The organism is Streptomyces sp. NPDC090108 (assembly GCF_044747185.1).
Classification (GTDB): domain Bacteria; phylum Actinomycetota; class Actinomycetes; order Streptomycetales; family Streptomycetaceae; genus Streptomyces.
In genome coordinates this window covers 589253-644106 of the sequence record NZ_JBIVDQ010000001.1, presented here as the reverse complement: position 1 = coordinate 644106, position 54854 = coordinate 589253, and the positions used below count along the sequence as shown (strand labels likewise).

Sequence of the window (54854 nt, the reverse complement as noted above, 5' to 3'; positions counted from 1 at the left end):
CGAACACGGCCCAGGTCTCCGGCGCGAGCGCCAGCTGGGGGCCTTCGGCGTGCTTGGAGTCACGGACGCGCACGGTGTCGGGGGTGGGGGCGATCTCGACGCAGGAGTCCCCTTCGGTGCCGTCGCTGTAGCTGCTCTTGAACCACACGAGTCCGGAGGCTTCTCCGGCCGAGACCTTGCGGATCATGTTTCTCCCAGCGCTTGCTCGATGAAGGCGATCGACTCACCCGGCGTAAGAGCCTGGGCCCGGATGGTGCCCTACCTCAGTTCGAGGATGCGCAGTTCCCTCGGGTCGGAGGTCGGCCGGCCACCGAAGGCACCGTCGGAACGTCCCACCGCGGTGCCGTCCGCGAACTTCAGCAGCTCGATCTTCCCATCCACTCCGGGATGAGCGTCGGCCTCGGTCGGCATCACCTGGAACGTCACATTGCGCAACTGCGCCACCTTCAGCAGGTGTTCGAGCTGTCGGCGCCGCCCCGCAGCCCCGCCCACGCGGCGGCGCAGCGCGGCCTCCTCCTGGACGAAACTGATCGCCGTAGCCGGCCGCCGTCCCGAACTCGGCGGCCCGCATCCCGGCCGCCTCGCGCCGCAGCCTCAACTGGCGGCCCACCGTGGTGACCACGGCCACGCCCCAGTCGTCGTCCGGGTCGACCTCCCAGCCCGGCTCGTCCGCCTCGCCGTCCGCCGGCATCCGCGCCCCCTCCGTCGTACCGTCCCGTACGCCCGTTCCTGCCCGGCGGCCCTGCCGACAGCCCGGACAACGCCGGACAGACTCCGGACAGTGTCCGTACGCGCAGTGGCGATCAGCCCTCACGGTAAGCGCGTTCCGCCACGCTGAGTGACGTGAATGAGGAAATCGCCCCGTCCGTGGCCCAACCGGGCCCTGTCGTCCCGAACTTCAGCGTGCTGCTGTCGTCCACCCCGCGCGGTGCCCGCCTGGCGCGGCTGCTCGCCACCGACCAGCTGCGCGAGTGGGGGTTCCCGCACGAGTCGGCCGCCCATGTGGTGGCGGAGCTGGCGGCGAACGCCGCCGCGCACGGCCGGCTCCCCGGGCGGAGCTTCCGCCTCACCCTCCAGGTGACGGGCCGTACCCTGCGCATCGAGGTCGCGGACACGCGCGGCGAGCGCCGTCCCGAGCTCCGGGAGGCGGACCCGTACGCCGAGTCGGGCCGGGGTCTGGTCCTCGTGGCGGCGCTCGCCGACCGCTGGGGCGTCCGCGACGGCCGCTTCCCGCGCAAGACCGTCTGGGCCGAGCTGTCGGACCGGTCGGCCGGTGAGCGGCCGTGACCGCTGGACGGCCCGGCGCCGCGTCCGATGGCGGCGGGCGAAGACCGTCGGCATTCTTTGCGGAACCGTGACGGGCCTTCCGGACGGCCGGAGGGTCATAGGGTGGCCTCATGAAGGAACTCCCCGCCCGGCGTCTGCTGCTGGTGCACGCGCACCCGGACGACGAGTCGATCAACAACGGCGCGACCATGGCCAAGTACGTGGCCGAGGGTGCCCATGTGACCCTGGTGACCTGCACGCTTGGCGAGCGGGGCGAGGTCATCCCGCCCGGCCTCGCACACCTGACCGGGCCCGCGCTCGGCGCGCACCGGCGCGGAGAGCTGGCCGCCGCGCTCGGCGAGCTGGGCGTGACCGACGTACGGCTGCTCGGCGGCGCGGGGCGCCACGGGGACTCCGGGATGATGGGGCTGCCCGACAACGACGACCCCGCCTCCTTCTGGCAGGCCGGTCCCGACGACGCGGCCGAGGCCCTCGTCGACGTCATCCTGGAGGTCAGGCCCCAGGTCCTCGTCACCTATGACGACAACGGCGGCTACGGCCACCCGGACCACATCCAGGCCCACCGCGTCGCCATGCGGGCCGCCGAGCTGGCGGCCGGACGCGGGCACCGGATCGACAAGATCTACTGGAACCGGATGCCCCGCTCCGTCGTGGAGGAGGCCTTCGCCCGCCTCCGGGACGAGCTTCCCGCGTTGCCGTTCGAAAAGAGTGCCGAGATCGCCGACCTGCCCGGCGTGGTCGACGACGAGCGGGTCACCACGGCGATCGACGGCCGGGCCCACGCCGCGGCCAAGGCCGCCGCGATGCGCGCCCACGCCACGCAGATCACGGTTGCCGAGCCGTACTTCGCGCTCTCCAACGACCTGGCCCAGCCGCTGTTCACCACCGAGTACTACGAGCTGGTGAGCGGTGCGGGGGAGCCCGGCGAGACCGATCTGTTTGCTGGTGTTCACACGGAGGCGGCATCGTGAGCGCGGACGGTACCGGCGGTTCCCCGCTCGCCCAGCCGCTGCGCCTGCCGTCCGCCGGACGGTCCGTCGCCTACTTCGGGCTGTTCCTGCTCGGCGGGGTCGTGGCGCTCGCCGGGACCCTCGTGCAGGCCGCCTGGTTCCCGGGCGGGCTGCTGCTGGCCCTGGCCGGTGAGGCCGGGCTGTTCGTCGGCGGCGCCTACGCGCTCGGGAGCCGGGGCGGTGCGGTCGCACCGGTGATCGGGTGGATCATCTCCGTCATCATGTTGATCTCCACCCGCCCGGAGGGTGATTATCTGTTCGGCCCCGGAGGAAGCTCCTATCTCTTCCTCCTCGGCGGCATCCTCCTCGCTGTGATCTGCGCCACTCTCGCCCCCGGAGTCCGTTCCGGCGGACGTACCGGTGGCAGCTCCGCCCGACTTGGCAAGTGACGTACCACTTCGCCGTGCCGGGTGCGTGGGAGTCCCGTGTGGGTTTCCTCGGCGGTCGTGGGATACGGGCCAGATACGGCCAGTATGGTGGTGCGCGCCGCCGAGCAGCCCGCTGAGGTCGTAACGGGCGGCGGAGCCAACCGGGAGAACCTGCCTTGAGTCGTGAAACTGACACTCCGTCCTCCGGGCCCGACGGGCGCGGCGGAGCCGCATACCCCTCCGGCACGCCGCCGTACGGGACACCCATGGCTTCCGACGACCGTACGGAAGCGGGCCGTTCGGCCGCGCAGCCGGAGGACCGCAAGACCGAGACCACGCTGACGACCCGCATCCGGGTCAACATCCCCGGGTCGCGGCCGGCCCCGCCGATCGTCGTGCGCAAGCCCGTCGCGGACGCCGAGACCACCCGGGACGACTCCGGCGCCGACACGCGCCCGGCCCCGGCCGCCGAGACGCCGGCCGCCGTCCCCGCCGAGCCGGCCGCCGAGCCCGCGCAGCCGCAGGCCGAGGAGAAGACCAGCGACTGGTTCGCGCCCCGCAAGTCCGGCGCCCCCAAGGGCGGCACGGGCGGCGGCACGAACGGGGCCGGGATGCCCGGCGGTTCCGCCGCCGCTCCGGCCCCCGCTCCCCCCGCCGTGACGGGTGGCGCCGCTCCCGCCCCGCTGCCCAAGCGGCCCGCCGCCTCCGGCGCGGCCGGCGGCAACGGCGCGCGCCCCGGCGGTGTCGTCGGCTCCATGGCCGCGCCCACCGGCTCCTCCCGCCCCGGCGGCACCAACGGCGCCGGTCTGCCCGGCGGCGCCACCGGCGGCCCGGTGGCCCCCGGCCACGGCGGCGGCACCGGCTCCTTCGACGTCACCGAGGCGCTGGCCGCGGGTCCGCTGAGCGGCTCCCGGCCCGGCGCCGACGGCGGCGAGCCCAGCCGTGACGACCTGCCGTACTTCTCGGACAACGCGGGCCGGCCCGGCTTCGGCAACGGCGGCGCGGGTGCGAACGGCCCGGCCGGACGCGGCCCCGGCGGCCCGAGCGGTCCCAGCGGCTTCAACGGCCCGAACGGCCCCGGTGTCCCCGGCCCGAACGGCCCCGCCGGCCCCACCGGCGGCCCGGTCACCGGCGACGGCCCCTTCGCCGCCGCGGCCGGTCCCGGCGAGCCCTTCACCGGTCCCGCGGTCGCCTTCCCCGCCCCCGGCGCCCGCGCCGGCGGCGCCACGCTCGCCCCCGGCGGCGGATTCAGCGACGACACCGCGGTCCTCACCCCGCAGAAGCCGGCTCCCGAACCGGGCACGCCCGGCTACCGCGCCCCGGACAACGTCTCCGGACACACCGTCACCAGCGGGATGCCCAAGGTCCCGGGCGCCGGCGCCACGCCGTTCGCCTCCGGCGGCCCCGGCGCGCCCGCGCCGGCCACGCCCGCCCCGGCCCCCCAGCCCAAGGCCGCGGCCAAGCCGAAGAAGAAGGGCCGCAGCAAGCTCGTGCTGCTCGCCGTCGCCGTGGTCGTCATCGCGGGCGGTGCCTACGGCGCCGGACTGCTGATGAACCACACCGACGTGCCCAACGGCACCACCGTGCTCGGCCTGGACATCGGTGGCGGCACCCGCGACGAGGCCGTCAAGAAGCTCGACGACACCTTCGGCAGCCGCGTCAACAAGCCGCTGAAGCTGTCCGTGGACGGCAAGACCGTCACCATCACCCCGGACAACGCCGGTCTCCAGTTCGACTTCCAGGCCACGGTGAGCGAGGCCGCGAAGAGCGACTACAACCCGGTCTCCGTGGTCGGCTCCCTCTTCGGGCAGAAGCGCGAGATCGCGCCGGTCATGCCGATCGACGAGGAGAAGCTCCAGGCCGCGCTCCAGCACGCCGGCGGCGGTGCCGGCTCGGTCACCGACGGCGGTATCACCTTCGCCGCCGGCAAGGCGACCCCGGTGTACGGCAAGGCGGGCAAGGGCGTCGACGCCGCCCAGGCGTCCCAGGCGGTCGAGCGGGCCTACCGCACGGTGGTGGAGACCGGCACGGCCACCCCGGTGGCCGTCCCGACGGCCACCAGCCAGCCGACGGTCCCGAACGCCGAGGTCGACCGGGAGATGAAGGAGTTCGCCCAGCCGGCGATGTCGGGCAAGGTGATCGTCCAGACGGATGCCGCGCACTCCATCCCGCTGAGCCCGCAGAACTCGCTGTGGAAGTTCCTCCGGGTGAAGGCCGTGGACGGCAAGCTCGTCGACAGCCCCGACCTGAACGCGCTCAAGGCCCTCTACGGCCAGACCTTCGACGGCGTGCTCATCACCCGCGGCACCGGCAAGAAGACGCCCGTCACCCCGCAGGACGTCTATGTCGCCCTGCGCCAGGCACTGATGAGCAGGACCAGCCGGGTCGCGGTCATCCCCACGAACCCGAGCTAGTACGGCCGAGCCGGCCCGCGGGACCGGCCATGACAGCGGGGGCGTCCACCGGGCGCCCCCGCTGCCGTCTCCCGCCGTCTCCCGCCGTGGCTCCGCCGTCTGCCGCCGTCTCCCGCCGTGGCTCCGCCGTCTCCCGCCGTCTCCCGCCGTGGCTCCGCCGTCTCCCGCCGTGGCTCCGCCGTCTCCCGCCGTGGCTCCGCCCCGGGAGCGCCCGCCCGTGTCCCGCCGCGCGCTGTCATCCGATCCGCATGACATCTGTCATCCGGCACTCAGGACCACCGGCACTGCCGGGGCACGGGGGCGTCCGGCCACCATGGACGTCATGACAACGACAGCGGCACCGCCCGCCACCGCCCCGGTGGCCGGATTCGACCAGGTGACCAAGGTGTACGGCAGCGTGCGGGCCGTCGACGGGCTCTCGCTCGCCCTGCACCCCGGCGAGACCGTCGCCCTGCTCGGACCCAACGGGGCCGGCAAGTCCACCACGCTCGACCTGCTCCTCGGCCTCAAGCAGCCCGACAGCGGCACGGTGAAGCTGTTCGGCACCACACCGCGCGAGGCGATCGTCGCCGGGCGGGTCGGAGCCATGCTGCAGAGCGGCGGCCTGATGGACGAGGTCACCGTCGCCGAACTGGTGAAGCTGGCGTGCTCGCTGCACCCGCGGCCGTACCCGGTCGCCGACGTGCTCGCCCGCGCGGGCGTCACGCAGATCGCCGACCGCAAGGTCGACAAGCTCTCCGGCGGACAGGCCCAGCGCGTCCGCTTCGCCCTCGCCACCGCCGGGGACAGCGACCTGATCGTGCTGGACGAGCCGACCACCGGCATGGACGTCTCCGCCCGCCAGGCCTTCTGGGCCACCATGCGCGAGCAGGCCGACCAGGGCCGCGCCGTCCTCTTCGCCACCCACTACCTCGAAGAGGCCGACGCCATCGCCGACCGGGTGCTCGTGCTGCACCGTGGCCGGCTCCTCGCCGACGGCACCGCCGCCGAGATCAAGGCCAAGGCCGGCGCCCGCCGCATCGCCTTCGACCTGGAGGGCGACATCGACGAGGCCGCCCTCGCCGCGCTGCCCTTCCTGACCTCCCACGACGTCTCCGGGCAGACCGTCCGCCTCCAGTCCTCCGACGCCGACGCGACCGTCCACGCGCTGTACGGGCTCGGCGTCTACCCCCGCAACCTCGAAGTCGCCGGGCTCGGCCTGGAGCAGGCGTTCGTCGCCATCACGGAGGCCGAGGAGGCCAAGCAGTCATGAACTCGCTGATCAAGCTGGAACTGACCCGCGCGCTGCGCAACCGCAAGTTCCTGTTCTTCTCGGTGATCTACCCCTCGGCCCTGTTCCTGCTCATCGCGGGCAACGCCGACTCCAAGACCGAGATCGACGGCAGCGGGCTGACCCTGCCGACCTACATGATGGTCTCCATGGCCTCCTTCGGCGCCCTGACCGCCGTGCTCATGGGCAACAGCGAGCGCATCGCCAAGGAGCGCGAGAGCGGCTGGGTGCGCCAGCTGCGGCTGACCACCCTGCCCGGGCGCGGCTACGTGCTCGCCAAGACCGCCGGCGCGGCCGTGGTGAGCCTGCCGTCCATCGTCATCGTGTTCGTCGTCGCCGCCGTCGTGAAGGACGTCCGCCTGGACGCCTGGCAGTGGCTCGCCCTCACCGGCGCCATCTGGGCCGGCAGCCTGGTCTTCGCCGCGCTCGGCGTCGCCATCGGCTACCTGGCCAGCGGTGACGCGGTCCGCCCGATCACGATGATCACCTACTTCGGCCTGTCCATGCTGGGCGGCCTGTGGATGCCCACCACGACCTTCCCGGACTGGCTCCAGAGCATCGCGAAGTGGCTGCCCACGCACGCGTACGCTGCCATGGGGCGGGCGATCGAGCAGAGCCAGGCCCCGCAGGCCCAGGACATCGCCATCCTCGTCGTGTTCTTCGCCCTCTTCACGGGCGGCGCGGCATGGCTGTACCGGAAGGACACGCTGAAGGCGTGAGCGCCATGACGGAAGACCAGCGGGCCGGCGACGGCGGGAGAGCCGCCGAGGACCGGCGGACCGGCGAGGTACGGATGGGGCAGCCCGCGCGCAACCGGCGCGAGCTGCGGGTCAAGGTGCTGTGGATCGGCGTGTGGCTGGTCTTCCTCAGCTCGCCGATCGGCGACCTGACCGGCGGCCACCACTCGGCGGACGCCACACTGGCGGGGGCCCTCGGCCTGACCGCGTTCGTCGTGGCCTACCTGGCCCTGGTCTTCCGCAACATGGGCCGGCCGGTCTCCGGCCGCGGGGCCCACGTCCTGCTCGCCGTCCTCGGGATCCTCGCCCCGGTGCTGGCCTACACGCTCGGCAGCGCCTGGCTCGGCCTCTTCGTCTACCTCTCGGTCGCCTGCGGGGCCACGCTGCCCCCGAAGGCCGCCTCCTGGGCGATCCCCGCCTCGGCCGTCGTGATGTACCTCGTCGGCCTGCACTCCGGCGAGGAGGAGGCCCGCAACCTGCTCCTGCTGGTGGTCCTCATCGGGTTCGCGATGGTCGGCGTCGGCCAACTGGTCCAGACGACGATCGAGTTGCGCAAGGCCCGGGCCACCGTCGCCCAGCTCGCCGCCAACGAGGAGCGGCTGCGGCTCGCCCGTGACCTGCACGACCTGCTCGGCCACTCGCTCTCCCTGATCACGCTGAAGAGCGAGCTGGCGGGCCGTATGCTCCCCGGCCACCCCGAGAAGGCCGCCCAGCAGGTCGCCGACATCGAGCGGGTCAGCCGCCAGGCCCTCGTCGACGTCCGGGAGGCCGTCACCGGCTACCGCCGGCCCCGCCTCGCCGAGGAGCTGGCCGGTGTCCAGGTCGCGCTGGCCGCCGCCGGGGTCGCCGCCGAGGTGCCCGCCGATCCCGAGCTCGGCGGTGTCCCCGAGGAGTCCGAGGCCGCGCTCGCCTGGGCGCTGCGCGAAGCGGTCACCAACGTGGTCCGGCACAGCGGCGCCGACCGGTGCGCCGTGGAGCTGCTGCGCCGCCAGACCCTCGACGGGCCGATGCTGGAACTCGCCGTCGAGGACAACGGATCCGGCGGATCCGCGACGGTCGCCGGCAACGGTCTGACCGGCCTGCGGGAGCGCCTGGAGAAGGCCGGCGGCACCCTGGAGGCGGGCCGGGCGGGCAGCGGGTTCCGCCTGATCGCCCGGGTCCCCGCCGCCCCGTCGGCGGACGTAGGATCCGGGGCATGACGAGCCCGATCAAGGTCCTCCTCGCCGAGGACCAGTCCATGGTCCGCGAGGCCCTGGCCGCCCTGCTCGGCCTGGAGGAGGACATCGAGGTCGTCGCCCAGGTCGCCCGGGGCGACGAGGTGCTGGCGGCCGTCGGCGAGCACGGCGTGGACGTGGCGCTGCTCGACATCGAGATGCCCGGCTGCACCGGGATCGAGGCGGCGGCCCAGGTGCACCGCGCCCACCCCGCGGTGAAGCTCGTCGTCCTCACCACCTTCGGCCGGCCCGGCTATCTGCGCAGCGCCATGGAGGCGGGCGCCGACGCCTTCCTGGTCAAGGACGCCCCGGCCGCCCAGCTCGCCGCCGCGGTCCGCAAGGTGCTCTCCGGCGAACGCGTCATCGACCCCACCCTCGCCGCGGCGGCCCTCGCCGAGGGCGCCAACCCGCTGACCGACCGGGAGCGCGAGGTGCTCCGCGCGGCGGCCGACGGCTCCACCAACGCCGAACTCGCCCGCGCCCTGCACCTCTCCCAGGGCACGGTCCGCAACTACCTCTCCACCGCCATCCAGAAGCTCGCGGTCCGCAACCGGGCGGAGGCGGTGCGCATCGCTCGCGAGAAGGGCTGGCTGTGACGGTCCGGCACGGGAAATCGCTTCTCGTGCCGGGGCCACGGCACCTATGATCACCGGCAGGGCGGGGTCGTAGCACAGAGGTAATGCGCCGCGAAGAGCATCCCGGAGGACGCCGGTTCGAATCCGGCCGCCCCGCCCGCCTCCTGCTCAGTTCAGCAGCGAACGGGCGGCCCTCGCCTGGGCCCGCGCCCGTTCCTCCGTGCCCGGATCGACGACGCCCACCAGATCCGCGTACGCCTCCAGCTCCACCGCCCCCTCCACGTACGCCCCGCGCTGCACCAGCAGCTGCGCCCGCTCGTAGCGCAGCCGGGCCGGATGCGAGGGCAGCAGCAGGGCCAGCTCCACCGCCCACAGCGCCACGTCCGACCGCTCGGGCCGGGCCGTGGCCCACGCCCGCACGTTGTTCAGGATCCGCTGCACCACCTGCAGCGGGGTCGTGGGCACCAGCATGGACGGGTGCAGCGGCGCCCCGGTGGCGCCCGCCACGAGCAGCTCGGTGTCCGTGCCGGTCAGCACCCGGCCGCCGTCGAACGGATCGACCAGGACACGCTCCTCGGCCGGTCCGAGCCCCACTACGAAGTGCCCCGGCAGCGCGACCCCGTACACCGGGGCCCCGGCCCGCCGGGCGACCTCCATCCAGACCACCGACAGCAGGATCGGCAGGCCGCGCCGCCGCCGCAGCACCTCGTGCAGCAGCGAGGACTCCAGCCGGTCGTAGTCCGCGGCCGCCCCCGCGAACCCATGGCGCTCGCCCAGCAGCCGGCCCAGCGCCCCCGCCCAGGCGAGCGGGCCGCCCGGCCGGTACGGCAGCTGTCCGGCCAGCCGGTCGAGCTCCATCTCCGCCGCGTCGATCCCGGCCTCGTCCAGCGAGCCGTCCGCCTCCGCCCCGACCAGCAGGCACAGCGCCGACAGGTCCGGGCGCTCCGACCGGGCCTCCTCGGCGAACCTCAGCCGCACCTCGGCGGAACGGGCCGCCGGCGGCGGATACGGCGGCGGGTGGTGCGGGGGGCGCCTCGCGGGCTCGTGCGCGTCCACGGCGGTGCCTACGGCCGTCCCGCGGGCGTACCTGCGGGGTCTTCGGGCGCCCGGTAGTGGTGGTACGCGTGGTGCGGGGCGAAACCGAGCCCGGTGTACAGCGCGCGTCCCGCCTCGTTGTCCTCCTCCACCTGCAGCCACGCCGCCGAGGCGCCCTCGTCGAGGGCGCGGTGGGCCAGCGCGGACATCACCCGGGTGGCCAGCCCCTCCCGGCGTCTCGCCGGATCGACCTCGACCGCGGCGAAACCGGCCCAGCGGCCGTCCACGACACAGCGTCCGATCGCGGCCGGCGGCGCCCCGGCCGCGCCGGGCACGGTCGCGAACCACACCGACGGGCCCGGCTCGCTCCCGGTCCCGCCCGGAACGGCCGCCGACCCGAGCACCCGCAGGGCCACCTCGCTCACTCCCTTGCGCTGGTACCTGGCGAGCCACGCCGCGTCCGCCTCCCGGGAGAGCACCACCCCGGCGCCCTCGGCCCGGTCCGCGACCGGCGCCAGGGCCCCGGTCCACACTCCGGCGGTGACCTCACGGGTCCAGCCGCGCCGCTCCAGCTCCGCGCACAGCAGCTCCTGCGTGCCCTCGGCGCCGGTGGCGGTCTGCACGTAGGCGGGCAGTCCGCGCTCGCCGTACCAGCGTCGTACGGACTCCAGGGCCGCGTCGAGCGGAAGCCCCGGATCGCCCAGCGGCAGCACGCTGTTGGCGCGCCGGGTGAACCCTCCTGCCGCGCGCAGCTCCCACTCGCCGAGCGGCTCGCTCTCCACCGGCCGCCACGCGCGGGAGGCGATCCGCGCCAGCTCGGTCCAGCCCGCCGCCGGACCCCGCCGGCGGGCCGGCGCGGCCGGCACGACTTTCCCGGCGACCAGCGCCGACTCGGCGATTCGCGCCGTTCGCCCGTCGCGTCGTGTGATCATGAGCACGCCGTCGTCCCATGATGTGAGAACACCGACCGTGTCGGTGAACTTCTCACGCGCCGTCCCCGTGTCCGTCAACTGCCGTACGGATACTCGTTTACCCACGTCATCAGGGGTGATTCGGACCTCGAGCCGTCCTGCCGCCGAGATTTCCACTGGTCAGTTCACCCCTCATGTTCGGTTCAGGCTCCGGAACGGAGATACTAGGGGCGGGCATCGACGACGCCGCGCTCCCGCGCGCCAGGCGGCGGAGCCTGGAGAGGCCCGCCAGCGCCCTATCGAGGAGGAACGACAGCGTGACCTACGTCATCGCAGAGCCTTGTGTCGACGTCAAGGACAAGGCGTGCATCGAGGAGTGCCCGGTCGACTGCATCTACGAGGGCCAGCGGTCCTTGTACATCCACCCGGACGAATGCGTCGACTGTGGTGCCTGTGAGCCGGTCTGCCCGGTCGAGGCGATCTTCTACGAGGACGACACTCCGGAGGAGTGGAAGGACTACTACAAGGCGAACGTCGAGTTCTTCGACGAGCTCGGCTCTCCCGGCGGCGCCAGCAAGCTGGGGCTCATCGAGCGCGACCACCCCTTCGTCGCCGCGCTGCCCCCGCAGGGCGAGTGACCGTTTGAGCGGCCCCCGCGGCCCGCAGTAGCGCCGCCTCGGTCCCGTACGGCCACGATCGCACCGATCACCGCCGTACGGGACCGAGGCGTTTGCCGTACCGACGAAAGAGAGCAAGTCCCGTGTCCGCAGTCTCCGACCGGCTCCCCACCTTTCCCTGGGACAAGCTGGAGCCGTACAAGAAGACGGCCGCCGCGCACCCCGGCGGGATCGTCGACCTCTCCGTCGGCACCCCGGTCGACCCGGTTCCCGAGCTGATCCAGAAGGCCCTGGTCGACGCGGCCGACTCGCCGGGCTATCCGACGGTCTGGGGCACCCCGGCGCTGCGTGACGCGATCACCGGCTGGCTGGAGCGCCGCCTCGGCGCCCGCGAGGTCACCCACCGCCACGTGCTGCCGATCGTCGGCTCCAAGGAGCTGGTCGCCTGGCTGCCGACCCAGCTCGGTCTCGGCCCCGGCGACAAGGTGGCCTTCCCGCGCCTGGCCTACCCGACGTACGAGGTCGGCGCCCGCCTCGCCCGCGCGGAGTACGAGGTCTACGACGACCCGCGCGACCTGGACCCGGCGAACCTGAAGCTGCTCTGGCTCAACTCGCCCTCCAACCCGACCGGCAAGGTCCTCTCCAAGGACGAGCTGACCGGCATCGTGGCCTGGGCCCGCGAGCACGGCGTGCTGATCGTCTCCGACGAGTGCTACCTCGAACTGGGCTGGGAGGCCGACCCCGTCTCCGTCCTGCACCCGGACGTCAACGGCGGCTCCTACGACGGCATCCTGGCCGTCCACTCGCTGTCCAAGCGGTCCAACCTGGCCGGCTACCGCGCCGCCTTCGTCGCCGGCGACCCGGCCGTCCTCGGCCCGCTGCTGGAGATCCGCAAGCACGGCGGCATGATGACCTCGGCCCCGACGCAGGCGGCCGTCGTGGCGGCCCTCGGCGACGACGAGCACGTCCAGGTGCAGCGCGAGCGGTACGCCGCCCGCCGCACCGAGCTGCGCGACGCCCTGCTCGAACACGGCTTCCGCATCGAGCACAGCGAGGCCAGCCTCTACCTGTGGGCCACCCGGGGCGAGTCCTGCTGGGACACCGTGGCCCATCTCGCCGGGCTGGGCATCCTGGTCGCCCCCGGCGACTTCTACGGCGAGGCGGGCGAGGAGTTCGTCCGCGTGGCCCTGACGGCCTCGGACGAGCGGATCAGGGCCGCGGTCGAGCGCCTCACGGTGTAACGGCGCAGGGCCCGCGACGCCTCTCGGGGCGGCCTGCGGGACGCGTACAGCGGGACGGGCCCGGGGGAGTCCCCCGGGCCCGTCCCGCCGTGTACGGGGCTCAGCCGCCGAGCGGCAGGCCGCCCAGCGGAAGGCCGCCCTTGGTCAGGGCGTCCGTCGGCAGGCCGCCCTTGGCCGCGCCGGAGGTGGCGTCACCGAGGACACCTCCCGCCGCCCCGGTGGCCTTCCCCGCGGCCTTCCGCGCCGCGGGCGCGGACTTCTTCACGGCACCGCCGGTCCTGGCCGCGGCCGGCACCGCCTTCTTGACCGTCTTGCCGCCCGTCCTGCCCGCCATGTCCGTGACGTGGCGCGCCGTGCCGTCGACGGTGCTGCCGACATGCGCCCCGTCCAGAGCGGTCAGGCCGCCGAGGTCCGGGGCGGAGGCCGGCAGGCCGGTGGCCGCGCCGGCAGAGCCGGCCGCACCGACCCCGGCGGCCGCTCCCGCTGCGACGAGCAGCGCGGCACGGGCGATCCGGCGGGTCAGGGGGAGGGACATGATGCTCCATTCGACGGGGGAGAGCGGTACGGCGTCCGACTCGGACGCCGTGACTACCGCTCGAAGCCGACGAAGGTTGCGGACGCCGAAGGTAAAGAATGGATAACGCGTCGCATTATCAGGTGTGGATAAAAACGGGCAAACATCGTCCGCGGAATGGTCTGCAGAATCCTTACGCCTCTTGAGCCGCAAGGCCTCCCGGCAACCGGACCGCAGTCCTCCGCACGGAGGTCCCCGGAGCGGCCGCGGGACCCCGCGGAGTGACGCGCCGTACTACTGTCCGGTCACTATCCGGACGGCTCCCGCGGACTGTTCCGCGCCCTGGGCGCCCTCGGTGTGCACGGCGTGCCACGTCGAGCCGGTGCTCCCGCCGGTCCACTCCTGGCCCGCGTACGACACCTGGTGGATGCGCAGCGCCGCCGCGTTGGCCACCGCCCAGTGCGCGAGCTGCCAGCCCCGCTCCTGCTCGGTGCGCCCGGTCGTGTCGATCCGCGACCCCTGCGGCACCGGCACGGTCACCGTGCGCCCGCTCGCGGTCGCGGTCACGCTCGGGGACGGCGTCGGCGACGGGACGGGCACACCGCCCACCTTCGCGCCCGACCGCTCCAGCGCGTCCCGCCCGAAGTCCTTCGCCAGCGCGGCCCGCACGGCGTCCGGGCCCGTGGTGGCCGCCGGCGCCCCCGCCGTCGTCCCCGCCCCCGCCGTGGCCGCCACAGGGGCCACGTCACGCTGGCGCCCGTCGCAGGTCAGCGTCGCCGGCGAGTACCCGGTGAGCGCCGACGCCAGCAGCGTGGCGTCCGGCTCGTGCTTGGCGTACGCCTCCGGGTAGCCGCTGCGCTGCACCTTCTGCGCCGCCACGGTCAGCGGCAGATCGGCGTAGCCCGGCACCCGCGCCAGGTGCGCGTAGAAGATCCCCGCCGCGTACGCCGGGTCCATGATCTGCTTCTCGCTGCCCCAGCCCTGCGAGGGCCGCTGCTGGAACAGCCCCAGCGAATCCCGGTCGCCGTGCTGGATGTTGCGCAGCCCGGACTCCTGGAGCGCGGTGGCGAGGGCGATGGTCACCGCCCGCTCGGGCATGCCGCGGCCGGTACCGACGGCCGCGATGGTCGCCGCGTTCGCCGCCTGCTCGGGCGTGAACTCGTACGACGCGCCGTCGCGCGCGGCGGAGGTCACCGTGCAGCCGCGGGCACCGCCGCCTCCGGTGACGTACTGCACCACCAGGTAGGCGGCGACGGCGGACAGGACCAACAGCGCCGCGCCGAAGCGGAAGAGGCGGCCGCGGCGCTTGGGGCGAGAGGGGGACGGCTCTGACACGCGTACAAGGTACTGGAGTCCGAAACCGCGCTCGATCCGGGCCCGCGGCCCGCCGCCCACCCGTCCGGCACGGACGGCGCGTTAGGGTCACCAGCATGGCCGACACCTCGCTTGACCTCACGCTGGACGCCGCGGAGCTGACCGCGCGGCTCGTCGACTTCCCCTCCGAGAGCGGCACGGAGAAGCCTCTCGCGGACGCGATCGAGGACGCCCTGCGCACCCTGCCGCACCTGACGGTGGAGCGGTACGGCAACAACGTGGTCGCGCGCACCGGCCTCGGCCGCGCGGAGCGTGTCGTCCTGGCCGGCCACATCGACACCGTCCCGATCGCCGGCAACGTCCCCTCCCGCCTCGACGAGGACGGGGTGCTGTGGGGCTGCGGCACCTGCGACATGAAGTCCGGCGTGGCGGTCCAGCTGCGCATCGCGGCGACCGTCCCGGAGCCCAACCGCGACCTGACCTTCGTCTTCTACGACAACGAGGAGGTCGCCGCCGACCTCAACGGGCTGAAGCACCTCGCCGAGGCCCGTCCGCAGTGGCTGGAGGGCGACTTCGCGGTCCTGCTGGAGCCTTCCGACGGCGAGGTCGAGGGCGGCTGCCAGGGCACGCTGCGGGTGCTGCTCAGGACCTCCGGCGAGCGCGCCCACTCGGCCCGCGGCTGGATGGGCTCCAACGCCGTCCACGCCGCCGCCCCCATCCTGGCCCGGCTCGCCGCCTACGAGCCCCGGTGGCCGGTCATCGACGGGCTGGAGTACCGCGAGGGCCTGAACGCCGTCGGCATCAGCGGGGGAGTGGCCGGCAACGTCATCCCCGACGAGTGCGTGGTCACGGTGAACTTCCGCTACGCCCCCGACCGCACCGAGGAGGAGGCCGTCCAGCACGTCCGCGAGGTCTTCGCCGACTGCGGGGTGAGCGAGTTCGTGGTCGACGACCACAGCCCCGGCGCGCTGCCCGGCCTGTCCCACCCGGCCGCGGCCGCCTTCATCGAGGCGGTGGGCGGCACCGCCAAGCCCAAGTACGGCTGGACGGACGTCTCGCGCTTCTCCGCGCTCGGCGTTCCCGCCGTCAACTACGGCCCCGGCAACCCGCACCTGGCCCACAAGCGGGACGAGCGCGTGGAGACCGCGAAGATCCTCGCCGGCGAGGAGCGGCTGCGGAACTGGCTCACCGCGTGACACGGTGAGCCAGGCCGGCCCGGTTCGCCGCGTGAGGCCCGCCGCGTGACGCGGTGAGCCGTGCCGGGCCGGCGGGCGGGGCCGTCGTGTGACCCGGGTGACGGTGGTGCGGGACGCCACCGCACGCCGGACACGCGCACTTCCCCCCGTGGTAACCCGCGCGGATCTAGTCTGATCCAGAACTACCGGCAAGCGGAGGGAGCTCACATGGCTACCGGAAACCCCGAGGGGAAGAAGCAGCCGCCGGACGAGCAGCGGCTCGGACCGGTCCTCCGACGGCGCAGTCAGGTCACGTCCAGCACGACCGACCAGCGGCTGCTGGACGCGGGCGGTCCCTCCGACTGGGTCCACACCGACCCGTGGCGGGTCCTGCGCATCCAGTCGGAATTCATCGAGGGCTTCGGCACGCTCGCCGAACTGCCGCCCGCGATCAGCGTGTTCGGCTCGGCGCGGACCCCGGTGGACTCGCCCGAGTACGACGCCGGGGTCCGGCTCGGCCGGGCGCTGGTCGAGGCCGGCTGGGCGGTGATCACCGGCGGCGGTCCGGGGGCGATGGAGGCGGCCAACAAGGGCGCGCTGGAGGCGGGCGGCGTCTCGGTCGGCCTCGGCATCGAACTGCCCTTCGAGCAGGGGCTGAACCCCTACGTCGACATCGGCCTGAACTTCCGTTACTTCTTCGTGCGCAAGATGATGTTCGTGAAGTACGCGCAGGGCTTCGTGGTGCTGCCCGGCGGACTCGGCACCCTCGACGAACTCTTCGAGGCCCTCACCCTCGTCCAGACCAAGAAGGTGACCCGCTTCCCCATCGTGCTGTTCGGCAGCGCGTACTGGGGCGGGCTGGTCGACTGGCTGCGGGACACGCTGATCGCCCAGGGCAAGGCCTCCGAGAAGGACCTGCTGCTCTTCCACGTCACGGACGACGTGGACGAGGCGGTCGCCCTGGTCTCCAAGGAAGCGGCCCGCTAGAGCCGTTCACCCCGGCCGCCGGCAATCCTGCCCGCGGTCCTTCGGCGCCCCGCCGGCTCAGGCCAGGCCGCGCCGGGCGACCGCGGGAGGCCGGTGGCCGGCGATGGACGCGACCATGTCGAGGACCTGCCGGGTCTCCGCCACCTCGTGCACCCGGTACACCTGGGCACCCAGCCACGCCGACACCGCCGTCGTGGCCAGGGTGCCGACCAGCCGCTCCTTGACCGGGCGGTCCAGCGTCTCGCCCACGAAGTCCTTGTTGGACAGCGACACCAGCACCGGCCAGCCGGTGGCGACCATCTCGTCCAGCCGGCGTGTCGCCTCCAGGCTGTGCCGCGTGTTCTTGCCGAAGTCGTGGCCGGGATCGATCAGCACCGACTCCCGGGGCACCCCGAGCGACACCGCCCGCTCGGCCAGCCCCACGGTCACCTCCAGGACATCGGCCATGACGTCCTCGTACACCGCGCGGTGCGGACGCGTCCGGGGCTCGACACCGCCGGCGTGCGTGCACACCAGCCCGGCGCCGTACCGCGCCGCGACCTCGGCGAGCCCCGGGTCCACGCCGCCCCAGGCGTCGTTCAGCAGGTCCGCCCCCGCCTCGCACACCGCCGCGCCGACCTCGGCCCGCCAGGTGTCCACGCTGATGATCACATCGGGGAAGCGGCGCCGTACCTCCGCGACGAAGCCGACCGTGCGCCGGGCCTCCTCCTCGGCGGTGACCTCCTCGCCGGGACCGGCCTTGACCCCGCCGATGTCGATGATCGCGGCACCCTCGGCCACGGCCTGCTCCACACGGGCGAGGGCCGGCTCGTCGCGGAAGGTGGCCCCCTGGTCGTAGAAGGAGTCCGGGGTCCGGTTCACGATCGCCATGATCACCGGCTCGTGCGGCCCGAATTCCCGCTTGCCCAGCCTGAGCATCCGCTGTGCCTCTCCTCGTCGTGCGTGTCGTGCGTCCCGGTCCGCCGTCGGCCGGCCGCCACGGGGGCCGTCCGCTTCCGCGGGACGGCCGCCTGTGACCCTAACTGTCAGATTCGCATGGCACGATCGGACCCAGACACATTTGGCGTCCGGCACTGTCCGGCACCTCGAGCGTGGGGACCTCTGGCGATGGTGATGTTCTTGTTCCTTGTCGTCGCGCTGGCCGTCGTGGTCGCCGCGGTGACGCTCGCCGTGGTGGGCGGCGGCGAGGGTGCCCCGCTCCCGGAGGCCGCGCCGCAGCGGCTCCAGGACCCGCTGCCCCCGGACCGCCCGGTGCGCGGAGCCGACGTGGAGAGCCTGCGCTTCCCGCTCGCGCCGCGCGGCTACCGGATGTCCGACGTCGACGACGCGCTCGGCCGCCTCGCCGCCGAACTGGCCGAGCGCGACGCCCGTATCGCCGACCTGGAGTCCGCGCTGTCGGGCGCCCGGGACACCTCGCGCACCTCGCTGGACAAGCCCGACCAGGAGGACCGGCCGTGACCGCGGGAGCCGCCCTCGCCGGGCCCGACGGTCTGCCGCGCTGCCCCTGGGCCCTGTCCACCGAGGACTACGTCGCCTATCACGACGAGGAGTGGGGCCGCCCCGTCCACGGCGACGACGCCCTCTTCGAACGCCTCAGCCTGGAGGCCTTCCAGTCCGGGCTGTCCTGGCTCACCATCCTGCGGCGCCGGCCCGGCTTCCGTGACGCGTTCGACGGCTTCCGGATCGAGAAGGTCGCCGCCTTCACGGACGAGGACCGCGAGCGCCTGCTGGCCGACGCGGGCATCATCCGCAACCGCGCCAAGATCGACGCGACCCTCGCCAACGCGCGCGTGCTCGCCGACTGGTCCGAGGGCGACCTGGACGCGCTGATCTGGTCGCACGCGCCCGACCCCGGCGGCCGGCCCGCCCCCAGGACCACCGCCGACGTCCCGGCCGTCACCCCGGAGTCCACGGCCCTGTCGAAGGCGCTGAAGAAGCGCGGCCTGAAGTTCGTGGGCCCGACGACCGCCTACGCCCTGATGCAGGCCTGCGGACTGGTCGACGACCACCTGGCGGCCTGCGTGAGCCGGAACGGGGGCCACGGGGCCTGAGAGCGGCCGGGGCGGCCCCCTGGGGCCACGGACGGTCGGCCCGGACGCGGCGGCGGAGGCCGGGCCTCCGCGGGGCCGGACGCGGCGCGGAGGCCCGGCCTCCGCCCCACGCCCGGACGGGCCCTAGCGGCCCAGATACTTCGGCTTCTCCTTGTTCACGAACGCCTGCACCGCGATCGCGTGGTCCTCGGACCGGCCCGCGCGCGCCTGGAGCTCGTCCTCCTTCTCCAGCGTCTCGGTGAAGGAGTGCGTCAGGCCGTAGGCCACCGACTCCTTGAGCGCCGCGTACGCCACCGTCGGGCCCGCGGCCAGCTTCCGCGCCACCTTCTCCGCCTCGGCGCGCAGTTCGGCCGCCGGCACCACCCGGTTGGCGATGCCCAGCTCCAGCGCCTCCTGGGCGCCGATGCTGCGCGGGAAGAGCAGCAGGTCGGTGGCGCGGCCCGTGCCGATCACGCGGGGCAGCGTCCACGAGATGCCGGAGTCGGCGGTCAGCGCGACACCCGCGAAGGACGTGTTGAACGACGCCGTGTCGGCGACGATCCGGTAGTCGGCGGTGAGCGCGAAACCGAAGCCCGCCCCCGCCGCGACCCCGTTCACCGCCGCGACCACCGGCTTCGGCGCCCCGGCCAGAGCCGTCGCGATGGGGTTGTAGTGCTCCCTGACCGTGCTCATCGTGTTCGTCGAGCCGGTCTCCCGGTCGGTCACGAGGAGTCCGATGTGCTCCTTGAGATCCTGGCCCACACAGAACGCGCGGTCCCCGGCCGCGGTCAGCAGGATCGCCCGCACCGCCTCGTCGGCGGCCGCGGACCGCGCCGCCTCCCGGAGGGCCACCTTGGTCTCGACGTTCAGGGCGTTCATCGCCTCGGGACGGTTCAGCGTGATCGTCGCGAGCCCGTCGCTCACCTCGTAGAGCACGGTGTCGGCCATGGAGTCCCCTCCGGAGTCGTCATTGACGCGTACCGCTCGGTACGCCGCTGTCCGAAGCACAGCATGGCGGAGATCGCCGCGCGAGGACCCGGCGTGTGACCTGCGTCAAAGAAAACCCGAGCCAAGTCGGCCGAAGAGCGTCCGTGTGGCGGTGCAGTATCGCAGTCACATCCCCGAATTGGGTGGTTTTGCTCGCGCGCGTTGCCCAAGCGATGCCGACTGATGTTGGTCATCGGGTGCCGGGATGCGGGATAATGGCTTGGAAGCAATGTGTTCGATGCCGGTGTCGCGTGTCTTCTCACATGGACCGCGGGTGCCCTCAAGGGCCTTCGGCTGACGATGAGCCTGGTTTCAGGAAGGGGTACGAGCATGGCGGCCATGAAGCCGCGGACGGGCGATGGCCCGCTCGAGGTGACCAAGGAGGGGCGGGGCATCGTCATGCGCGTTCCGCTCGAAGGCGGCGGGCGACTCGTCGTCGAGCTGACCCCCGATGAGGCCGAGGCGCTCGGCGACGCCCTCAAGAAGGTCGTGGGCTGACGCGTCGGCGATCCTTTCCTTCCGGCTGCCCCGGCATCGTCCTCGATGCCGGGGCAGCCGCGTTCCCGGGGCGACACCCGGGGCCGGGTTCAGCGCTTGACGGCGCACAGCAGGCCGTCGCCCACCGGCAGCAGCGACGTCACCAGTTCCTGGCTCTCCCGCACCGTGCGCAGCAGCTCCCGCAGCCGCAGGACCTCGGTGGGCTGCGGCCCCGAGTCGACCGTGCGGCCGTTCGCGAAAACGCCCTCGAAGACCACCAGGCCACCCGGACGCAGCAGGCGCAACGATTCAGCTAGATAGTCCGAGTACTCCAGCCGGTCCCCGTCGCAGAACACGAGGTCGTAGCCGGCGTCGGCGAGCCGCGGCAGCACGTCCAGGGCGCGGCCGGGGATGAAGCGGGCCCGGTTGCTGGCGAAACCGCTCGCGCGCAGGGCCTGCCGGGCGAACTGCTGGTGCTCCGGCTCCGGGTCGACCGTGGTGAGTACCCCGTCCGGGCGCATGCCGTGCAGCAGATGCATCCCCGACACCCCGCACCCGGTGCCGATCTCCGCGACCGCCTTCGCGTCCACGGAGGCGGCGAGCAGGCGCAGGGCGGCGCCCGTGCTGGGCGCCACCGAGCGGAGCCCCGCCTCGCGGGCCCGGTCACGTGCCCACAGCAGCGGCTCGTCCTCGGCGACAAAGGCGTCGGCGAACGCCCAGCTTGTCTGCCGGTTGCCGGTAATGACCCTCTCCTGTCCCCGTGATTGCCTCGGCGTGACTGTATCCGTTGGCGCCGGGAACCCGCAGATGGGACCGCGCGTTTAGAGAGATGAGCCGGTGGGCCGGGACGCGACGGGGGGTAAGAGGTGGATCTGTGCACCACGCACACGCCGAACAGGCCTGATGAGCCGTATCAGCGTGTATCAAATTCTCGTAAAACCGCTTATCCGGAGCTAACGGGCGAGGTGGCTATGGTAGGGGCTCCACTGGACACCACCAGAGCCGACAGGGGAGGTGCGGCCGCGCCCGGGGATCGGGGAGGAGTGCTGAGGCGCTTCCTCGGGTCGGCGGGCAGGCCGAAATCCGTGACCGACACCGCTGCTGACCGCCACGCCGCCGGACTCGCCGCAGGCGACCCCAAGACCGCGACCTTCGCCACCGACGCGGACGGGCAGGCATGGACTCCGCCCACGTGGGAGGAGATCGTCAGCACACACAGCGGCCGGGTCTACCGGCTCGCCTACCGCCTCACGGGCAACCAGCACGACGCCGAGGACCTCACCCAGGAGGTCTTCGTCCGCGTCTTCCGCTCCCTGTCCACGTACTCGCCGGGCACCTTCGAGGGCTGGCTGCACCGCATCACGACCAACCTGTTCCTGGACATGGTCCGGCGCAAGCAGCGCATCCGCTTCGACGCCCTCGGCGACGACGCGGCCGAGCGCCTGCCCAGCCGTGAGCCCACCCCGCAGCAGGCGTTCAACGACGCCCACTTCGACGCGGACGTCCAGCAGGCTCTCGACACCCTGGCGCCCGAGTTCCGCGCCGCCGTCGTCCTGTGCGACATCGAGGGACTGTCGTACGAGGAGATCGCCGCGACCCTCGGCGTGAAGCTCGGCACCGTCCGCTCCCGTATCCACCGTGGCCGCTCCCAGCTCCGCAAGGCCCTCGCCCACCGCTCGCCGCAGGCGCGGCAGGCCGGGCGGCGCTCCTTCGTGGCCCGTGTCCCCGCTCTGGGGGGAGGGGGCGCTACCGCGTGAGTGGATCCCGGCCCAACGCTGCGGAGACGCAGTTCGCAGAGCAGCACCTGGGAGACCGGCTCTCCGCCCTGGTGGACGGAGAGCTCGGTCACGAGTCGCGCGAGCGCGTTCTCGCGCACCTGGTCACGTGTAACCGGTGCAAGGCGGAGGCGGACGCCCAGCGGCGACTGAAGAACGTGTTCGCGGAGGCGGCGCCCCCGCCGCCCTCCGAAAGCTTCCTGGCCCGTCTCCAGGGCCTCCCCGCGGGAGGTGACCTGGACGGCGGCGGCGCGCCGGCGCCCGGGGGGGGCTTCCTCGCGGGCGGCTCCGCCGACGGGCTCTTCGGAGTGAGACACGACGAGCCCTTCGCCTTCGGTTACGTCCCCGCCGTGCACCCGGCCGCCTCCGAGGAGCGCGGCTTCCGGATCCATCCCGTCGGCCGACCCGACGCCGACCGTCCCGCCTCGCGCGGACTGCGTTTCGCGGTCGCCGCGGCCGGAGCGGTGTCGCTGGCCGCCGTCGCACTCGGCGGCGTGACCACCGCCATCCCCGCGGACGTCCGCGCGGAGGCCCGCGGCAGCTCCGGCACCGGAAGCAACGTCAGCCCCGCCCGCTCCGCCGGCACCGGTGCGGGCACGGCCGCTCCCGACGCCCAGCGGCGCCGTCCGGCGGGTCCGCTCCTCCAGGGCGGCAGCCTGCTCGGCCGCACACCGGTGGCGCCGACCTCCACGTCCGCGCCGCTGCTGCCCGGTCTGCCGGCCCCGGCGACCGGTCAGGTGGAGGACGCCACGCGGGAGCTGCCAGGACCGGTGATGGCCGGTGCCGACGTGGTCTCCCCGCTGGTACGCCCGCTGGACGACATCACCCCGCTCTCCCCGGCCGCCACCCGCTCCGGGGTGCCCGGGACGTTCGCCCCCGGCCCGTCGGCCGGCAGCACGCCCGTTCCCGTCCCCAGCGCCTCCGTCTCCCCCGTCCCGTTCCCCGTGTACCGGGCGCGCTGACCGGACTCTCGTGCCCCGGCTCCCGGACCTGGTTGAATCCTGCGTGGCCGTGCCCGTGGCGCTGAACCGGGCACGGCATCGAGTTCCGCGGCCGCGACGCCACGCGCCCGGCCGCGGCAGGCCGTGGGGAGAACATGAACGAGGGGAACCCGACGCACGTCCCGGCAGGGGAGCGGGGAGAACGCGGCGACGGCGACGAACGCGAGGACCGCGGGGCACCCGGGGCGCGGTCCGGGGAGTCCGGTGCGTCCAGGGTGTCCGGTGCGTCCGGCGGGCACGGTGATTTCGAGCTGGCCAAGCCGGTGCCCGGGGGCCGGGGTTCCGGGAGCGCGGACTTCCCCGAGCCCGCCGGGCCGGACCCGGACGCGCCGGACGTGGACGTCGAGCAGTTCGCCGACCGGCTGAGGCCCCTGCACGACCCCGACCCCTACAGCACCCCGCCCTACGGCGAGCCGGGCCCCTGGGCCCCCGCACCGCCCGTCCAGCACCCCTCCGCCGCCCAGGCCCAGGTCCAGGGCGCGGGCGTACCCGCCCGGCCGCCCGTCCCGCCGCCGGCTCCGGAGGTCCCCGTACCGGTCCCGCCGCCCGCGGTGCCCGCGCCGGCCGCAGAGACCTCCGTACCGACTCAGGCGCCCGTTCCCGCTGCGGAGGTCCCTCTACCGGCCCAACCGCCCGCACCGAACGCGGAGGTCCCCCTACCGGCCCAGGCGCCCGCGCCTGCCGTGGAAGCTCCCGTGCCCTCCCCGGAGGCTTCCGTACCGGCTCCGTCGCCCACTCAGGTCCCGGCGGGGGACTCCGTCTTTTCCGCCTCCGCCCCCGCCGCCGTGCCCGCCACCGGCTCCACCCCCGCGCCGCCCCCGGCGGACGGAGGCGGCCCGGGGCGGTACGACCCCTGGGCCGGGGGCGCTGCCGGGCAGCAGGCCGGGGTGCTCGCTCCGTTGCAGCAGACCGGTGCCGCGATGACCGGCGACGGACAGCGCAGGCGCCGGGCCCGGCGGACCCTGCTCGGCGCCTCACTGGCGATCGCCCTCGTCGCGGGCGGGATCGGCGGATTCGCCGGTGCGTGGCTGGAGCGGCAGGGGCTCGGGGACATCCATCTGCCCCAGGCCGGAGCGGTTCCCGCCGGACGGGCGCCGGACAGCGTCGCCGGGATCGCCGCGCGGGCGCTGCCCAGCGTCGTCACGCTGCACGTCAGCGGGCAGGACGAGGCGGGCACCGGCACCGGCTTCGTCCTCGACACGCGCGGGCACATCCTCACGAACAACCATGTCGTCGCGGCCGCCGCGTCCGGCGGCAGGATAACCGTGACGTTCAGCAGCGGAGACACCGCCAAGGCCAGGGTCGTCGGCCGTGACAGCGGGTACGACCTCGCCGTCGTCCAGGTCAGCGGCGTCCGAGGGCTCACGCCCATGCCCCTCGGCGACTCCGACGGCGTCCAGGTCGGCGATCCGGTGGTCGCCATCGGGGCCCCGTTCGACCTGGCCAACACCGTCACCTCCGGCATCATCAGCGCCAAGGAACGCCCCATCACGGCGGGCGGCGAGAAGGGCGACGGCAGCGACATCAGTTACGTCGACGCCCTGCAGACGGACGCCCCGATCAACCCGGGCAACTCGGGCGGCCCCCTCCTCGACACGCGCGGCCGGGTCATCGGCATCAACTCGGCCATCCGGTCGGCCGACGGCGGCTCCGACTCCGGCGACGGCCAGGCGGGCTCCATCGGACTGGGCTTCGCCATCCCGGTCAACCAGGCCAGGCGCGTCGCCGAGGAGCTGATCAACGGGGGACACGCGACCCACCCGGTGATCGGCGTGACCCTCGACATGGGCTATTCGGGCGACGGCGCCCGCATCGGCGTCAAGGGCGGCGACGGAGGGCCCGCGGTCGTGCGCGGCGGCCCCGGCGCCCGCGCGGGACTCGCGGCGGGCGACGTCATCACCGCGGTCGACGGCGAGCGCGTCCACTCGGGCGAGGAGCTGATCGTCAGGATCCGCGCCCACCGGCCCGGCGACCGGCTACGGCTGACCGTGGAACACGACGGCACCGAACGGGAGGTCCCGCTCGTGCTGGGCGCGTCGGAGCAGAACTGACGGAAGTCTCACCTCGGCACGGTACCGGTCGGACAGGTGCGGCGGGTACCGTTGACCGACCGAGGACATCGCAAGGAGCTTCAGGTGTTCAATGACATAGGGCCGCTCGAGCTGGTGACGCTCATCGTCCTCGCCGTGCTCGTCTTCGGTCCGGACAAGCTCCCCAAGGTCATCCAGGACGTCACGCGCACGATCCGGAAGATCCGCGAGTTCTCGGAGAGCGCCAAGCAGGACATCCGTGACGAGCTGGGTCCGGAGTTCAAGGACTTCGAGTTCGAGGACCTCAACCCCAAGACGTTCCTGCGCAAGCAGCTCGACGGCGACTCGCTGGGGCTCGGGGACATCCGCAGCGGCTTCGACCTGAAGAAGGAGATGGCCGAGGTCACCGACGCGGTCAACGGCCGCGGCGGCTCGGACTCCGCGGTCTCCCCCTCGGCCGGCGCCCGCGTCGACATGACCAAGCGTCCCGAGGAGCCCGCCCAGGACGCCCGTCCGCTCTTCGACGCCGACGCCACCTGACGTCCCTCCGCGCCCGCCGCGGACCGCCGACACGCCCGTGACCGTGATGCGCGCGGCGTACGTGACGCGTTTCATAGTGCACAAATGCCCGTACACGCCCCTGACGGGCCGTCCGGGCGACCCACGCACCGGGCGGTTTCCCTGCTGCTCTCAGCAGTGTGGATATGCTGCCGAGTTGTTGTGCGGACCGGCGGAGTACGCCCGAAGGGGGGCGGGCGGCCCCGGTCCGACGAGAGCGAGGAGGCGTCCGCAGATGGAGACGACGAGTCGGGTGGGCGGGCACGCGCCGGCCGCGGCGGGCGGACAGCCGCTGCCCACCGCGCGGCGCACGGTCGACGGCTACCTGCAGGCGCCCTTCCCGTGGTACGGCCTCGACGAGGCGTTCACGGGGCAGCGCAGGCTGATGCAGGTCGGCATGGCGGCCGACGGGTCCGTGGAGCACGGTTCGATGGGGCACGGCGACGAGCCGTCCGTCCGCAACGAGCACACCGCCGCGGCCACGGACGAGCCGCGGGAGAAGTTCGCGGTCGTGGTGACCGTGCCCGTGAACCCGTCCCGGCGCAGCGCCGACGGCACGGGGCTGCTGGAGGCCACCTCGGTGTCCTCGGCCGCCTGGCTGGCCGGTGTGGGGCTGCTGTCGTTCACCTGGCCCGGCCAGATGGACCACAGCCTGCGCGACGACTGGCTCGACCAGCAGACCGAGACCGCGTGGGCGCTGGCCGACGACCTGGAGGGACCCGAGTGGTCCAGCCTGTCGCTGCCGGTCGACGGAGTGGCCACGCCGTTCTACTACCGCGAGTCGGAGTTCGGCTGGGTGCTGGCCGGCTCCACCGGCGCCGGGGTGCACGTCGGCGCCTACGGCCGGGGCATGAGCGCCTACGGCCTCGGCTTCGCCGTGGTCAAGGACCTCGCCGCGTACGCCTGACCGGCGGCACGCGCGCCGGGCCCCGACACAAGGGCGGGCCCGACGCGCGCCGGGACCCGGCGCAAGAGCGGGCCCGGCGCACGGCGGAACCCGGCGCAAGAGCGGGCCCGCCGCGGCGGCCGGGCCCGACGGGAAAGGGGCGCCACCCGGGTGACGCCCCTTCACCGAGCGGAACCGCTCAGAACTTGTTCCTCGGGGTGATCCCCAGCGACAGCCCGGACAGGCCCCGCTGCCTGCCGCCCAGCTTGCCCGCGATGGCGCGCAGGGCGGAACCGGCGGGGGAGTCGGGATCGGTGAGGACGACCGGCTTGCCCTCGTCGCCGCCCTCGCGGAGGCGGACGTCGATGGGGATGCTGCCGAGGACCGGGACCGTCGCGCCCGTGGTCCGGGTCAGGCCCTCGGCGACCATCTGACCGCCGCCGGTGCCGAAGACGTCGACCATGTCACCGCAGTGCGGGCAGGGCAGCCCGGACATGTTCTCGACCACGCCGACGATCTTCTGGTGGGTCTGCACCGCGATGGAGCCGGCGCGCTCGGCGACCTCCGCCGCCGCCTGCTGCGGGGTCGTGACGACGAGGATCTCGGCGTTCGGGACCAGTTGGGCGACCGAGATGGCGATGTCACCGGTGCCGGGCGGCAGGTCCAGGAGCAGGACGTCCAGGTCGCCCCAGTAGACGTCCGCCAGGAACTGCTGCAGGGCGCGGTGGAGCATCGGGCCGCGCCAGACGACCGGGGCGTTGCCCGGGGTGAACATGCCGATGGAGATGACCTTCACGCCATTGGCGGAAGGCGGCATGATCATGTTCTCGACCTGGGTGGGGCGGCCGTCCGCGCCCAGCATCCGCGGCACGCTGTGGCCGTAGATGTCGGCGTCGACGACACCGACCTTCAGACCGTCCGCGGCCATCGCGGCCGCCAGGTTGACGGTCACCGAGGACTTGCCGACGCCGCCCTTGCCGGAGGCGACCGCGTAGACACGGGTGAGGCTGCCCGGCTTGGCGAAGGGGACCTCGCGCTCGGCCTGACCGCCGCGCAGGGCGCTGGCCAGCTCCCGGCGCTGCTCGTCGCTCATCACGTCCAGGGCGACACCGACCCGGGTGACGCCCTCGACCCCGGCGACCGCGTCGGTCACGCGCTGGGTGATCGTCTCGCGCATGGGGCAGCCGGAGACCGTCAGGTAGACGGTGACGTCGACCGCTCCGTCCGCGCCGATCTCCACCGATTTGACCATCCCGAGTTCGGTGATGGGCCGGTTGATCTCGGGGTCGTTCACCGTCGCCAGTGCCTCGCGCACCGCGTCTTCCGTAACCATAAGGACGATGTTACGGCGCACCCCGGGCCCGGCGGGATTCCCCTCAGCGGTCGTCTGTGTCACGTCCGGACGGACGGTCCGTCCCGTCCGCCGGGAATGTGCCCCGGCCGGCGTGGCCGTACTCGTGTCCGTCGCGGCGACGGCGGTCCTCCACCTCTCTGGCCAGGTCCTGGAGTTCGGAGCGGATCCAGTCGCGGGTGGCGACCTCGCCCAGGCCCATGCGCAGCGCGGCGATCTCCCGGGTCAGGTACTCGGTGTCCGCGATCGAGCGCTCGTTCTGCTTGCGGTCCTGCTCCAGGTTGACCCGGTCGCGGTCGTCCTGCCTGTTCTGCGCGAGCAGGATCAGCGGGGCCGCGTAGGAGGCCTGGAGGGAGAGCATCAGGGTCAGGAAGATGAACGGGTACTGGTCGAAGCGGACCGCCGCGGGCGCGGCGATGTTCCACAGCACCCACAGGATGATGACGACCGTCATCCACACGATGAAGCGGCCGGTGCCGAGGAACCGGGCGATCTTCTCCGACAGCCGGCCGAAGGCCTCCGGGTCCCACTCGGGCACGATCCGGCGGCGGGGCGGGCGGGGCTGGTCCAGCCGGGCGCGGGGCCGGCCGGCGGCGGTGGCGCCCGCCGGGGTGCGCTCGCGGCCGCTGTCGCGGTTGCCGTCGCGTTCAGGAGCCATGGCCACCCGCCTCCCGTCCCTCCACGGCACCGGCGGCGGCACCGGTCCCGTCGGCCGCGTCCGTCTCGTCCAGGTGGAACTCCGTCTCCCGCCAGTCGTCGGGCAGCATGTGGTCCAGTACGTCGTCCACGGTGACGGCGCCCAGCAGCGAGCCGGACTCGTCCACCACGGGCGCGGCGACCATGTCGTAGGTGGCGAAGAACCCGGCGATGACGGGCAGCGCGTCGTCGGGGTCCAGGACCTGCGGGTCGTCGTCGATGAGTGAACTGACCAGGGTGTACGGCGGATCGCGCAGCAGCCGCTGGAAGTGGACGGTGCCCAGGTACTTGCCGGTCGGGGTCTCGTCCGGCGGCCGGCAGACGTAGACCTGCGCGGCCAGCGCGGGGGTGAGGTCCTGGTTGCGGACCCGGGCGAGCGCGTCGGCGACGGTGGCGTCCGGGCGCAGGACGATCGGCTCGGTGGTCATCAGACCGCCCGCGGTGTGCTCCTCGTACGACATCAGGCGCCGCATGTCGGCCGCGTCCTCGGGCTCCATCAGGCTGAGCAGCCGCTCCTTGTCCTCCTCCGGCAGCTCGGAGAGCAGGTCGGCCGCGTCGTCCGGGTCCATGGCCTCCAGGACGTCCGCCGCGCGCTCCTCCTTGAGCTTGCCGAGGATCTCGATCTGGTCGTCCTCCGGCAGCTCCTCCAGGACGTCGGCGAGACGGTCGTCGTCCAGGGCGGCGGCGACCTCGGCGCGGCGCTTGGCGGACAGGTGGTGCAGCACGTTGGCGAGGTCGGCGGGGCGCAGCTGCTCGAAGGTGGCGAGCAGGTTCTCGGCGCCCTGTCCGTGCTCCTCCAGGGAGAAGCCGGTGACGTCCGACCAGGGGACGGTCAGCGTCTCGCCCCGGGCCCGGCGGAAGGCGCCGCCCTTCTTCCCCTTGCGTACGAAGACGCGGTCCACCTGCCACTCCCGGCGGGCGGGCAGCTGCTGCACGGACAGGTCGAGGACGGTGACCTCGTCGTCGGCCTCCACCAGCCGCACCCGCCGGTCCAGCAGCTCGCCGAAGACCAGCCGTTCGGTGGGCCGCTGTTCGAAGCGGCGCACGTTGAGCACGCCGGTGGAGATGACCTGGCCGGAGTCGATGCCGGTGACCCGGGTCATGGGCAGGAAGATGCGGCGCCGGTTGGACAGCTCGACGACCAGGCCGAGGACGCGCGGGGGCTTCCGCCCGACGCGCAGCATGACGACCACGTCGCGTACGCGGCCCACCTGGTCGCCGCTCGGATCGAAGACGGGGACCCCGGCGAGGTGCGAGACGAAGATCCGGGGCGCACCGGCTGCCATGGCTGTGCTTCCTTTGCGTGGGAACTGTGGGGAATGCTCGGTTCTGTCCTCTCGCGTGCGCTTCAGGCTAGCCCGTACTGATCGGAGACGCCCTGGTGGGCGGTCCGGACGGACCGGCTCGGCCGGCGTCGCGGGGCCCTTGTACGCTGCCGTACGCCGCTTTCGGAACCCTCAGAGAGGCAGCCCCGCCTGTGACTGCGATTCCCCACGGCCGTACGGGCCGGACCGGGCCGGTGGCCGCGACGTGCGTGCTGGCCGTGGCGGGTGCGGTGCTGCTGGCGGGGTGCGGCGGGGACGACCCGGACGCGGGGACGAACGGCGTGGGCAAGCTGCCGCCCGCGAAGATCCAGGCGAAGACGCGGGCCGCCGCCGACGCCGCGTCCGCGGTACGGCTGTCCGGGACCGTCGTCACCAGCGGGCTCACCTACACGCTGGACATGCGGCTGAAGACCGGCGGGAGCACCGGCTCGGTCACCTCCAAGGCGGGCACGTTCCGGCTGCTGCGCGTCGGCAGCGAGCTCTACCTCAAGGCCGACGCCGACTTCTGGCACCACAGCGGCGACACGTCGGCCGCCGGGAAGCTCGACGGCAAGTACGTGAAGGTGCCGCAGGGCGACCCCGCGTACAAGAAGTTCAGCGGCTTCACCGACAAGAGCCTGCTCCTGAACGGCCTGCTCACCCTGCACGGCAAGCTCGCCGCCGACAGCCGCCACGAGCAGTCGGGCACCCGCACGATCCGTGTCACCGGCGACAACGGCTCCGGCGGCACCCTCGACGTCTCCCTCGAAGGCACCCCCTACCCGCTGCGCCTGGTGCGCGCGGGCAGCGCCGGCACCCTCACCTTCTCCGACTGGGGCAAGGACTTCCCGGCCGCCGAGCCCGCGAAGGCGGACACCGTGGACTACGGACGGCAGCTGCCGTCGTCCTGATCCCGCGGGCAGCCGCGGGCGCGCCGGGGCCGGTAAGGCTGGGTGCGCCGGTGGGCGGTGCGGGGTGTGCCGGTGGGCGGTGTGGCGGGGTGTCCCGCCGGACCGCGCCGGTCTACTTCGCCTTCCGGCGCCTCGTCAGCAGCCGGGGCAGGGCCGCCGGGACGGGCCGGCGGGTGGTCGCGGGCGTGGGCAGCGGGCGCGCGGCCAGACTGCCCGTGGGCTGCGGCGCCACGGCACCGGTCGGCTTCAGCCGGACCACCCGGCACTCGCGGGCCCAGCGGTCCGGCATCTCCTCGCTGTCGGGGGCGTTGAGCCGCTTGCCCTTCAGCTCGGCGACCGCCGCCTCCCGTTCGGGAGAGCCGGGGGCCGCCTCGGACACGGACGCCCGCCAGGTGACCAGCCGGCCGCCCTTGTCCTTGCCGCGTACGGTCACCTCGGCCTCGCCGCCGTCGATGAGACCGGGCAGCGGCTGCTCACCGGGACCGTCGCCGACCAGCCACACCGCGCCCTCGTGCCACACGTGCCACAGCGGGCGGGCCGCGGGAGCCGTGGCCCCCCTGACCCAGACCAGACCGGACTTCTTGGCGGTCTCCTCGATGAGTGCCTCGTCGAAAAGGGATCGGGCGGCCGGCTCGCTAGTCATGTGCCCAGCCTATCCAGGCCGCTCACAGCCAGCCGTTGCGCTTCAGCGTGCGGTGGATGCCGAGACACAGCACGGCCGTGACGCCCATGATCACCGGGTAGCCGTACTTCCAGTGCAGCTCGGGCATGTACTTGAAGTTCATGCCGTACACGCCGCACACCATCGTCGGTACGGCGATGATCGCGGCCCACGCGGTGATCTTCCGCATGTCCTCGTTCTGGGCGACGGACGCCTGCGCCAGGTTGGCCTGGAGGATGGAGTTGAGGAGTTCGTCGAAGCCGACGACCTGCTCCTGGACGCGGGCCAGGTGGTCGGCGACATCACGGAAGTACTTCTGGATGTCCGGGTCGATCAGCCGCATCGGCCGCTCACTGAGCAGCTGCATCGGGCGCAGCAGCGGGGCCACCGCCCGCTTGAACTCCAGTACCTCGCGCTTGAGCTGGTAGATCCGCGCCGAGTCGACACCGCGGGAGACCCCGCCCTTGCGGCCGGGGGAGAAGACCTCGATCTCCACCTCGTCGATGTCGTCCTGCACGGCGTCGGCGACCGCGATGTAGCCGTCCACGACGTGGTCGGCGATGGCGTGCAGCACCGCCGAGGGGCCCTTGGCGAGCAGTTCGGGGTCGGCCTCCAGCCGGTGGCGCAGCGCGCGCAGCGAACCCTGGCCGCCGTGCCGGACCGTGATGAAGAAGTCCCGTCCGGTGAAGCACATGACCTCACCCGTCTCGACGACCTCGCTGGTGGCGGTGAGCCGGTCGTGCTCGACGTAGTGGATGGTCTTGAAGACGGTGAAGAGCGAGTCGTCGTACCGCTCCAGCTTCGGCCGCTGGTGGGCCTGCACCGCGTCCTCCACGGCCAGCGGGTGGAGCCCGAACTCGCCCGCGATACCGGCGAATTCCTCCTCGGTCGGCTCGTGCAGCCCCATCCACACGAAGCCGCCGTCCCGGCGCACCAGACGCATCGCCTCCTGCGGCGTCAGCGGCTTGCCGGTCTCCAGGCGCGTGCCGTCGCGGTAGACGGCGCAGTCGACGACGGCCGACGGGGTCGCGGGGTCGCGCGTGGTGTCGTACGACTGCGGCGCGTTCGTCTCCTTGCGCAGGGACACGCGGGAGGACGGGCGGACCACGGCGCGCAGGTCGCGGATCATCGACATGGCAGGCTCCTTCGCGGGCGGGCAACGAAGCGACCCGGCGACGGTTGGAACTACCCGGAATGGGGACGTCCTGACCACAGATGTTTGGCACGTCCACAAAGCGGGGAGCACCGCACCGTCGCGGTGGTGACTTCGCTGCTGATGCAGGACTGATGAAGATCAGACAGATCAGGCAAAGCGAAACGAAGTGCTCTTCCGAACGACGACGCGAAAGTGAAGGCGGCAGCCGGCCAGGAAAGGGAGAATCAGCAACCGGAAGAGCGAGTGGTACTGCACGGTCGACTTCGATCCATGACAGCCCCACCTCCTCCGGCCGGTCCCTCGTAAGGGAGTCTCATCGGCGTCGGGACTCGATAGCCACCCCCTCATCACCTGAGGAACCGGGGGAGACCCCCGGAGGCGTGCTGCCCCGAACCACCGGCTCAGCGTAGCAGCCGCCCGAAGTGTCAAGGTGCCGCTTTGCCTGTCACTGACGAGTTCTATGCTCGCCGCATGGTTGATGTTCTTCCTCTGGTCGAGGCACGGTTGAACACCGCGCTGGGCGAACCGGACGCGCGCGCCGCGGTCACCTTCCTCGGTACCGACCGCATCGAGGTGCTCCGCTTCCAGGACCGCGGTCCTGAGGGAGGCGTGGTCCGCTACGCCACGCTCGGGATGTCGGCGCACCCCATGGCGGACCCCACGGCGATGGTCGCCGACCCCGTGCAGGGTCCGCGCGCCGAGCTGGTCCTCTCCGTCCGCGCCGGCCGCGCCGACACCGGCAAGGTGCTCCGCCCGCTCGCGGTGCTCGCGGCTTCTCCGCAGGTCGAGGGCGTGGTGGTGGTTCCCGGCGCGTCCCTGGACGTGGGTGAGCCGCTGTGGCCCGGCGCTCCCTTCACCTCGGTCCTGGTGGGCGAGCCCGGTGGCCTCGTCGAGGACCTCGAACTGGACAGCCCGATGGACCCCGTACGGTTCCTGCCGCTGCTGCCGATGACCCCGAACGAGGCCGCCTGGAAGCGGGTGCACGGGGCGCAGGCGCTCCAGGAGCGCTGGCTCGCGAACGGAACCGACCTGAGGGACCCGTCCCGGGGCTCGGTGCCCTTGGACACACCGCCTGACTGAGGACTCCCGGTCAAGGGGGTCTGGGTGCGGGTGAGTTGCGGCGGGGCGGGGTGGGTCGCGGTGGGTTCGCGGTGAGCGGGGCGCGGCGGGTGCGGTGAGTCGCGGTGAGCGGTGAGCCGCCGGGCTCGGTGAGTGTGGTGCCGGGTGCCGGGTGCCGGGTGCCGGGTGCCGGGAGGCCGGGGTGCAGGGGTGCCGTCGGATCCGGTGAGCGGGGTGCCGGCGTGCTGGGGTGCCGAGGCTGCGGCTTCCGTCGTTTCCGTCGTTTCCGTTGGTCCCGTGGTCCGGTGGGTGACCTCGCCGTGTGGTGTCCGGCGGGGGCGGGCGGTGCCCGGAGGGTGGGCTCCGGGTATCCGGCGCGTGCCCGTTCCGTCCGGACGGGTGATCGTCCTTGACGTGGCGCTGTACGGGTAGGACCGTGGAGCCCTATGAGGGGCGAACCCAGTTGCCCGAAGTGCGGTGGCCGGGTCAGGGCTCCCGGCCTCTTCGCCGATTCGTGGCAGTGCGATGTACACGGGACGGTGTATCCGCTGCAGCCCGTGATCCCGCCCAGCGTCGAGGCACTGACCGTCGTGGTGCAGCGCACCCGGGTCCCGGTGTGGATGCCGTGGCCGCTGCCGGTCGGCTGGCTGTTCACGGGCGTGGCCTACGCCGGTGACGACCCCGGCGGAGGCCGCGCGAGCGTCGTCGCGTGCTCCGGTCCCGGCCCGCTCGGCGGTCCGGGCGAGCTGATCCTCGTCGCCGAGGAGCTCGGCGTCGGGCTGGGCGCGCGGTACGCGGGCATCGACGGCCCGGATCCGGGGCCGTACCTGGACGTCGAGAAGCCGCCGCAGGCGAAGGTGCTGGCGGCCGGCCGGCCGACCCCGCTCTGGCATGTCACCGGCACCCCGGACGACCGCGCGGTCTTCGCGGGTGAGGCGCTGGGGATGTGGGTGTGGGCGGTGACGTGGCCCGAGCAGTCGGGGCTGCTGATGTACGACGAGTTGGTGCTGACGGATCTGCGGGATGCGGGTGCGGAGATCGACCTTGTGCCGTGCGGGGCGTTGTCGCCGCGCCTGCTCGAACCGTAGCGGCGCCGCCGAGCCGTTCGCGCAGTTCCCCGCGCCCCTGAGGTGGGTGGGTGTCGGGGGTGCGCTTGGTGGTGCGGGTCCGCGTGGGCTGATCGCGCAGTTCCCCGCGCCCCTGAGGTGGGTGGGTGTCGGGGGCGGTGTCTGTGCTGCGGGTCCGCGCGGGCTGATCGCGCAGTTCCCCGCGCCCCTTAGGGGGTGGGTGTCGGGGTGCGCTTCGTGGTGCGGGTCCGCGTGGGCCGTTCGCGCAGTTCCCCGCGCCCCTTGGGGGGTGGTGCTGGGCGTGGGCTTCGGGGTGCGGGGCTGCGCAGTCGCCGGCCCGAGCCCGCCCACACGAACCCGCACGGCAAACCCATCCCCACCCCCACTCACCCAAGGGGCGCGAGGAACTGCGCGCCAAGCCCACACGCACCCGCACGCCAGATCTGTCTCCACCCCCCACCCACCCCAGGGGCGCGAGGAACTGCGCGCCAAGGCCACACGCACCCGCACGCCAGATCTGTCTCCGCCACCCACTCACCTAAGGGGCGCGGGGAACTGCGCGCCAAGCCCAGATGCACCCGCACGGCAAATCCGACCCCATCCCCCACTCACCCAAGGGGCGCGGGGAACTGCGCGATGAGCCCAGACGGACCCGCACCGTGAGGCCGGCCCCCGGAGCCCGAGGCGCCCCCGTGTAGGGGGCACTTCACGGCTACGGCTGTGACAGAAGCACCACATCTCCCGCTATGCTGAACCGTCCGCCCCCCGTCCCTCACGCCTGGAGTCCGCGTCGTGCGCATCGACCTGCACTGCCACTCCACGGCCTCCGACGGGACGGACACCCCCGCCGAGCTGGTACGGAACGCCGCCACCGCCGGCCTGGACGTCGTCGCGCTGACCGACCACGACACCACCCGGGGACACGCCGAGGCCGTCGCCGCGCTCCCCGAGGGCCTCACGCTGGTCACCGGAGCCGAGCTGTCCTGCCGTGTCGACGGCGTCTCCATGCACATGCTGGCCTACCTCTTCGACCCCGAGGACCCCGCCCTGCTCGCCGAGCGCGAGCTGGTCCGGGACGACCGGGTGCCCCGCGCGCGGGCCATGGTCGGCAAGCTGAACGCCCTGGGCGTACCGGTCACCTGGGAGCAGGTCGAGCGGATCGCCGCCGGCGGTTCCGTGGGACGGCCGCACGTCGCCTCCGCACTCGTCGAGCTGGGCGTCGTACCGACCGTGAGCGACGCCTTCACGACGGAGTGGCTGGCCGACGGAGGCCGGGCCTACGCCGAGAAGCACGAGACCGACCCCTTCGAGGCGATCCGGCTGGTCAAGGGCGCGGGCGGCGTCGCCGTCTTCGCCCACCCGGCCGCCGCCAAGCGCGGACGCACGGTCCCGGAGTCCACGATCGCCGAGCTGGCCGCGGCCGGTCTGGACGGCATCGAGGTCGACCACCTGGACCACGACGCGGACACCCGGACCCGGCTGCGCGGCCTCGCGGCGGACCTGGGACTGCTGGTCACCGGGTCCTCGGACTACCACGGCAGCCGTAAGACCGTCGCGCTCGGCGACTGTACGACCGACCCCGAGGTCTACGGGGAGATCATCCGCCGGGCCACCGGCGCGTTCCCGGTCCCCGGCACCGGCGGAATCTGAGGCCCAGGCCTCCCCGGCCACCGCGCCGGTCCGATCCGGTCAGGTCCCGATCCGCTCGTCACAGCCGTCACAGCCGTCACAGCCGTCACAGCCGTCACAGCCGTCACAGCCGTCACAGCCGTCACAGCCGGTCACCCGCCGGGTGGGTCCACCCCCGGGTGGGGCCACCTGCCGGGCGGGTCCGTCCGCCGCACCGGTCCGCCGGCCCCCGCACGCCCGCCGTCCCGGCCGGTGCGTGAACCGCCCGGCTCCACCGGCCGCGCGGCCGCCCCCACTCGTTTCCCGTTCCTCCCGCTCACCCGCACTGTCCGCCGTGCCCGTGCTCAGGCCCGTGTCCGCGGCGGTGGCTCCATCATGCAAGGCTCACCATGTTCGACGTCGCCGTCTTCGGCTCCCTGTTCCTGACCCTCTTCGTCATCATGGATCCCCCTGGGATCACCCCGATCTTCCTCGCCCTGACCGCCGGACGCCCGGCGAAGGTGCAGAAGCGGATGGCCTTCCAGGCCGTCTGCGTCGCGGGCGGCGTGATCGCCGTCTTCGGCCTTCTCGGCCACCAGATCCTCGACTATCTGCACGTCTCCATCCCCGCGCTGATGATCTCGGGCGGTCTGCTGCTCCTGCTCATCGCGCTCGACCTACTCACCGGCAAGACGGACGAGCCGAAGCAGACCAAGGACGTGAACGTCGCCCTCGTGCCCCTGGGCATGCCGCTGCTGGCGGGCCCCGGCGCCATCGTCTCCGTCATCCTGGCCGTCCAGAAGGCCGACAGCGTCTCCTCGCAGGTCTCGGTGTGGTGCGCGATCGTCGCGATCCACATCGTGCTCTGGCTGACCATGCGCTACTCGCTGCTGATCATCCGGGTGATCAAGGACGGCGGCGTGGTCCTCGTGACGCGGCTCGCGGGCATGATGCTCTCCGCCATCGCGGTCCAGCAGATCATCAGCGGTGTCACGCAGGTGGTCAAGGGCGCCTGACCCTCCCCCGCATGCGCAGAGCCCCCGTACGGCAGGTGCCGTACGGGGGCTCTGAAGCTTCTGCGGTGATCCGCGTGTGTTACGAGACCGTGGTCCCGGCCGGGCGGATCCACAGGCGCTGCCCGATGGCGGCGGCCTGCTGAACGATCCGATTGACGGAGGCGGCGTCCACGACGGTGCTGTCGACGGTGGTGCCGTCGACCTCGTCGAGTCGCATGATTTCGAAGCGCATGGCTTCTCCCTTCGTCTGGTCATCCTCCAGAGGAGAACTACTGGTGTGGGACATGGTGTCCCGTGGTGTCACTTACCTGGTCAACGTCTTGCCTGTAACAAACATTCCCTACGCTAAAGAAATTTTTCGAACAACTAATTACTGACTGGTAAGCGGGAAGCGCGGGACGGACCGGGACCATTTGTGTTCGCAGCGTGACCGCCGGGAGAATGGAGGCGATGAACGACGACCTGGCGGCCCTGGGCGCCCGCATCGACCACACCAACGAGCTGCTCCAGCGCATGCTCGCGGAAGTGGCGAAGACCCCCTCCACCCACGCGATCTTCGTCGACGCGGGATACCTGTACGCGGCCGCGGGCCGGCTCGTCGCCGGTACGGAGGACCGCCGGGCCTTCGACCTCGACGCCGAGGGGCTGATCGACGCGCTGATCGACAAGGCCCGTTCGATCTTCGCGGACAGCCGTCTGCTGCGCGTCTACTGGTACGACGGCGCCCGCCGCCGCATCCACACCGCCGAGCAGCAGTCGATCGCCGAGCTGCCGGACGTCAAGGTCCGGCTCGGCAACCTCAACGCCAACAACCAGCAGAAGGGCGTCGACTCCCTCATCCGCACCGACCTGGAGTCCCTCGCCCGCCACCGCGCCATCAGCGACGCGGCGCTCCTCGGCGGCGACGAGGACCTGGTGTCGGCGGTCGAGGCCGCCCAGGGCTACGGCGCCCGGGTCCACCTCTGGGGCATCGAGGCACCCGAGGGGCGCAACCAGGCCGAGCCGCTGCTCTGGGAGGTCGACAGCCAGCGCACCTTCGACCTGGACTTCTTCAAGCCGTACGTCTCCCGCCGCACCGCCGCCTACGACGCGACCGCCGGCAGCCGGCCCAGCCGCGAGGACGTCCGCTTCGTCGGCGCCCAGATCGCGGCCAAGTGGCTCGCCGCCCGGGGCCGTAACTCGCTGAGCGAACTGCTCCCCGGCCACCCCTACCTGCCCGGCTCCGTCGACCAGGACCTCCTGGTCGAGGCGGAGGGGCTCCTGCAGTACTCCCTGCGCGGCCAGGCCGATCTGCGCCGCGCCCTGCGCGACGGCTTCTGGGACCACCTTCAGACGCAGTACTGACGTTTCCCCGGGCGGGCGGGAGTCAGCCCCGGTCCACCGTGTCCCAGAAGTCCGCGAGCGCCCGGGCGGTCTCCCGGGGGCGGTCGGTGTTGGGGGAGTGCTCGGCGCCCTCGACGACCGTCCGGCGGGCCCGCAGCCGCGTGGCCATGCCGTCGAGCAGCGGCAGCGGCCAGGTGTCGTCCAGCGCGCCCGACAGGACGTGGAACGGCATCGGCACGGCGGCGAGTTCGGCGACACGGTCCGGCTCGGCGCACAACTGGCGTCCGGTGGCGATGAGCTGGGCGGGCTTGGTGGCCAGCCAGCGGCGGCGCAGATCCTCCCGGCCGTCCGGACCCCCGCCCGGATCGACGACGGCACCGGCCGCCTCCTCGGGCGCGTCCAGCGCCCGCATCGCCTCCCACACCTCCGCCATCGTCATCACCCCGAGCGCGTCCCGCAGCAGCTTCACGCGCTCGCGCTGCGAGTCCGAGATCCGGGCCGGCCCTGACGCCATCAACGTCAGTGAGCGGAAGGGGGCATGGTCGAGCAGCGCGGCGGCGCGCGAGATCTGGCCGCCGAGCGAGTGTCCCAGCAGATGAACGGGCTCACCGAGCGCCGCCGCCTGCGCCAGCACGTCGCGCGCCAACTCCCGCTGTGCGTAAGCGGATTCGTCGTCGGCCGGGCCGTCGGACTCGAACTGTCCGCGGCCGTCCACGGCGACGGTCCGGTATCCCCGCCCGGCCAGCGGCACATGCAGCGGGTTGAAGTCCTCCTTGCTCCCCGTGAACCCCGGCACCAGCAGGACGACACCCCGGGACTCCACCCCGGCGGCCACGGGCGCGTCCACAACGGCGAACTCCCCGCGCGCGGTTCGCAGGGGGTACGCACGGGCACCGGGCGGCGGAGTGAAGGTGGCGGGGCTGCTCATGGGGAGAGGTTATCCGCCCCCCTGCGGCCCGGCGCGCCCACCGCCCCTTCCCCACGACGACCGCCCGGCCACGGTAGGTGCGACCGCCGGTCCGCCGGTCCGCCGGTCCGCCGGTCCGCCCGACCGCACGACCGCACGCCGCCCAGCCCGGCGCGAGCCGGCCGGCGCTCGCCTCGGTGTAGGCGAGCGGGAGCGCGGTCGCGGTGGCGTCCGTGTCGAGCAGCGCCCGGCGCACGCCCGCGAGCCGGGGGCCGGGCGGCCGTACGCAACGGCGAGCGGCGCTGCGAGCGGCCGGGGGGCGGGGGACGACGAAGGCCCGGTCCCCCCTCGGGGGAACCGGGCCTTCGGTCGGGCTGTGCGCCGCCCGTGCGGGCGGTCGCGGATCAGGCCTCCGCGGTCTCCGCGGTCGCCGCGGCCTTGCGCGTACGGCGCGCCTTCGGCTTGGCCTCGGCCTCGGGGGCCTCGACCGCGACGGCGGTCGCCTTGCGCGTGCGGCGCGGCTTGACCTCCGGCTCGGCGCTCGCCTGCGCCGGGATCTCCGGAGCGGCGGCGACGGCCTTACGGGTGCGTCGTGCCTTCGGCGCGGCAGCCTCCGTACCGTCGACCGCGTCCACCGTGGCGGCGGCGGTCTTCCTCGTCCGGCGGGGCTTGGCCTCGGTCTCGGCCTCGGGGGCCTCGACCGTGGCGGCGGCCTTGCGGGTGCGGCGCGGCTTGGCCTCGGTGCCTTCGGCGGTGTCGGCGACGGCCTCGGCGGCGGCGGTGGTCTTCCGCGTCCGGCGCGGCTTGGCCTCGGTCTCGGCCTCGGGGGCCTCGACCACGGCGGCGGCCTTGCGGGTGCGGCGCGGCTTGGCCTCGGTGCCTTCGGCGGTGTCGACGGCGGCCTCGGCGGCAGCGGTGGTCTTCCGCGTCCGGCGCGGCTTGACCTCGGCCTCGGCCTCAGGGGCCTCGACCGTGGCAGCGGCCTTCCGGGTGCGGCGGGGCTTGGCCTCGGTCTCGGCCTCGGGGGCCTCGACCGTGGCGGCGGCCTTGCGGGTGCGGCGCGGCTTGGCCTCGGTGCCCTCGGCGGTGTCGGCGACGGCCTCGGCGGCAGTCGTCTTCCGGGTACGACGCGGCTTCGCCTCGGCCTCGGGAGCCTGGACGGCCTCCGCGGTGACCGTTGCTTCCACGGCGGTCTTGCCGGCCTGGCGCGGCTCGGCGGCCGGGGCGGCCTCCTGCGTGCTCTCGGGCGTGGCGACGGCAGCCGGTCCGGCGGCCCTGTGGGCACGGCGGCGCGGCCGGGCCTCGGTGACGACCGGCGTGGCCGGAGCGGCCGGGGCGGTCTCCTGCGTGCTCTCGGGCGTGGCGACGGCAGCCTCGGCGGCCGGTCCGGCGGCCCTGCGGGCACGGCGGCGCGGCCGGGCCTCGGCCTCGGCGACGACCGGCGTGGCCGGGGCAACCGGGGCAACCGGGGCGGCCACGACGGCGGTGGCGGCGGCGGCAGCAGCCTCCGCGGCCTCGGCGGCAGCCCGCTCCGGGGTCTGGAACCTCGGACGGGTGGTCACCGGAGCGACCGGTGCGACCGGAGCCTGGAACACCGGGCGGACCCGGGGAGACTGCGTCGCCCTGCGGATGCGCGGGTGGGCCAGCGGCTCCGGAGCCTTCACGGCGGCCGGGGTCGGCGCCTTGGCCTTGGCGGCGGCCGGGGCCGGCGCCTTCTCCGTGACGGTCTCGGGGCGCGTGGCCGCGGCAGCGGTGTTCACGGCCTGCGCGGGCGCCGCGCCACGCGTCCGGCGACGCCGGCGCGGGGTACGGGTCGTCGCCTGAGCCTCGTCGGCGGAACCGGCGGAACCGGCGGGGACGGCCGGGGCGGAGCTCGCCGGAGCGGAGCCCGTCTCGGTGGTGGCCGGCGTCGTGACGGCCGGAGCGGCGGAGTCCTCCGGCGCGCCATTGCGGGTACGGCGGCGACGACGCGGCGTACGCTCACGCTCGGCCGGCGCCGACTCGGCACGCTCACCGCGGCCGCCCCGGTCACGCTCGTTGCGGCCGCCGCGCGCACCGCGGCCACCGGTCTCACCCAGGTCCTCGATCACCTCCGCGTCGAGACCGGCGCGGGTCCGCTCCGAACGCGGCAGTATGCCCTTGGTGCCGGCGGGGATGCCGAGGTCCGAGAACAGGTGCGGGGAGCTGGAGTACGTCTCCACCGGGTCGTGGAAGCCCAGCTCCAGCGCCTTGTTGATCAGCTGCCAGCGCGGGATGTCGTCCCAGTCGACGAACGTGATCGCCGTACCCTTGGCGCCCGCGCGGCCGGTGCGGCCGACACGGTGCAGGAAGGTCTTCTCGTCCTCGGGGGACTGGTAGTTGATGACGTGGGTGACACCCTCGACGTCGATGCCGCGCGCGGCGACGTCGGTGCAGACGAGGACGTCGACCTTGCCGTTGCGGAAGGCGCGCAGCGCCTGCTCGCGGGCACCCTGGCCGAGGTCGCCGTGGACCGCGCCGGAGGCGAAGCCGCGGCGCTGGAGCTGCTCGGCGATGTCGGCGGCCGTGCGCTTGGTACGGCAGAAGATCATCGCCAGTCCGCGGCCGTCGGCCTGCAGGATGCGGGCGACCATCTCCGGCTTGTCCATGTTGTGCGCGCGGAAGACGTGCTGCTTGATGTTCGCGACCGTCGCGCCCGTGTCGTCCGGCGCGGTGGCGCGGATGTGCGTGGGCTTGGACATGTAGCGGCGCGCGAGGCCGATGACCGCGCCCGGCATGGTCGCCGAGAACAGCATGGTCTGGCGCTTGGCCGGCAGCATGGCGATGATCTTCTCGACGTCGGGCAGGAAGCCCAGGTCGAGCATCTCGTCGGCCTCGTCGAGGACGAGGGCCTTGACGTGCCGGAGGTCCAGCTTCTTCTGGCCCGCGAGGTCCAGCAGACGGCCCGGGGTGCCGACGATCACGTCGACGCCCTTCTGGAGCATCTCGACCTGCGGCTCGTAGGCACGGCCGCCGTAGATCGCCGCGACGCGCACGTTGCGCACCTTGCCGGCGGTCTGGAGGTCGTTGGTGACCTGGGTGCACAGCTCGCGCGTGGGCACCACGACGAGCGCCTGCGGGGCGTCGGTCAGGGCCTCGGGGGCGGCGCGCCCGGCCTCGACGTCCGCGGGCACGACGACGCGCTCCAGCAGCGGGAGACCGAAGCCCAGGGTCTTGCCGGTGCCGGTCTTGGCCTGGCCGATGATGTCCGTGCCCGTGAGGGCGACGGGCAGCGTCATCTCCTGGATGGGGAAGGGACTGATGATGCCGACGGCCTCCAGGGCCTCGGCGGTCTCGGGGAAGATTCCGAGTTCTCGAAACGTCGTAGTCAGGGTCATGCCTCTTCTGTGTGCGCGGTCCGAGGCGAGCGCGGGGGTCATGTCTGGCCGTGCCGGGGACGTCGGCCGCCGTGCGGCCGGATCACTCGGGCAAGCCGTATGACACGGGACCTCTGCCGACGCTCTAGCGCTCGTACCGCTAAGGATGTTCCTCCGGTCGTCGTACGTGCGGTGCAGTACGGCCACGGAGGGCTGTCGGGTCGGAGCCGATCGGGCCACCGACCGGGCATCCTCATGCGTGCGGCCTGTCGGGACGCGTCGAACACCGTCGACGCACTCAGCAGGCGCATTACCACCATACCTCGGATTGACGCACACGTGATGGCCGAATTGGTCACGTAGTCGTCGTCACAGTGCTTCACCGGGAGCTTCCGGCGTGGGGGAGGCGGGCTATTGTGCGCCTCATGACTAGCTCTGACAAGCCCGAGAACGCCTCCGCCGCCGCACCCACCGGCGTCGCCGCCCAGGACTGGGCCACCGCCGCCGCGGAGCCGCAGTACCGTGCGGCCGTCGTGGACCTGATCGGCGCGCTCGCGTACGGGGAGATGGCGGCGTTCGAGCGGCTCGCGGAGGACGCCAAGCTGGCGCCGACCCTGGGTGACAAGGCGGAGCTGGCGAAGATGGCCTCGGCGGAGTTCCACCACTTCGAGCGGCTGCGGGACCGGCTGACCGAGATCGGCGCGGAGCCGACGGCGGCGATGGAGCCGTTCGTCGCGGCCCTGGACGGCTTCCACCGGCAGACCGCGCCTTCGGACTGGCTGGAGGGTCTGGTCAAGGCCTACGTCGGCGACTCGATCGCGAGCGACTTCTACCGGGAGGTCGCGGCCCGCCTCGACTCCGACACGCGCGAACTCGTCCTCGCCGTGCTGGACGACACCGGGCACGCCGAGTTCGCGGTGGAGAAGGTGCGCGCCGCGATCGACGCCGACCCGCGCGTGGGCGGGCGGCTCGCGCTGTGGGCGCGGCGGCTGATGGGCGAGGCGCTGTCGCAGTCCCAGCGGGTGGTCGCCGAGCGCGACGCGCTGTCGACGATGCTCGTGGGAGGCGTGGCCGACGGGTTCGACCTCGCCGAGGTCGGGCGGATGTTCTCGCGGATCACCGAGGCCCACACCAAGCGGATGGCCGCGCTGGGCCTGGCCGCGTAGGACGTGCCCGAGGGGCGTGGTCCGCGTGACCGCGCCCCTTCGTGCTGCCCAGCCGACCCCCTGGCTCTGCCGACCCCTGGCTCTGCCGGTCCTTGGCGCCGCCGGTCCCGGGCCGCTTCGTCACGCCGGGGCTGATCGTCGGCGCAGGCGGCCCGTCGTGGGGCGCAGGAGCAGGGAGAGGGACGCCGCGGAGACGATCACGGCACCCAGGAGGCTCGGCAGGGCGGTTCCGGGGCCCAGGGCGGTGTGGGTGACGAAGTCACCGAAGAGGGCTCCGGCGACACCCGTGGAGAGGACCAGGGGGCGTGCGGGCAGGCGGTGCGAAAGGCGGCGCGTGGCCGCCCAGGCGAGGATCAGGCCGAGCAAGGCGGATCCGAGCACTTCCAGGATCATGTCGGGGGGTCCCTCCCACGGCGTCCCGTGCTTCACGGTCGTAGCCCGTCATACCCGTGACCTGCGGATTCCAATCCTCCCCTGTGGGCGACTCGCGTGGTTTCTGTGCACACGCGTACGAGCGACCCACTTCTGTGCACAGGTGTGCGGACGCGGCATGCGGAAGGGCCCGGCGGCACAGTGCCACCGGGCCCTTCCGTCGCGTTCGGCTACAGCGTGCCGAAACCGACCTTGCGGACGGTCGGCTCACCGATCTCCACGTACGCCAGGCGGTCGGCCGGGACCAGGATCTGGCGGCCGCGCTCGTCCTTCAGGCTCAGCAGAGCCGACTTGCCGGCCAGCGCCTCCGCCACCACGCGCTCGATCTCCTCGACGCTCTGACCGCTCTCCAGAACGATCTCGCGGGGCGCGTGCTGCACGCCGATCTTGACCTCCACGGCTATGTCCCTCCGACGGTCAGTGATGTGCGCGATCTTCCGCGCCGTACGCTGCACACATTAGCCCGGTGAGGGGACGTACACGCTGCGGGCCGGAACGCCAACAGCGAACACCCCGCGGGAACAGATGTCCCACGGGGTGCGAGAAGGCCTCAGTGTCGGCCGGCGGAACCGGCCGGTACCGCCGTCAGTGGTGCTCGTTGCCGTGCAGCGGGAAACCGGCGATTCCGCGCCAGGCCAGCGAGGCCAGCAGCTGCACCGCCTGGTCGCGCGGCACGGTGCGGTCGCTGTGCAGCCAGGAGCGGGCCACCACCTGGGCGAGGCCGCCGAGCCCGGAGGCGAGCAGCATCGACTCGGCCCGCGAGAGACCGGTGTCCTCCGCGATGACCTCGCAGATCGCGGCGGCGCACTCGTTGGTGACCTTGTCGACGCGCTCGCGCACCGCGGGCTCGTTCGTCAGGTCCGACTCGAAGACCAGCCGGAAGGCGCCGCCGTCGTCCTCGACGTACGCGAAGTAGGCGTCCATGGTCGCCCGGACGCGCTGCTTGTTGTCGGACGTCGAGGCGAGCGCGGCGCGCACGGACTGGATCAGCGACTCGCAGTGCTGGTCCAGCAGCGCCAGGTAGAGATCGAGCTTGCCGGGGAAGTGCTGGTAGAGCACCGGCTTGCTGACCCCGGCCCGCTCGGCGATGTCGTCCATCGCGGCCGCGTGATAGCCCTGTGCGACGAAGACCTCCTGGGCGGCGCCCAGCAGCTGGTTCCGTCGGGCTCGGCGCGGCAGACGGGTGCCCCGTGGGCGCGCCGCCTCAGTTTGCTCGATGGCTGTCACGCCGCCTCCCAATGTCGTCCACATGCGGTGTCGGCCGCGCGGCCATCGTACTTTTCGGTAACCCTGGTGTGCGCGGTGCGAGCGCAGAATTTCACGTCCCGGACGGTGACGAAAGCCGTGCAGCGTGCCGCGTCGGGGCGGTGGGCGCCGTGAGGTCCTGCCAGGTCAGCGGTAGTCGTCCTCGTCGAGTGCCACCACGCGCGTCTGTTCGATGAGATCGGCCTCGTTCCCGCGCGCCGGATCGACCTCCGACAGGGGGTCGTCCTGGTCCGGTGCGACGGCGGCGTGCTGCTCGACGGCGTCACCCTCGGGGGCCTCGACGTCGATCTCCGTGAGATCGGCCTCCAGATCCTCGACGGCGTCGGGCTCGGTGGGGTCATAGGCCATGGCGGGCTCCCTTCCTAGGAACGTCCCTGGACCATCAGGGGGCCACATGCGGGTGCCCTGCATATGAGCCTAGGAGACACCCGAACCCCGCGCCATGTCATCGGCCCCGGTCCGCCGGGGCGGCACGGCGGCGCTGTCCCGGCGCGGCCGGTTTCAAACCCTGGGCCTTCCTTTGTGACCGCCGCCACATGGGACACGGTGTGATCGTCTCGTAACATTGGCGCATGTCTTCGACCGAGTCGCCGTCCGTGCCGGCCGCCAGCGTGCTCCCGAGGGTGTCACCCGTCAGGGTGGGCGAGGACGAGCGGCTGCGGTCGGTGAGGCTGCCCGGCGTCACGCTGTCGGTCCGCTCCCGGCGCCGCGCGCGTCCGGGCCTTCCGGCCGCGCTGTACGTGCACGGGCTCGGCGGCTCCTCGCAGAACTGGTCGGCGCTGATGGCCGAGCTGGACGAGGTCGTGGACAGCGAGGCGGTCGACCTGCCGGGCTTCGGCGACTCCCCGCCGCCGGACGACGGGGACTACTCCGTCACCGGGCACGCGCGCGCGGTCATCCGTTACCTGGACGCCTCCGGACGCGGTCCGGTCCATCTCTTCGGCAACTCGCTCGGCGGCGCGGTCTCCACCCGCGTGGCCGCCGTGCGCCCCGACCTCGTCCGCACGCTCACGCTGGTCTCCCCGGCGCTGCCCGAGCTGCGGATCCAGCGGAGCGCGGCGCCGACCGGGCTGCTGGGCGTGCCCGGCGTGGCCGCCCTCTTCAACCGCCTCACCCGGGAGTGGACGGCCGAGCAGCGGGTGCGCGGGGTCCTGGCGCTCTGCTACGGCGACCCCGGGCGCGTGTCGCCCGAGGCCGTCGGGCACGCGGTGGAGGAACTGGAGCGGCGGCTGCGGCTGCCGTACTTCTGGGACGCGATGGCGCGTTCCGCGCGCGGGATCGTCAACGCCTACACCCTGGGCGGCCAGCAGGGGCTGTGGCGGCAGGCCGAGCGCGTGCTCGCCCCGACGCTGCTCGTGTACGGCGGCCGCGACCAGCTCGTCGGCTTCCGCATGGCCCACAAGGCCGCCCGGTCCTTCCGTGACTCCCGCCTGCTGTCCCTCCCGGACGCCGGGCACGTCGCGATGATGGAATACCCTGAGCTGGTGGCCACCGCCTTCCGTGAACTCCTCGCGGACCAGGGCGAGTCGGCACCCGGGAGCGCGGATCGGAGCGCGCCGGGATCCGTTCCGGACACCGCCGCCGGGGACGACGTTCGCGCCACGGGCGCGGGGAGCTGAGAGCAGAAGTGGGACGCCACAGTCGCCGGGGGCGGGCCCCCAAGGGTGAGACCGCGGACATCGCGGACATAGGGAGCGCGGATCCGGCCGGCCGGGCGGACGCGCGGGACGACGCCGGTCTCCCCTCCTCCGCCGGACCGGGCGGTCCGGGGCTGCCCGGCATGCGCCGGGCGCCGGACGGCACACCCGCCCACGGCACCCCGCGCCTGTCCGACGGCACCCCGGCGCACGGCTTCCCGCGGGCCCGGGAGGCCGCCGCCCGCGGCGGCCACCCCGAGCAGCGCGAAAACGGCGGCGGCTGGGGCGAGTTCACCGGCGGAACAGGCGGTACGGGCAGCTCTCCGGGTGTCGGCTTCGCCCCGGACCGGGGTGCCGGCGCGGCCGGTCCGTTCCCGCGGCAGCGGCAGACCGGCGCCGGACCCCGCCAGGAGTACCTCGACGCCTTCCAGTCCGACGCGGGCCCCTTCGGGAACCGCCCGGGCGGCTCCCGCGGGGCCACCGGGACACGCGAGCGGTACGACAACGGTGTCCGCCCCGTCGCCGCGGCGGCCGGAGCCGGGGGCCCCGGTGGCCCCGGCGGCGACGGCGATGACGGCGTGGCGCCCGGCGGTGTGCCCGCGCCGCGCAACGGCGGCAAGGGGCGCGCCTTCACCGGCATCGCGGCGGCCGCCGTGGTGACCGTGCTCGCGGTGGTGGTCGCGGGACAGGTCGTCGGCAGCGAGGCGGACGGCGCGGGCGGGCGGGCCGCCGCCGACGGCCCGGCGCGCGACGCGGGCACCGACGGGCCGCTGCCGACCGCCGCGCCGAGCGCGGTCACGCTGTCGTACGACCAGAAGATGGCCATCAAGTACCCCCTCGGCGCGAAGCTGAAGGGCCCGGGGACGTTCGACGCCGTCCCGGGCTTCGCCAAGGCGCCCGGCAAGGGGCACAAGTACACCTACCGCGTGGACATCGAGCGGCGGCTCGGCCTGGACGGCTCGCTGTTCGCCGCCGCCGTGCAGAAGACCCTGAACGACAACCGCAGTTGGGCCCACGACGGGGCCCGCACCTTCGAGCGCGTCTCCTCCGGCAGGCCGGACTTCGTGATCACGCTCGCCAGCCCCGGCACCACCGCCGAATGGTGCGCCAAGTCGGGCCTGGACACCACGGAGGACAACGTGTCCTGCGACTCGGCGTCCACCGAGCGCGTGATGATCAACGCCTACCGCTGGGCCCAGGGCAGCAAGACATACGGGGACAAGATCCACCCTTACCGGCAGATGCTCATCAACCACGAGGTCGGCCACCGGCTCGGTCACGGCCATGTGACGTGCCAGAAGGACGGCGAACTGGCGCCGGTCATGCAGCAGCAGACCAAGTTCCTCGACCACGACGGAATCCACTGCCTGCCCAACCCCTGGCCATATCCCACGAGTTGACGGACAGCGCTCATGTCACATTGACATGAGTCGAAGGTTCGTTCATATTTTTGCGCATGTCGTCCCGTCACGCCGTCTTCAGCAGCGCCGCCATCGAGCTGGCGCTCATCGGCGTGACCGCGCTCTGCGTGGCCGACATCGACTGTCGCTGACCCCGCCTCCTGGCGTTCGCGTCGCGACCATCTCCGCAGGTACCCGTCCGTGGCCCGGCCACGGACTTTTCGACGACCCGACGCCGGGGCCGACGTCTGTCCGCAGCCGTCTCACTCCACGTTCTTCTGTCTCAGTATCCGAGAGGTCGTCATTCCGATGCGTCAATCGTCCGTCATAGCGCGCCGCGTGGCAGCGGCATCCGTCAGCCTGGTCGTGGCAGCGGGCGCCGCCGCCTGCGGCCCGAAGGACAACGATGCCAAGGCCTCCGGCGGAGACGCCACGCCCCACAAGGGCGGCACGCTCACGGTGCTGAACGCGCAGGCGCAGCAGGACTTCGACCCCGCCCGCCTCTACACCTCCGGCGGCGGCAACGTCCCCTCGCTCGTCTTCCGCACCCTCACCACGCGCCACCGCGAGAACGGCGCGGCCGGCGCCAAGGTGGTGCCGGACCTCGCGACCGACACCGGGCGTCCCAGCAAGGACGCGACCGTGTGGACGTACACCCTGAAGCCGGGCCTGAAGTACGAGGACGGCACCCCGATCACCTCCGCCGACATCAAGTACGGCATCGAGCGCTCCTTCGCCCCCGAGCTCTCCGGCGGCGCCCCCTACCTGCGCGACTGGCTGGCCGGCGCGGCCGGGTACCAGGGCCCCTACAAGGACAAGAAGGGCCTCGCGTCGATCGGCACGCCGGACGCCCGGACCATCGTCTTCCACCTGAACAAGCCCGAGGGCGAGTTCCCCTACCTCGCCACCCAGACGCAGTTCACCCCGGTGCCGAAGGCCAAGGACACCGGCACCAAGTACGAGGAGCACCCCGTCTCGTCCGGCCCCTACAAGGTCGTCAAGAACGAGAACGACGGCGAGCACCTCGTCCTCGCCCGCAACCCGCACTGGTCCGGCGACGACGAGCGCAAGGCCTACCCGGACACCGTCGACGTCCGCTCCGGTCTCGACTCCTCCGTGATCAACCAGCGGCTGTCCGCCTCCCAGGGCGCGGACGCCGCCGCGGTCACCACGGACACCAACCTCGGCCCGGCCGAACTCGCCAAGGTCACCGGCGACAAGCGCCTCGCCGCGCGCGTCGGCACCGGCCGCTTCGGCTACACGAACTACATCGCCTTCAACCCGAAGGTGAAGCCGTTCGACGACCCCAAGGTGCGCCAGGCGATCGCGTACGCCGTCGACCGCTCCTCGGTCGTCAACGCGGCCGGCGGCTCCGCGCTCGCCGAGCCCGCCACCACCTTCCTGCCGGACCAGAAGTCCTTCGGCTACACGCCGTACGACCCGTTCCCGGCCGGCGCCGGCGGCGACCCGGCCAAGGCCAGGGAGCTGCTGAAGGAGGCCGGTCACAAGAACGGCCTCACCGTGACCCTGACCCACTCCAACAGCAAGGACTTCGAGACCAGCCCGGAGATCGCCACCGCCCTCCAGGACGCGCTCAAGAAGGCCGGCGTCACCGTCAAGCTCCAGGGCCTGGAGGACAACGACTACCGCGACAAGATCCACAGTGTGAAGACCGAGCCCGGCTTCTTCCTCGCCCACTGGGGTGCCGACTGGCCCTCCGGCGGCCCCTTCCTCGCCCCGATCTTCGACGGCCGCCAGATCGTCCAGGACGGCGCGAACTTCAACACCGGCCTGCTGAAGGACAAGTCGGTCGACGACGAGATCGACGCGATCAACAAGCTGACCGACCTCAAGGCCGCCGCCGTCCGCTGGGGCGCGCTCGACAAGAAGATCGGCGAGCAGGCCCTGACCGTCCCGCTGTTCCACCCCGTCTACAAGCGCCTGTACGGCTCGGACGTCAAGAACATCGTGATCAGCGACTGGACCGGCGTGCTGGACATCTCCCAGGTCGCGGTGAAGTAGCGCTGTGAGTGAAGCACTTGCCGCCGTCGAGAGCGCCGGGGCGGACGTCTCCGCCCCGGCGCCCTCGGGGGCCCGTCAGTTCTGGCGAAGGCTGCGGGCGCGGCGCGCCGCCCTGGCCGCCGCCGTCGTCGTGGCGCTGCTCGTCCTGCTCGCGCTCGGCGCGCCGCTGTTCACGGCGATCGAGGGCCAGGACCCGACCACGTACCACCCCTCCCTGATCGACTCGGCGCGCGGCGGCGTGCCCGTCGGCACCTTCGGCGGCCTGAGCGCCGAACACTGGCTGGGCGTCGAACCGCAGACCGGCCGCGACCTGTTCGCGCGTCTCGTCTACGGCGCGCGGGTGTCGCTGGGCGTCGCCATGGCGGCCACCCTGATCCAGGTCACCATCGGCCTCCTGGTCGGCGTGGCCTCGGCCCTCGGCAGCCGCTGGGTCGACCAGCTGCTCAGCCGCGTCACGGACATCATCGTCGCGCTCCCCCTGATGATCATGTCGCTGGCGCTGCTGGCGATCGTCCCGCCGAGCTTTCCCCGGCCCGTCCTGGTCACCCTCGTCATCGGGCTGATCGCCTGGGGCAACATCGCGAAGATCGTGCGCGCGCAGACCCTCGCCCTCAAGGGGCTCGACCACGTCTCCGCCGCCCGGCTCAGCGGCTGGGGCACCTGGCGCATCGCCCTGCGCGAACTGCTGCCCGGACTCGCCGCGCCGGTCATCACCTACGCCGCCCTGCTGGTCCCCGTGAACATCTCCACCGAGGCGGCCCTGTCCTTCCTCGGCGTCGGAGTGAAGCCGCCGACCCCCTCCTGGGGACAGATGCTCACCGCCGCCGACGTCTGGTACCAGGCGGCGCCGCAGTACCTGCTGCTGCCCGCCGGCGCCCTGTTCGTCACCGTCCTCGCCCTCACCGTCCTCGGCGACGGCGTCCGCACCGCCCTCGACCCCCGCGCGGCCTCCCGCCTGCGCGTCGGCACCGGCCGCGGGAACGCCGACGACGGCGCACCCGCAGCGGACGGCGCGCCCACAGCGGACGGCGCACCGACCGCGGAGAGCGTTCCCCCGGCGGACGGCGTTCCGGCCGCGGACGGTACCTCCGCCGCGAAGGACGCCGCCGCGAAGGACGCCGCCCCCACCGTGAAGGAGGAGACCGCGTGAGCGGCTTCGGCGGGTTCGTCCTGCGCCGCACCCTGGGCACGGTGATCACCCTGCTCGCCATCTCGGTGCTCGTCTACGTCGTCTTCTACGCCACCCCCGGCAACGTCGCCCAGATCACCTGCGGCCCGCGCTGCTCCCCGGAACAGGTGCACCAGGTCGCCCAGCAGCTCAAGCTCGGCGACCCGCTCTACCTGCGCTACTGGCACTTCCTCCAGGGCATCGTCGCCGGCCAGGACTACTCCACCGGCACCTCGGTGGCGCACTGCCCGGCACCCTGCCTCGGGCTGTCGTACCAGAGCGACCAGCAGGTCATGGACATCATCCTGACCAAGCTGCCGGTCAGCCTGTCGCTGGTCGCCGGGTCCATGGTCCTGTGGCTCGTGCTCGGCGTCGGCACCGGCGTGCTGTCCGCGTGGCGGCGCGGCCGGCTCTCCGAGCGGGTGCTGACCGTCGTCACGCTCGCCGGCTGGGCCACGCCCGTCTTCGTGCTCGGCCTGGTCCTGATGATCGTCGTCTGCGGCGAACTCCAGCTCCTGCCCTTCCCCGAGTACGTGAACCTCTCCGACGACCCCGAGCAGTGGGCGTGGAACCTGCTGCTGCCCTGGCTGTCCCTCGCCCTGATCGAGGCGGCCGCCTTCGCCCGGCTCACCCGCTCGGCGATGCTGGAGACCCTCGCCGAGGACCACATCCGCACCTTCCGCGCCTACGGCGTCTCCGAGCGCCGGATCGTCGGCCGGCACGCCCTGCGCGGCGCGCTCGCGCCCGTCATCGCGCTGAACGCCAACAACGTGGGCTCCGCCGTCGGCGGCGCCGTCCTCACCGAGACCCTGTTCGGGCTGCCCGGCATCGGCCAGGAACTGGTGCACGCGGTGAAGGTCGTCGACCTGCCCGTGGTCGTCGGCATGGTGCTGGTCGTCGGCTTCTTCGTGGTCATCGCCAACGCCGTCGCGGACGTCCTGTACGCGGTGGCCGACCGACGGGTGGTACTCGCATGAGCCTGGTCGAAGTCACCGACCTCACCGTCGAGTTCGGCTCCCTGCGGGCCGTCGACGGACTCTCCTTCCGCCTGGAGGAGGGCGCCGCCCTCGCCCTCGTCGGCGAGTCCGGCTCCGGCAAGTCCACCGTCGCGGGCGCCCTGCTGGGCCTGCACCGGGGCACCGGGGCGCGGGTCGGCGGCACCGTCCGGGTCGCCGGGACCGACGTACGGCGGGCGTCGGACGAGGAGCTGCGGCGGCTGCGCGGTGCCGGGGCGGCCATGGTCTTCCAGGACCCGCTGTCCTCGCTGGACCCGTACTACGCGATCGGCGACCAGATCGCCGAGGTGCACCGCGTCCACACGCGCGCGTCGCGGCGGGCGGCACGCGCGCGTGCCGTGGAGGTCCTGGACCGCGTCGGCATCCCCGACGCGGCACGCCGTTCCCGGTCCCGCCCGCACGAGTTCAGCGGCGGCATGCGCCAGCGCGCGCTCATCGCCATGGCCCTCGCCTGCGAGCCCGGGCTGCTGATCGCCGACGAACCGACCACCGCCCTCGACGTCACCGTGCAGGCCCAGATCCTCGATCTGCTGCACACGCTGCGCGAGGAGACCGGCATGGGGCTGCTGCTCGTCACCCACGACGTGGGCGTCGCCGCCGAGAGCGCCGACGACGTGCTGGTCATGCGGCACGGCCGGGCCGTCGAGCACGGGCCCGTGGGCGCCGTCCTCGCCGCGCCCCGCGAGACGTACACCCGCGAACTCCTCGCCGCCGTACCGCGGGTGGACGCGGTGCGGACCGTACCGGCCGCCGCGGCACCGTCCGACGGGCCGTCCGGTGAGCCGGCGGCCGGTGATCCGCCTGCCGACGGCCTCCCGTCCGGTGGGCCGCCGTCCGGTGACCTTGCGGCCGGTGACCTTGCGGCCGGTGACCTGCCGGCCGCCGGGGCCTCCGATGACGTGCCGGCCGCCGGGGCCTCCGGTGGCGGTCCGTCCGGCGGGGCCGTGCTGGAGGCCACCGGGCTGCGGCGCGTGTTCGGGCGGGGCAAGCGGGCCTTCACGGCCGTGGACGGCATCTCCCTGACCGTCCGCCGGGGCGAGACCCTCGGGATCGTGGGGGAGAGCGGCAGCGGCAAGACCACGCTGGGCCGCATGCTCGTCGGACTGCTGGAGCCGAGCGCCGGCACGATCCGCTACGAGGGCCGCCCGCACACCGGGGTGGACCCGGCCGTGCAGATGGTCTTCCAGGACCCCGTCTCCTCGCTCAACCCCCGCCGCAGCGTGGGCGAGTCCATCGCCGACCCGCTCCGCGCGCGGGGCGACCGCGACGAACGCGGCATCCACGCGCGCGTGACGGGACTGCTGGAACGCGTCGGCCTCGACGCGGCCCACTACGACCGCTATCCGCACGAGTTCAGCGGTGGCCAGCGCCAGCGCGTGGGCATCGCGCGTGCGCTCGCCGCCGACCCGCGCGTCATCGTCTGCGACGAGCCGGTCTCCGCGCTCGACGTCACCACCCAGGCCCAGGTCGTCGCCCTGCTCGGCGAACTCCAGCGGGAGCTCGGCCTCGCGCTCGTGTTCATCGCCCACGACCTCGCCGTGGTCCGCCAGGTCAGCGACCGGGTCGCGGTCATGCGCGAGGGCCGGGTCGTCGAGTCCGGGCCCGCCGACGAGGTGTACGACGCCCCGCGCGACCCCTACACCCGTCAACTCCTCGCCGCCGTACCGGCGCTGGACCCGGAGCTGGCCGCCGCGCGGCGTGCGGCACGGCACGAGCCGCTCGCCGTATGAGCTGACGTAACGTTTCGCGCGCCGACGGCGGCCGTGTGATCTCTTAGCGCGGCGGAACGCGGTCCGCACGCGAAAGTTACGACCGTTCACCCCTTTTGGTGGGGGGGGGGGGGGCCCCGCCCCCCCCCCCCCCCCCCCCCCCCCCCCCCGGGGCCCCCCCCCCCCCCCCCCCCCCCCCCCCCCCCCCCCCCCCCCCCCCCCCCCCCCCGG

At 73.2% G+C, this 54854-nt stretch carries 54 protein-coding genes, 1 tRNA gene and 1 pseudogene (1 of these 56 cut by a window edge); 35 read left to right on the top strand and 21 right to left on the bottom strand.

Annotation, left to right across the window (positions count from 1 at the left end; all coding sequences use genetic code 11):
- Together ACIPRD_RS02785 and ACIPRD_RS02780 are read right to left on the bottom strand one after the other, a co-directional pair.
- Positions 1 to 187: the 5' portion of a DUF397 domain-containing protein gene (locus ACIPRD_RS02785; protein WP_401559321.1), read on the bottom strand. 23 nt of this gene lie to the left of the window's left edge; the window shows 187 of its 210 coding nt (coding positions 1-187); its start codon is at positions 185 to 187; the stop codon falls past the left edge of the window.
- A pseudogene (locus tag ACIPRD_RS02780) lies at positions 184 to 691 on the bottom strand (DUF5753 domain-containing protein). Before ACIPRD_RS02780 ends, ACIPRD_RS02785 begins: the two are co-directional and overlap by 4 nt.
- 143 nt (positions 692 to 834) lie before the next feature.
- Between ACIPRD_RS02780 and ACIPRD_RS02775 the strand changes: the two are divergent.
- The 9 genes from ACIPRD_RS02775 to ACIPRD_RS02735 all read left to right on the top strand — a co-directional run bounded on the left by ACIPRD_RS02775 (position 835) and on the right by ACIPRD_RS02735 (position 9033).
- Positions 835 to 1287 carry an ATP-binding protein gene (locus tag ACIPRD_RS02775; protein WP_401560026.1) on the top strand — a complete coding sequence of 151 codons (453 nt, stop codon included), beginning with the start codon at positions 835 to 837 and terminating at the stop codon, positions 1285 to 1287.
- Between the two features lie 110 nt (positions 1288 to 1397).
- Positions 1398 to 2258 (top strand): N-acetyl-1-D-myo-inositol-2-amino-2-deoxy-alpha-D-glucopyranoside deacetylase, encoded by an 861-nt coding sequence (gene mshB / locus ACIPRD_RS02770; protein ID WP_356409483.1) that lies wholly within the window; start codon positions 1398 to 1400, stop codon positions 2256 to 2258.
- Complete coding sequence (locus ACIPRD_RS02765) at positions 2255 to 2686, top strand: DUF6113 family protein (protein ID WP_401559318.1); 432 nt, start codon at positions 2255 to 2257, stop codon at positions 2684 to 2686. The genes mshB and ACIPRD_RS02765 overlap by 4 nt, the downstream gene beginning before the upstream one ends.
- Positions 2687 to 2841: 155 nt before the next feature.
- Entirely contained in the window at positions 2842 to 5079 is a 2238-nt protein-coding gene (locus ACIPRD_RS02760) for a hypothetical protein (protein WP_401559315.1), read from the top strand.
- A gap of 322 nt (positions 5080 to 5401) precedes the next feature.
- On the top strand, positions 5402 to 6331 hold the full coding sequence (locus ACIPRD_RS02755; RefSeq protein ID WP_356409492.1) for an ABC transporter ATP-binding protein: 930 nt from the start codon (positions 5402 to 5404) through the stop codon (positions 6329 to 6331).
- Positions 6328 to 7068 carry an ABC transporter permease gene (locus ACIPRD_RS02750; RefSeq protein ID WP_356409495.1) on the top strand — a complete coding sequence of 247 codons (741 nt, stop codon included), beginning with the start codon at positions 6328 to 6330 and terminating at the stop codon, positions 7066 to 7068. The genes ACIPRD_RS02755 and ACIPRD_RS02750 overlap by 4 nt, the downstream gene beginning before the upstream one ends.
- Positions 7065 to 8285: a sensor histidine kinase gene (locus ACIPRD_RS02745; protein ID WP_401559312.1), complete on the top strand. Its 1221-nt coding sequence runs from the start codon at positions 7065 to 7067 to the stop codon at positions 8283 to 8285. The genes ACIPRD_RS02750 and ACIPRD_RS02745 overlap by 4 nt, the downstream gene beginning before the upstream one ends.
- Positions 8282 to 8896 carry a response regulator transcription factor gene (locus tag ACIPRD_RS02740; RefSeq protein ID WP_356409498.1) on the top strand — a complete coding sequence of 205 codons (615 nt, stop codon included), beginning with the start codon at positions 8282 to 8284 and terminating at the stop codon, positions 8894 to 8896. Before ACIPRD_RS02745 ends, ACIPRD_RS02740 begins: the two co-directional genes overlap by 4 nt.
- 61 nt (positions 8897 to 8957) lie before the next feature.
- Positions 8958 to 9033 (top strand) — tRNA-OTHER (locus tag ACIPRD_RS02735).
- A 10-nt stretch (positions 9034 to 9043) separates the two neighbouring features.
- On the opposite strand, the gene ACIPRD_RS02730 is transcribed toward ACIPRD_RS02735, so the two are convergent.
- Positions 9044 to 9931: a transglutaminase-like domain-containing protein gene (locus ACIPRD_RS02730; protein WP_356409501.1), complete on the bottom strand. Its 888-nt coding sequence runs from the start codon at positions 9929 to 9931 to the stop codon at positions 9044 to 9046.
- A gap of 8 nt (positions 9932 to 9939) precedes the next feature.
- Positions 9940 to 10998, bottom strand: a complete 1059-nt coding sequence (locus tag ACIPRD_RS02725; RefSeq protein ID WP_356409504.1) for a GNAT family N-acetyltransferase — start codon at positions 10996 to 10998, stop codon at positions 9940 to 9942.
- Between the two features lie 140 nt (positions 10999 to 11138).
- Here ACIPRD_RS02725 and fdxA point away from each other — a divergent pair, with 140 nt between their 5' ends.
- On the top strand, positions 11139 to 11459 hold the full coding sequence (gene fdxA, locus ACIPRD_RS02720; RefSeq protein WP_356409507.1) for a ferredoxin: 321 nt from the start codon (positions 11139 to 11141) through the stop codon (positions 11457 to 11459).
- A gap of 122 nt (positions 11460 to 11581) precedes the next feature.
- Entirely contained in the window at positions 11582 to 12679 is a 1098-nt protein-coding gene (locus ACIPRD_RS02715; protein WP_401559307.1) for a bifunctional succinyldiaminopimelate transaminase/glutamate-prephenate aminotransferase, read from the top strand.
- A 100-nt stretch (positions 12680 to 12779) separates the two neighbouring features.
- Here ACIPRD_RS02715 and ACIPRD_RS02710 read toward each other — a convergent pair whose 3' ends face one another.
- Both ACIPRD_RS02710 and ACIPRD_RS02705 read right to left on the bottom strand, forming a co-directional pair.
- Complete coding sequence (locus ACIPRD_RS02710) at positions 12780 to 13214, bottom strand: ATP-binding protein (RefSeq protein WP_401559304.1); 435 nt, start codon at positions 13212 to 13214, stop codon at positions 12780 to 12782.
- Between the two features lie 273 nt (positions 13215 to 13487).
- On the bottom strand, positions 13488 to 14528 hold the full coding sequence (locus ACIPRD_RS02705) for a heavy metal transporter (RefSeq protein ID WP_356409515.1): 1041 nt from the start codon (positions 14526 to 14528) through the stop codon (positions 13488 to 13490).
- 95 nt (positions 14529 to 14623) lie between these two features.
- Here ACIPRD_RS02705 and dapE point away from each other — a divergent pair, with 95 nt between their 5' ends.
- On the top strand, positions 14624 to 15703 hold the full coding sequence (dapE, locus tag ACIPRD_RS02700; protein WP_401559302.1) for a succinyl-diaminopimelate desuccinylase: 1080 nt from the start codon (positions 14624 to 14626) through the stop codon (positions 15701 to 15703).
- A 207-nt stretch (positions 15704 to 15910) separates the two neighbouring features.
- Positions 15911 to 16669, top strand: coding sequence for a TIGR00730 family Rossman fold protein (locus ACIPRD_RS02695; RefSeq protein WP_356409521.1), 759 nt, complete (start codon positions 15911 to 15913; stop codon positions 16667 to 16669).
- 57 nt (positions 16670 to 16726) lie between these two features.
- Here the strand turns inward: ACIPRD_RS02695 and folP are convergent, their stop codons facing one another.
- Positions 16727 to 17587: a dihydropteroate synthase gene (gene folP / locus ACIPRD_RS02690; RefSeq protein WP_356409523.1), complete on the bottom strand. Its 861-nt coding sequence runs from the start codon at positions 17585 to 17587 to the stop codon at positions 16727 to 16729.
- 189 nt (positions 17588 to 17776) lie between these two features.
- On the opposite strand from folP, the gene ACIPRD_RS02685 reads away from it, so the two are divergent.
- Together ACIPRD_RS02685 and ACIPRD_RS02680 are read left to right on the top strand one after the other, a co-directional pair.
- Complete coding sequence (locus ACIPRD_RS02685; protein WP_356409526.1) at positions 17777 to 18127, top strand: DivIVA domain-containing protein; 351 nt, start codon at positions 17777 to 17779, stop codon at positions 18125 to 18127.
- A complete protein-coding gene (locus ACIPRD_RS02680) occupies positions 18124 to 18720 on the top strand; it encodes a DNA-3-methyladenine glycosylase I (protein WP_401559299.1) in 597 nt (198 codons plus the stop codon). The genes ACIPRD_RS02685 and ACIPRD_RS02680 overlap by 4 nt, the downstream gene beginning before the upstream one ends.
- Positions 18721 to 18843: 123 nt before the next feature.
- Here the strand turns inward: ACIPRD_RS02680 and ACIPRD_RS02675 are convergent, their stop codons facing one another.
- On the bottom strand, positions 18844 to 19647 hold the full coding sequence (locus ACIPRD_RS02675; protein ID WP_356409533.1) for an enoyl-CoA hydratase-related protein: 804 nt from the start codon (positions 19645 to 19647) through the stop codon (positions 18844 to 18846).
- A 369-nt stretch (positions 19648 to 20016) separates the two neighbouring features.
- On the opposite strand from ACIPRD_RS02675, the gene ACIPRD_RS02670 reads away from it, so the two are divergent.
- Positions 20017 to 20184, top strand: a complete 168-nt coding sequence (locus ACIPRD_RS02670) for a DUF3117 domain-containing protein (RefSeq protein WP_009997451.1) — start codon at positions 20017 to 20019, stop codon at positions 20182 to 20184.
- Positions 20185 to 20273: 89 nt separating this feature from the next.
- Here the strand turns inward: ACIPRD_RS02670 and ACIPRD_RS02665 are convergent, their stop codons facing one another.
- Complete coding sequence (locus ACIPRD_RS02665; protein WP_356409596.1) at positions 20274 to 20972, bottom strand: O-methyltransferase; 699 nt, start codon at positions 20970 to 20972, stop codon at positions 20274 to 20276.
- Between the two features lie 234 nt (positions 20973 to 21206).
- Between ACIPRD_RS02665 and sigE the strand changes: the two genes are divergently transcribed.
- From sigE to ACIPRD_RS02640, 5 genes are all read left to right on the top strand, one after another.
- A complete protein-coding gene (gene sigE, locus ACIPRD_RS02660) occupies positions 21207 to 21920 on the top strand; it encodes an RNA polymerase sigma factor SigE (RefSeq protein ID WP_356409536.1) in 714 nt (237 codons plus the stop codon).
- Positions 21917 to 22900 carry a zf-HC2 domain-containing protein gene (locus tag ACIPRD_RS02655; protein WP_401559294.1) on the top strand — a complete coding sequence of 328 codons (984 nt, stop codon included), beginning with the start codon at positions 21917 to 21919 and terminating at the stop codon, positions 22898 to 22900. The genes sigE and ACIPRD_RS02655 overlap by 4 nt, the downstream gene beginning before the upstream one ends.
- Before the next feature lie 134 nt (positions 22901 to 23034).
- Positions 23035 to 24990: a trypsin-like peptidase domain-containing protein gene (locus ACIPRD_RS02650; protein WP_401559291.1), complete on the top strand. Its 1956-nt coding sequence runs from the start codon at positions 23035 to 23037 to the stop codon at positions 24988 to 24990.
- 84 nt (positions 24991 to 25074) lie between these two features.
- On the top strand, positions 25075 to 25509 hold the full coding sequence (locus ACIPRD_RS02645) for a sec-independent translocase (protein WP_401559288.1): 435 nt from the start codon (positions 25075 to 25077) through the stop codon (positions 25507 to 25509).
- 253 nt (positions 25510 to 25762) lie between these two features.
- Positions 25763 to 26434 (top strand): hypothetical protein, encoded by a 672-nt coding sequence (locus ACIPRD_RS02640; protein ID WP_356409548.1) that lies wholly within the window; start codon positions 25763 to 25765, stop codon positions 26432 to 26434.
- 178 nt (positions 26435 to 26612) lie between these two features.
- On the opposite strand, the gene ACIPRD_RS02635 is transcribed toward ACIPRD_RS02640, so the two are convergent.
- The 3 genes from ACIPRD_RS02635 to ACIPRD_RS02625 are packed head-to-tail and all read right to left on the bottom strand — an operon-like array spanning position 26613 to position 29746.
- Positions 26613 to 27746: an Mrp/NBP35 family ATP-binding protein gene (locus ACIPRD_RS02635; protein WP_356409551.1), complete on the bottom strand. Its 1134-nt coding sequence runs from the start codon at positions 27744 to 27746 to the stop codon at positions 26613 to 26615.
- Positions 27747 to 27789: 43 nt separating this feature from the next.
- Positions 27790 to 28422, bottom strand: a complete 633-nt coding sequence (locus ACIPRD_RS02630) for a DUF1003 domain-containing protein (protein ID WP_356409554.1) — start codon at positions 28420 to 28422, stop codon at positions 27790 to 27792.
- Positions 28412 to 29746: a magnesium transporter MgtE N-terminal domain-containing protein gene (locus tag ACIPRD_RS02625; protein ID WP_401559283.1), complete on the bottom strand. Its 1335-nt coding sequence runs from the start codon at positions 29744 to 29746 to the stop codon at positions 28412 to 28414. The genes ACIPRD_RS02630 and ACIPRD_RS02625 overlap by 11 nt, the downstream gene beginning before the upstream one ends.
- Before the next feature lie 191 nt (positions 29747 to 29937).
- Between ACIPRD_RS02625 and ACIPRD_RS02620 the strand changes: the two genes are divergently transcribed.
- Positions 29938 to 30675, top strand: a complete 738-nt coding sequence (locus ACIPRD_RS02620; RefSeq protein ID WP_401559281.1) for a hypothetical protein — start codon at positions 29938 to 29940, stop codon at positions 30673 to 30675.
- 112 nt (positions 30676 to 30787) lie between these two features.
- On the opposite strand, the gene ACIPRD_RS02615 is transcribed toward ACIPRD_RS02620, so the two are convergent.
- Positions 30788 to 31318, bottom strand: a complete 531-nt coding sequence (locus ACIPRD_RS02615) for a hypothetical protein (RefSeq protein ID WP_401559278.1) — start codon at positions 31316 to 31318, stop codon at positions 30788 to 30790.
- A 22-nt stretch (positions 31319 to 31340) separates the two neighbouring features.
- Positions 31341 to 32471 (bottom strand): magnesium and cobalt transport protein CorA, encoded by a 1131-nt coding sequence (locus ACIPRD_RS02610; RefSeq protein ID WP_356409568.1) that lies wholly within the window; start codon positions 32469 to 32471, stop codon positions 31341 to 31343.
- A 492-nt stretch (positions 32472 to 32963) separates the two neighbouring features.
- Between ACIPRD_RS02610 and ACIPRD_RS02605 the strand changes: the two genes are divergently transcribed.
- From ACIPRD_RS02605 to ACIPRD_RS02590, 4 genes are all read left to right on the top strand, one after another.
- Positions 32964 to 33572 (top strand): suppressor of fused domain protein, encoded by a 609-nt coding sequence (locus ACIPRD_RS02605; RefSeq protein WP_401559275.1) that lies wholly within the window; start codon positions 32964 to 32966, stop codon positions 33570 to 33572.
- Between the two features lie 425 nt (positions 33573 to 33997).
- The gene (locus tag ACIPRD_RS02600; RefSeq protein WP_356409574.1) at positions 33998 to 34639 is read left to right on the top strand and encodes a DUF6758 family protein; all 642 of its coding nucleotides are present in this window, start codon (positions 33998 to 34000) and stop codon (positions 34637 to 34639) included.
- A 771-nt stretch (positions 34640 to 35410) separates the two neighbouring features.
- Positions 35411 to 36268: a PHP domain-containing protein gene (locus tag ACIPRD_RS02595; RefSeq protein ID WP_401559272.1), complete on the top strand. Its 858-nt coding sequence runs from the start codon at positions 35411 to 35413 to the stop codon at positions 36266 to 36268.
- Between the two features lie 368 nt (positions 36269 to 36636).
- Entirely contained in the window at positions 36637 to 37242 is a 606-nt protein-coding gene (locus ACIPRD_RS02590) for a MarC family protein (RefSeq protein WP_401559270.1), read from the top strand.
- 79 nt (positions 37243 to 37321) lie between these two features.
- On the opposite strand, the gene ACIPRD_RS02585 is transcribed toward ACIPRD_RS02590, so the two are convergent.
- Positions 37322 to 37474 (bottom strand): hypothetical protein, encoded by a 153-nt coding sequence (locus tag ACIPRD_RS02585; RefSeq protein WP_356409581.1) that lies wholly within the window; start codon positions 37472 to 37474, stop codon positions 37322 to 37324.
- A gap of 209 nt (positions 37475 to 37683) precedes the next feature.
- Between ACIPRD_RS02585 and ACIPRD_RS02580 the strand changes: the two genes are divergently transcribed.
- Entirely contained in the window at positions 37684 to 38586 is a 903-nt protein-coding gene (locus ACIPRD_RS02580; RefSeq protein ID WP_401560023.1) for an NYN domain-containing protein, read from the top strand.
- Between the two features lie 22 nt (positions 38587 to 38608).
- Here the strand turns inward: ACIPRD_RS02580 and ACIPRD_RS02575 are convergent, their stop codons facing one another.
- Both ACIPRD_RS02575 and ACIPRD_RS02570 read right to left on the bottom strand, forming a co-directional pair.
- Positions 38609 to 39493 (bottom strand): alpha/beta fold hydrolase, encoded by an 885-nt coding sequence (locus ACIPRD_RS02575; RefSeq protein ID WP_401559268.1) that lies wholly within the window; start codon positions 39491 to 39493, stop codon positions 38609 to 38611.
- Between the two features lie 383 nt (positions 39494 to 39876).
- Positions 39877 to 42729, bottom strand: coding sequence for a DEAD/DEAH box helicase (locus tag ACIPRD_RS02570; protein ID WP_401560019.1), 2853 nt, complete (start codon positions 42727 to 42729; stop codon positions 39877 to 39879).
- Positions 42730 to 43232: 503 nt separating this feature from the next.
- Between ACIPRD_RS02570 and ACIPRD_RS02565 the strand changes: the two genes are divergently transcribed.
- Positions 43233 to 43973 carry a ferritin-like fold-containing protein gene (locus ACIPRD_RS02565; protein ID WP_356405710.1) on the top strand — a complete coding sequence of 247 codons (741 nt, stop codon included), beginning with the start codon at positions 43233 to 43235 and terminating at the stop codon, positions 43971 to 43973.
- A 120-nt stretch (positions 43974 to 44093) separates the two neighbouring features.
- Here the strand turns inward: ACIPRD_RS02565 and ACIPRD_RS02560 are convergent, their stop codons facing one another.
- From ACIPRD_RS02560 to ACIPRD_RS02545, 4 genes are all read right to left on the bottom strand, one after another.
- Positions 44094 to 44366, bottom strand: a complete 273-nt coding sequence (locus ACIPRD_RS02560; protein ID WP_356405708.1) for a hypothetical protein — start codon at positions 44364 to 44366, stop codon at positions 44094 to 44096.
- A gap of 209 nt (positions 44367 to 44575) precedes the next feature.
- On the bottom strand, positions 44576 to 44803 hold the full coding sequence (locus ACIPRD_RS02555; RefSeq protein WP_356405706.1) for a DUF3107 domain-containing protein: 228 nt from the start codon (positions 44801 to 44803) through the stop codon (positions 44576 to 44578).
- 187 nt (positions 44804 to 44990) lie between these two features.
- Positions 44991 to 45632, bottom strand: coding sequence for a TetR/AcrR family transcriptional regulator (locus tag ACIPRD_RS02550; RefSeq protein ID WP_356405704.1), 642 nt, complete (start codon positions 45630 to 45632; stop codon positions 44991 to 44993).
- Between the two features lie 165 nt (positions 45633 to 45797).
- Positions 45798 to 46019: a hypothetical protein gene (locus tag ACIPRD_RS02545; protein WP_356405702.1), complete on the bottom strand. Its 222-nt coding sequence runs from the start codon at positions 46017 to 46019 to the stop codon at positions 45798 to 45800.
- Positions 46020 to 46243: 224 nt separating this feature from the next.
- Between ACIPRD_RS02545 and ACIPRD_RS02540 the strand changes: the two genes are divergently transcribed.
- From ACIPRD_RS02540 to ACIPRD_RS02510, 7 genes are all read left to right on the top strand, one after another.
- Complete coding sequence (locus tag ACIPRD_RS02540) at positions 46244 to 47290, top strand: alpha/beta hydrolase (RefSeq protein ID WP_356405700.1); 1047 nt, start codon at positions 46244 to 46246, stop codon at positions 47288 to 47290.
- 161 nt (positions 47291 to 47451) lie between these two features.
- Positions 47452 to 48708, top strand: a complete 1257-nt coding sequence (locus ACIPRD_RS02535; protein WP_401560016.1) for a DUF3152 domain-containing protein — start codon at positions 47452 to 47454, stop codon at positions 48706 to 48708.
- Positions 48709 to 48764: 56 nt separating this feature from the next.
- Entirely contained in the window at positions 48765 to 48860 is a 96-nt protein-coding gene (locus ACIPRD_RS02530) for an Ms4533A family Cys-rich leader peptide (RefSeq protein WP_356405696.1), read from the top strand.
- A 157-nt stretch (positions 48861 to 49017) separates the two neighbouring features.
- On the top strand, positions 49018 to 50730 hold the full coding sequence (locus tag ACIPRD_RS02525) for an ABC transporter substrate-binding protein (protein WP_401559264.1): 1713 nt from the start codon (positions 49018 to 49020) through the stop codon (positions 50728 to 50730).
- 4 nt (positions 50731 to 50734) lie between these two features.
- Positions 50735 to 51880, top strand: a complete 1146-nt coding sequence (locus tag ACIPRD_RS02520) for an ABC transporter permease (RefSeq protein ID WP_401559262.1) — start codon at positions 50735 to 50737, stop codon at positions 51878 to 51880.
- The gene (locus tag ACIPRD_RS02515) at positions 51877 to 52875 is read left to right on the top strand and encodes an ABC transporter permease (RefSeq protein ID WP_356405690.1); all 999 of its coding nucleotides are present in this window, start codon (positions 51877 to 51879) and stop codon (positions 52873 to 52875) included. Before ACIPRD_RS02520 ends, ACIPRD_RS02515 begins: the two co-directional genes overlap by 4 nt.
- Positions 52872 to 54644 carry a dipeptide ABC transporter ATP-binding protein gene (locus ACIPRD_RS02510; RefSeq protein WP_401559259.1) on the top strand — a complete coding sequence of 591 codons (1773 nt, stop codon included), beginning with the start codon at positions 52872 to 52874 and terminating at the stop codon, positions 54642 to 54644. Before ACIPRD_RS02515 ends, ACIPRD_RS02510 begins: the two co-directional genes overlap by 4 nt.
- The last annotated feature ends 210 nt before the right edge of the window (positions 54645 to 54854 follow it).

Excerpts from the sequence above, each read along its gene's own strand:
- ACIPRD_RS02560 (WP_356405708.1), bottom strand. The coding sequence starts at position 44,366 with ATGATCCTGGAAGTGCTCGGATCCGCCTTGCTCGGCCTGATCCTCGCC.
- ACIPRD_RS02640 (WP_356409548.1), top strand. The coding sequence starts at position 25,763 with ATGGAGACGACGAGTCGGGTGGGCGGGCACGCGCCGGCCGCGGCGGGC.
- ACIPRD_RS02580 (WP_401560023.1), top strand. The coding sequence starts at position 37,684 with ATGGAGGCGATGAACGACGACCTGGCGGCCCTGGGCGCCCGCATCGAC.
- ACIPRD_RS02695 (WP_356409521.1), top strand. The coding sequence starts at position 15,911 with ATGGCTACCGGAAACCCCGAGGGGAAGAAGCAGCCGCCGGACGAGCAG.
- ACIPRD_RS02635 (WP_356409551.1), bottom strand. The coding sequence starts at position 27,746 with ATGGTTACGGAAGACGCGGTGCGCGAGGCACTGGCGACGGTGAACGAC.
- ACIPRD_RS02585 (WP_356409581.1), bottom strand. The coding sequence starts at position 37,474 with ATGCGCTTCGAAATCATGCGACTCGACGAGGTCGACGGCACCACCGTC.
- ACIPRD_RS02540 (WP_356405700.1), top strand. The coding sequence starts at position 46,244 with ATGTCTTCGACCGAGTCGCCGTCCGTGCCGGCCGCCAGCGTGCTCCCG.
- ACIPRD_RS02605 (WP_401559275.1), top strand. The coding sequence starts at position 32,964 with ATGGTTGATGTTCTTCCTCTGGTCGAGGCACGGTTGAACACCGCGCTG.
- ACIPRD_RS02740 (WP_356409498.1), top strand. The coding sequence starts at position 8,282 with ATGACGAGCCCGATCAAGGTCCTCCTCGCCGAGGACCAGTCCATGGTC.
- dapE (WP_401559302.1), top strand. The coding sequence starts at position 14,624 with ATGGCCGACACCTCGCTTGACCTCACGCTGGACGCCGCGGAGCTGACC.
- ACIPRD_RS02675 (WP_356409533.1), bottom strand. The coding sequence starts at position 19,647 with ATGGCCGACACCGTGCTCTACGAGGTGAGCGACGGGCTCGCGACGATC.
- ACIPRD_RS02510 (WP_401559259.1), top strand. The coding sequence starts at position 52,872 with ATGAGCCTGGTCGAAGTCACCGACCTCACCGTCGAGTTCGGCTCCCTG.
- ACIPRD_RS02670 (WP_009997451.1), top strand. The coding sequence starts at position 20,017 with ATGGCGGCCATGAAGCCGCGGACGGGCGATGGCCCGCTCGAGGTGACC.
- ACIPRD_RS02710 (WP_401559304.1), bottom strand. The coding sequence starts at position 13,214 with ATGTCCCTCCCCCTGACCCGCCGGATCGCCCGTGCCGCGCTGCTCGTC.
- ACIPRD_RS02615 (WP_401559278.1), bottom strand. The coding sequence starts at position 31,318 with ATGACTAGCGAGCCGGCCGCCCGATCCCTTTTCGACGAGGCACTCATC.
- folP (WP_356409523.1), bottom strand. The coding sequence starts at position 17,587 with ATGCTCAGGCTGGGCAAGCGGGAATTCGGGCCGCACGAGCCGGTGATC.
- ACIPRD_RS02570 (WP_401560019.1), bottom strand. The coding sequence starts at position 42,729 with ATGACGCTGCCCGTCGCCCTCACGGGCACGGACATCATCGGCCAGGCC.
- ACIPRD_RS02630 (WP_356409554.1), bottom strand. The coding sequence starts at position 28,422 with ATGGCTCCTGAACGCGACGGCAACCGCGACAGCGGCCGCGAGCGCACC.
- ACIPRD_RS02755 (WP_356409492.1), top strand. The coding sequence starts at position 5,402 with ATGACAACGACAGCGGCACCGCCCGCCACCGCCCCGGTGGCCGGATTC.
- mshB (WP_356409483.1), top strand. The coding sequence starts at position 1,398 with ATGAAGGAACTCCCCGCCCGGCGTCTGCTGCTGGTGCACGCGCACCCG.
- ACIPRD_RS02650 (WP_401559291.1), top strand. The coding sequence starts at position 23,035 with ATGAACGAGGGGAACCCGACGCACGTCCCGGCAGGGGAGCGGGGAGAA.
- ACIPRD_RS02625 (WP_401559283.1), bottom strand. The coding sequence starts at position 29,746 with ATGGCAGCCGGTGCGCCCCGGATCTTCGTCTCGCACCTCGCCGGGGTC.
- ACIPRD_RS02545 (WP_356405702.1), bottom strand. The coding sequence starts at position 46,019 with ATGGCCTATGACCCCACCGAGCCCGACGCCGTCGAGGATCTGGAGGCC.
- ACIPRD_RS02535 (WP_401560016.1), top strand. The coding sequence starts at position 47,452 with ATGCGCCGGGCGCCGGACGGCACACCCGCCCACGGCACCCCGCGCCTG.
- ACIPRD_RS02565 (WP_356405710.1), top strand. The coding sequence starts at position 43,233 with ATGACTAGCTCTGACAAGCCCGAGAACGCCTCCGCCGCCGCACCCACC.
- ACIPRD_RS02685 (WP_356409526.1), top strand. The coding sequence starts at position 17,777 with ATGGTGATGTTCTTGTTCCTTGTCGTCGCGCTGGCCGTCGTGGTCGCC.
- ACIPRD_RS02530 (WP_356405696.1), top strand. The coding sequence starts at position 48,765 with ATGTCGTCCCGTCACGCCGTCTTCAGCAGCGCCGCCATCGAGCTGGCG.
- ACIPRD_RS02575 (WP_401559268.1), bottom strand. The coding sequence starts at position 39,493 with ATGAGCAGCCCCGCCACCTTCACTCCGCCGCCCGGTGCCCGTGCGTAC.
- ACIPRD_RS02750 (WP_356409495.1), top strand. The coding sequence starts at position 6,328 with ATGAACTCGCTGATCAAGCTGGAACTGACCCGCGCGCTGCGCAACCGC.
- ACIPRD_RS02525 (WP_401559264.1), top strand. The coding sequence starts at position 49,018 with ATGCGTCAATCGTCCGTCATAGCGCGCCGCGTGGCAGCGGCATCCGTC.
- ACIPRD_RS02600 (WP_356409574.1), top strand. The coding sequence starts at position 33,998 with ATGAGGGGCGAACCCAGTTGCCCGAAGTGCGGTGGCCGGGTCAGGGCT.
- ACIPRD_RS02610 (WP_356409568.1), bottom strand. The coding sequence starts at position 32,471 with ATGTCGATGATCCGCGACCTGCGCGCCGTGGTCCGCCCGTCCTCCCGC.
- ACIPRD_RS02590 (WP_401559270.1), top strand. The coding sequence starts at position 36,637 with ATGTTCGACGTCGCCGTCTTCGGCTCCCTGTTCCTGACCCTCTTCGTC.